Annotated in this window: 54 protein-coding genes and 1 pseudogene; 30 read left to right on the top strand and 25 right to left on the bottom strand. The window is 66.8% G+C overall.

The annotated features are described in order from the left end of the window. Nucleotides 1-307 precede the first annotated feature (307 nt). On the bottom strand, nt 308-1528 hold the full coding sequence (locus AB0C29_RS00275) for a PD-(D/E)XK nuclease family protein (protein WP_360813479.1): 1221 nt from the start codon (nt 1526-1528) through the stop codon (nt 308-310). A gap of 981 nt (nt 1529-2509) precedes the next feature. On the opposite strand from AB0C29_RS00275, the gene AB0C29_RS00270 reads away from it, so the two are divergent. The 4 genes from AB0C29_RS00270 to AB0C29_RS00255 all read left to right on the top strand — a co-directional run bounded on the left by AB0C29_RS00270 (nt 2510) and on the right by AB0C29_RS00255 (nt 9465). Continuing rightward, complete coding sequence (locus tag AB0C29_RS00270; RefSeq protein ID WP_360813477.1) at nt 2510-3643, top strand: site-specific integrase; 1134 nt, start codon at nt 2510-2512, stop codon at nt 3641-3643. Nucleotides 3644-3947: 304 nt separating this feature from the next. Further along, complete coding sequence (locus AB0C29_RS00265) at nt 3948-5477, top strand: ATP-binding protein (RefSeq protein ID WP_360813475.1); 1530 nt, start codon at nt 3948-3950, stop codon at nt 5475-5477. After that, the gene (locus tag AB0C29_RS00260; protein WP_360813473.1) at nt 5474-6451 is read left to right on the top strand and encodes a PD-(D/E)XK motif protein; all 978 of its coding nucleotides are present in this window, start codon (nt 5474-5476) and stop codon (nt 6449-6451) included. Before AB0C29_RS00265 ends, AB0C29_RS00260 begins: the two co-directional genes overlap by 4 nt. Further along, entirely contained in the window at nt 6451-9465 is a 3015-nt protein-coding gene (locus AB0C29_RS00255; RefSeq protein ID WP_360813471.1) for a Z1 domain-containing protein, read from the top strand. Before AB0C29_RS00260 ends, AB0C29_RS00255 begins: the two co-directional genes overlap by 1 nt. 370 nt (nt 9466-9835) lie before the next feature. On the opposite strand, the gene AB0C29_RS00250 is transcribed toward AB0C29_RS00255, so the two are convergent. From AB0C29_RS00250 to AB0C29_RS00230, 5 genes are all read right to left on the bottom strand, one after another. Then, a complete protein-coding gene (locus tag AB0C29_RS00250; RefSeq protein ID WP_360813469.1) occupies nt 9836-10546 on the bottom strand; it encodes an HNH endonuclease in 711 nt (236 codons plus the stop codon). A gap of 683 nt (nt 10547-11229) precedes the next feature. Continuing rightward, a complete protein-coding gene (locus AB0C29_RS00245; protein ID WP_360813467.1) occupies nt 11230-11841 on the bottom strand; it encodes a GNAT family N-acetyltransferase in 612 nt (203 codons plus the stop codon). Nucleotides 11842-11861: 20 nt separating this feature from the next. Next, entirely contained in the window at nt 11862-13352 is a 1491-nt protein-coding gene (locus AB0C29_RS00240; RefSeq protein WP_360813465.1) for an APC family permease, read from the bottom strand. A gap of 57 nt (nt 13353-13409) precedes the next feature. Next, complete coding sequence (locus tag AB0C29_RS00235; protein WP_360813463.1) at nt 13410-14333, bottom strand: GPP34 family phosphoprotein; 924 nt, start codon at nt 14331-14333, stop codon at nt 13410-13412. 159 nt (nt 14334-14492) lie between these two features. Then, entirely contained in the window at nt 14493-15311 is an 819-nt protein-coding gene (locus AB0C29_RS00230; RefSeq protein WP_360813461.1) for an SAM-dependent methyltransferase, read from the bottom strand. Between the two features lie 603 nt (nt 15312-15914). Here AB0C29_RS00230 and AB0C29_RS00225 point away from each other — a divergent pair. From AB0C29_RS00225 to AB0C29_RS00205, 5 genes are all read left to right on the top strand, one after another. Beyond that, nucleotides 15915-16826: a helix-turn-helix transcriptional regulator gene (locus AB0C29_RS00225; protein ID WP_360813459.1), complete on the top strand. Its 912-nt coding sequence runs from the start codon at nt 15915-15917 to the stop codon at nt 16824-16826. Beyond that, nucleotides 16798-16992 carry a DUF397 domain-containing protein gene (locus AB0C29_RS00220; protein WP_360813457.1) on the top strand — a complete coding sequence of 65 codons (195 nt, stop codon included), beginning with the start codon at nt 16798-16800 and terminating at the stop codon, nt 16990-16992. Before AB0C29_RS00225 ends, AB0C29_RS00220 begins: the two co-directional genes overlap by 29 nt. Nucleotides 16993-17154: 162 nt before the next feature. Further along, nucleotides 17155-18432, top strand: a complete 1278-nt coding sequence (locus tag AB0C29_RS00215; RefSeq protein WP_360813455.1) for a hypothetical protein — start codon at nt 17155-17157, stop codon at nt 18430-18432. Beyond that, entirely contained in the window at nt 18432-19307 is an 876-nt protein-coding gene (gene ribD / locus AB0C29_RS00210) for a bifunctional diaminohydroxyphosphoribosylaminopyrimidine deaminase/5-amino-6-(5-phosphoribosylamino)uracil reductase RibD (RefSeq protein ID WP_360813453.1), read from the top strand. The genes AB0C29_RS00215 and ribD overlap by 1 nt, the downstream gene beginning before the upstream one ends. A gap of 245 nt (nt 19308-19552) precedes the next feature. Continuing rightward, nucleotides 19553-19816 (top strand): hypothetical protein, encoded by a 264-nt coding sequence (locus AB0C29_RS00205; protein ID WP_360813450.1) that lies wholly within the window; start codon nt 19553-19555, stop codon nt 19814-19816. Here the strand turns inward: AB0C29_RS00205 and AB0C29_RS00200 are convergent. The 7 genes from AB0C29_RS00200 to AB0C29_RS00170 all read right to left on the bottom strand — a co-directional run bounded on the left by AB0C29_RS00200 (nt 19813) and on the right by AB0C29_RS00170 (nt 24306). Then, nucleotides 19813-20547 (bottom strand): haloacid dehalogenase-like hydrolase, encoded by a 735-nt coding sequence (locus AB0C29_RS00200; RefSeq protein WP_360813448.1) that lies wholly within the window; start codon nt 20545-20547, stop codon nt 19813-19815. The genes AB0C29_RS00205 and AB0C29_RS00200 overlap by 4 nt on opposite strands. A 34-nt stretch (nt 20548-20581) precedes the next feature. Beyond that, nucleotides 20582-20998, bottom strand: coding sequence for a hypothetical protein (locus AB0C29_RS00195; RefSeq protein ID WP_360813446.1), 417 nt, complete (start codon nt 20996-20998; stop codon nt 20582-20584). An 80-nt stretch (nt 20999-21078) separates the two neighbouring features. Then, entirely contained in the window at nt 21079-21879 is an 801-nt protein-coding gene (locus AB0C29_RS00190) for a hypothetical protein (RefSeq protein ID WP_360813444.1), read from the bottom strand. A 14-nt stretch (nt 21880-21893) separates the two neighbouring features. Beyond that, nucleotides 21894-22214, bottom strand: coding sequence for a hypothetical protein (locus AB0C29_RS00185; protein ID WP_360813442.1), 321 nt, complete (start codon nt 22212-22214; stop codon nt 21894-21896). A gap of 2 nt (nt 22215-22216) precedes the next feature. Then, complete coding sequence (locus AB0C29_RS00180; protein WP_360813440.1) at nt 22217-23014, bottom strand: YbaB/EbfC family nucleoid-associated protein; 798 nt, start codon at nt 23012-23014, stop codon at nt 22217-22219. Between the two features lie 187 nt (nt 23015-23201). After that, complete coding sequence (locus tag AB0C29_RS00175; protein ID WP_360813438.1) at nt 23202-23534, bottom strand: hypothetical protein; 333 nt, start codon at nt 23532-23534, stop codon at nt 23202-23204. A gap of 25 nt (nt 23535-23559) precedes the next feature. Beyond that, on the bottom strand, nt 23560-24306 hold the full coding sequence (locus tag AB0C29_RS00170) for an HD domain-containing protein (RefSeq protein ID WP_360813436.1): 747 nt from the start codon (nt 24304-24306) through the stop codon (nt 23560-23562). 99 nt (nt 24307-24405) lie between these two features. Here AB0C29_RS00170 and AB0C29_RS00165 point away from each other — a divergent pair, with 99 nt between their 5' ends. Beyond that, nucleotides 24406-25290: a LysR family transcriptional regulator gene (locus AB0C29_RS00165; RefSeq protein WP_360813435.1), complete on the top strand. Its 885-nt coding sequence runs from the start codon at nt 24406-24408 to the stop codon at nt 25288-25290. Nucleotides 25291-25361: 71 nt separating this feature from the next. On the opposite strand, the gene AB0C29_RS00160 is transcribed toward AB0C29_RS00165, so the two are convergent. Continuing rightward, a complete protein-coding gene (locus tag AB0C29_RS00160) occupies nt 25362-25595 on the bottom strand; it encodes a hypothetical protein (protein ID WP_360813433.1) in 234 nt (77 codons plus the stop codon). 636 nt (nt 25596-26231) lie between these two features. Between AB0C29_RS00160 and AB0C29_RS00155 the strand changes: the two genes are divergently transcribed. Next, nucleotides 26232-29756: a hypothetical protein gene (locus tag AB0C29_RS00155; RefSeq protein ID WP_360813431.1), complete on the top strand. Its 3525-nt coding sequence runs from the start codon at nt 26232-26234 to the stop codon at nt 29754-29756. A 311-nt stretch (nt 29757-30067) separates the two neighbouring features. On the opposite strand, the gene AB0C29_RS00150 is transcribed toward AB0C29_RS00155, so the two are convergent. Continuing rightward, nucleotides 30068-30703, bottom strand: coding sequence for an HNH endonuclease family protein (locus AB0C29_RS00150; protein WP_360813429.1), 636 nt, complete (start codon nt 30701-30703; stop codon nt 30068-30070). 187 nt (nt 30704-30890) lie between these two features. On the opposite strand from AB0C29_RS00150, the gene AB0C29_RS00145 reads away from it, so the two are divergent. Continuing rightward, entirely contained in the window at nt 30891-31703 is an 813-nt protein-coding gene (locus AB0C29_RS00145; RefSeq protein WP_360813427.1) for a hypothetical protein, read from the top strand. Here the strand turns inward: AB0C29_RS00145 and AB0C29_RS00140 are convergent. Continuing rightward, on the bottom strand, nt 31690-32196 hold the full coding sequence (locus AB0C29_RS00140) for a tetratricopeptide repeat protein (protein WP_360813425.1): 507 nt from the start codon (nt 32194-32196) through the stop codon (nt 31690-31692). The two genes, AB0C29_RS00145 and AB0C29_RS00140, sit on opposite strands and share 14 nt — an antisense overlap. Nucleotides 32197-32678: 482 nt before the next feature. Here AB0C29_RS00140 and AB0C29_RS00135 point away from each other — a divergent pair, with 482 nt between their 5' ends. Beyond that, the gene (locus AB0C29_RS00135; protein WP_360813423.1) at nt 32679-33368 is read left to right on the top strand and encodes a DUF6082 family protein; all 690 of its coding nucleotides are present in this window, start codon (nt 32679-32681) and stop codon (nt 33366-33368) included. Here AB0C29_RS00135 and AB0C29_RS00130 read toward each other — a convergent pair whose 3' ends face one another. After that, nucleotides 33369-33575: a DUF397 domain-containing protein gene (locus tag AB0C29_RS00130; RefSeq protein ID WP_360813515.1), complete on the bottom strand. Its 207-nt coding sequence runs from the start codon at nt 33573-33575 to the stop codon at nt 33369-33371. Nucleotides 33576-34289: 714 nt separating this feature from the next. Here AB0C29_RS00130 and AB0C29_RS00125 point away from each other — a divergent pair. From AB0C29_RS00125 to AB0C29_RS00100, 6 genes and pseudogenes are all read left to right on the top strand, one after another. Beyond that, nucleotides 34290-34622: a hypothetical protein gene (locus AB0C29_RS00125; protein ID WP_360813421.1), complete on the top strand. Its 333-nt coding sequence runs from the start codon at nt 34290-34292 to the stop codon at nt 34620-34622. A 384-nt stretch (nt 34623-35006) separates the two neighbouring features. Then, nucleotides 35007-35450 carry a hypothetical protein gene (locus AB0C29_RS00120; RefSeq protein ID WP_360813419.1) on the top strand — a complete coding sequence of 148 codons (444 nt, stop codon included), beginning with the start codon at nt 35007-35009 and terminating at the stop codon, nt 35448-35450. A 66-nt stretch (nt 35451-35516) separates the two neighbouring features. Beyond that, nucleotides 35517-35669 carry a hypothetical protein gene (locus AB0C29_RS00115; RefSeq protein WP_360813417.1) on the top strand — a complete coding sequence of 51 codons (153 nt, stop codon included), beginning with the start codon at nt 35517-35519 and terminating at the stop codon, nt 35667-35669. A gap of 12 nt (nt 35670-35681) precedes the next feature. Continuing rightward, the gene (locus AB0C29_RS00110; RefSeq protein WP_360813415.1) at nt 35682-36185 is read left to right on the top strand and encodes a hypothetical protein; all 504 of its coding nucleotides are present in this window, start codon (nt 35682-35684) and stop codon (nt 36183-36185) included. A 417-nt stretch (nt 36186-36602) separates the two neighbouring features. After that, on the top strand, nt 36603-36944 hold the full coding sequence (locus AB0C29_RS00105; protein ID WP_360813413.1) for an Lsr2 family protein: 342 nt from the start codon (nt 36603-36605) through the stop codon (nt 36942-36944). A gap of 434 nt (nt 36945-37378) precedes the next feature. After that, a pseudogene (locus tag AB0C29_RS00100) lies at nt 37379-37520 on the top strand (IS5/IS1182 family transposase); the annotation flags it as partial. A gap of 76 nt (nt 37521-37596) precedes the next feature. Here AB0C29_RS00100 and AB0C29_RS00095 read toward each other — a convergent pair. Next, nucleotides 37597-39051, bottom strand: a complete 1455-nt coding sequence (locus AB0C29_RS00095) for a heparin lyase I family protein (RefSeq protein WP_360813411.1) — start codon at nt 39049-39051, stop codon at nt 37597-37599. Between the two features lie 395 nt (nt 39052-39446). On the opposite strand from AB0C29_RS00095, the gene AB0C29_RS00090 reads away from it, so the two are divergent. Beyond that, on the top strand, nt 39447-40292 hold the full coding sequence (locus AB0C29_RS00090) for a hypothetical protein (RefSeq protein WP_360813409.1): 846 nt from the start codon (nt 39447-39449) through the stop codon (nt 40290-40292). Nucleotides 40293-41194: 902 nt separating this feature from the next. On the opposite strand, the gene AB0C29_RS00085 is transcribed toward AB0C29_RS00090, so the two are convergent. Then, on the bottom strand, nt 41195-41878 hold the full coding sequence (locus AB0C29_RS00085; RefSeq protein ID WP_360813407.1) for a glycoside hydrolase family 16 protein: 684 nt from the start codon (nt 41876-41878) through the stop codon (nt 41195-41197). Between the two features lie 475 nt (nt 41879-42353). On the opposite strand from AB0C29_RS00085, the gene AB0C29_RS00080 reads away from it, so the two are divergent. The 4 genes from AB0C29_RS00080 (at nt 42354) to AB0C29_RS00065 (ending at nt 46527) form a co-directional block, all read left to right on the top strand. Further along, entirely contained in the window at nt 42354-43487 is a 1134-nt protein-coding gene (locus AB0C29_RS00080) for a polysaccharide biosynthesis protein (RefSeq protein ID WP_360813405.1), read from the top strand. Continuing rightward, complete coding sequence (locus AB0C29_RS00075) at nt 43484-44674, top strand: glycosyltransferase family 2 protein (RefSeq protein WP_360813403.1); 1191 nt, start codon at nt 43484-43486, stop codon at nt 44672-44674. Before AB0C29_RS00080 ends, AB0C29_RS00075 begins: the two co-directional genes overlap by 4 nt. A gap of 84 nt (nt 44675-44758) precedes the next feature. Beyond that, nucleotides 44759-46006, top strand: coding sequence for an NAD(P)/FAD-dependent oxidoreductase (locus AB0C29_RS00070; protein WP_360813401.1), 1248 nt, complete (start codon nt 44759-44761; stop codon nt 46004-46006). Between the two features lie 8 nt (nt 46007-46014). After that, nucleotides 46015-46527: a MarR family transcriptional regulator gene (locus AB0C29_RS00065; protein ID WP_360813399.1), complete on the top strand. Its 513-nt coding sequence runs from the start codon at nt 46015-46017 to the stop codon at nt 46525-46527. Here AB0C29_RS00065 and AB0C29_RS00060 read toward each other — a convergent pair. Then, a complete protein-coding gene (locus AB0C29_RS00060; RefSeq protein WP_360813397.1) occupies nt 46487-48346 on the bottom strand; it encodes a WD40 repeat domain-containing protein in 1860 nt (619 codons plus the stop codon). The genes AB0C29_RS00065 and AB0C29_RS00060 overlap by 41 nt on opposite strands. 7 nt (nt 48347-48353) lie before the next feature. Continuing rightward, nucleotides 48354-48761, bottom strand: a complete 408-nt coding sequence (locus tag AB0C29_RS00055) for a hypothetical protein (RefSeq protein WP_360813395.1) — start codon at nt 48759-48761, stop codon at nt 48354-48356. Nucleotides 48762-48896: 135 nt separating this feature from the next. Between AB0C29_RS00055 and AB0C29_RS00050 the strand changes: the two genes are divergently transcribed. Both AB0C29_RS00050 and AB0C29_RS00045 read left to right on the top strand, forming a co-directional pair. Continuing rightward, nucleotides 48897-50054, top strand: coding sequence for a sensor histidine kinase (locus AB0C29_RS00050; RefSeq protein WP_360813393.1), 1158 nt, complete (start codon nt 48897-48899; stop codon nt 50052-50054). Next, entirely contained in the window at nt 50051-50692 is a 642-nt protein-coding gene (locus tag AB0C29_RS00045; protein WP_360813391.1) for a response regulator transcription factor, read from the top strand. The genes AB0C29_RS00050 and AB0C29_RS00045 overlap by 4 nt, the downstream gene beginning before the upstream one ends. A gap of 13 nt (nt 50693-50705) precedes the next feature. Here the strand turns inward: AB0C29_RS00045 and AB0C29_RS00040 are convergent, their stop codons facing one another. Then, on the bottom strand, nt 50706-52223 hold the full coding sequence (locus tag AB0C29_RS00040; protein ID WP_360813389.1) for an MFS transporter: 1518 nt from the start codon (nt 52221-52223) through the stop codon (nt 50706-50708). A 102-nt stretch (nt 52224-52325) separates the two neighbouring features. On the opposite strand from AB0C29_RS00040, the gene AB0C29_RS00035 reads away from it, so the two are divergent. Both AB0C29_RS00035 and AB0C29_RS00030 read left to right on the top strand, forming a co-directional pair. Next, nucleotides 52326-53078: a TetR/AcrR family transcriptional regulator C-terminal domain-containing protein gene (locus AB0C29_RS00035; RefSeq protein ID WP_360813387.1), complete on the top strand. Its 753-nt coding sequence runs from the start codon at nt 52326-52328 to the stop codon at nt 53076-53078. Nucleotides 53079-53176: 98 nt separating this feature from the next. Then, entirely contained in the window at nt 53177-53767 is a 591-nt protein-coding gene (locus tag AB0C29_RS00030) for a hypothetical protein (RefSeq protein WP_360813385.1), read from the top strand. 7 nt (nt 53768-53774) lie between these two features. Here the strand turns inward: AB0C29_RS00030 and AB0C29_RS00025 are convergent, their stop codons facing one another. The 3 genes from AB0C29_RS00025 to AB0C29_RS00015 form a co-directional block, all read right to left on the bottom strand. Continuing rightward, a complete protein-coding gene (locus AB0C29_RS00025; protein ID WP_360813383.1) occupies nt 53775-54563 on the bottom strand; it encodes an SAM-dependent methyltransferase in 789 nt (262 codons plus the stop codon). Further along, a complete protein-coding gene (locus AB0C29_RS00020; RefSeq protein WP_360813381.1) occupies nt 54560-55405 on the bottom strand; it encodes a helix-turn-helix transcriptional regulator in 846 nt (281 codons plus the stop codon). The genes AB0C29_RS00025 and AB0C29_RS00020 overlap by 4 nt, the downstream gene beginning before the upstream one ends. Nucleotides 55406-55602: 197 nt before the next feature. Further along, a complete protein-coding gene (locus AB0C29_RS00015; RefSeq protein ID WP_360813379.1) occupies nt 55603-55767 on the bottom strand; it encodes a hypothetical protein in 165 nt (54 codons plus the stop codon). A 212-nt stretch (nt 55768-55979) separates the two neighbouring features. On the opposite strand from AB0C29_RS00015, the gene AB0C29_RS00010 reads away from it, so the two are divergent. Then, nucleotides 55980-56492 (top strand): sigma factor, encoded by a 513-nt coding sequence (locus AB0C29_RS00010; protein ID WP_360813377.1) that lies wholly within the window; start codon nt 55980-55982, stop codon nt 56490-56492. Continuing rightward, nucleotides 56476-57159: a hypothetical protein gene (locus AB0C29_RS00005; RefSeq protein WP_360813375.1), complete on the top strand. Its 684-nt coding sequence runs from the start codon at nt 56476-56478 to the stop codon at nt 57157-57159. The genes AB0C29_RS00010 and AB0C29_RS00005 overlap by 17 nt, the downstream gene beginning before the upstream one ends. Nucleotides 57160-57248: the final 89 nt, after the last annotated feature.

The raw sequence follows: 57248 nt of genomic DNA, 5'->3' as shown, positions 1-57248 counted from the left end.
GAGCAACCAACTCGAAGCCTGTGTCAGGCCACCCATCGCGATCAGCGACCGCGAGATGGCAGTCGCGGCCAGCCATGGCCCTCATCGTGAAGCTGGCGCCACATGTCGGTGAGTCCCGGCACCAGCAAAACTCACCAATCTCGATGTTGCGAGTTGGGCGCCGCCCCCTCCGCGGACTCGGACCTCTGTCATCAGTAAGCGCCACTCACCTAGGGGGATAGGGGCAGGAGGCGGCACGCCTTCCCTGCGGCATGTGAGTACGCAGCGGCAGGAGAGTGCGTCGCATGCCTCGAAACATGTGAGCCGCTCATGCCGTATCGGGATCGCCGAGCTTTTCGGCGGTCTCGAAAACGCTGTCGATCGGGCCGGAGAGCGCTCGCCAGCCGTCTTCAAGCGCACTTCGGCAGTTCTCGGTAAGGCTGGCCAAGTCCTCGTCGGAGCCGGTTGGTTTGACGAAGCGCCACCACAGCCACCCACGCGCGATCTGCGAGTGCGTCCAGCCGACGTCCGCTGCGTGCTTCTCGAGCTTTTCGGTCAGATTCCGTGCCAACGGGTCCCTCGAGAGACTTTTCGCCGAGCTGACTCGCACGCCAACGTAGGGCCACGTTGTATCGCCGTCCGTCAGCAAGCCAGGCCCGTGCCATTGCAGCGCGATTGCGGCCTGCAACGCGCCGAGCTGCCAGGATGGGCGGGTGAGCTCGTACGTCGAGAAGGCCCCCTCAGTAAACCAGCCCTGGTCGGCTTCAGCGAGGATGGCGGGGTTCAAGCCTTCCAAGCCGAGTTCGACCGCGGCCTCGACCTCCTTAACTGCCTCATGGCGCAGCGCCGACCATTCGTCGATCTGCCGCCAGTGGCGCAGATAGAACCTGGTCCTGTCGTCAGGCATCGCAAATCCTCCACCGCCGAGAGTTTCCCAGAAGTCTCGCGCGCCGGCTGACGCGCTGGCCGGCAGGGGAGCCATTAGCTCGGCTATATCGCGCCAGGTGAGCCTGGCCCACCCTCCGGGGGCATCATGACCGCGATCGTCCTCAGTGAGGTACACGAGCGTGGCAGCCTCGTCCGCCCACAACTTGGCTAGTCGCGCGCACTGGTCACCGTGCTGCCCGGCGTTCACCTTCGCCTCGATGAGGACGCAAAATCCGCCGACGCGTATGACCATGTCGGCTCGGGTGCGGACGCCGCTTGCCGTATATCGCGTCTCCTCCACGGTCACGTCGACTCGGGCTGCCGGATCGAACGGCACGCCGAGCGTCTCGAACATCCCACGTACGACCTGATCGCCCAATCCATGGTGACCCTCGGGCCGCATCACCCAGGCGAGGCACGCTACGAGCCTGAGTTCGAGATGGTGAACCCCGAGAACCTCCAGCAACGTCCGCCTTCCGGTACGCCACCGGCCCGTCGCCTTGATGTCGGTGGTCTCGCGAGTAAGGGCCCGCAACGAGCTCTCCCACTGCACGATTTGCGACTGCCTAACAGATTTCCATTCTCCGGCCAGTTCCTGAAGCCGCTGCTCGTCGCCGATCACGACGCCGATGGTCTCAGATCTGATCCCTATGGTGGTAATGCCGACGCGGAGGCCGCTGATGGCCGATAACGATCCCGAGCGGACTGGGTAGGCGAGTGGTTGTCCCAAGCCTCTGCGCAGACAACCTGCTCGCACGACTGCGTTCGAGCGCCTGCCTCTCGCCTGATCCGATGTACTCACATCGGCTACTTGTTGGCTCGTGGCATGACCGCTGCCGGCCAGGCATGGTCGAGCGACCGGCAGAGTCGCTCTCGTTTCGGCGGTCCGCCCGTTGGTGTGACTCTCATCTGGCGTGCGGTCTGCCGGTCACCGCGGTCCGATCTGGATGCTAGACGGGCGTGGGCAGCGACGGCCGTGCTGGCGGCTGGTGGGTGAACCGGCACACACGGCCAGCGGCAGGGATGTTGCGCGGCGCTCTGGCGGGTGGTCTTGCGCTGGGTTTCGCCACCACTTCCTACTACGGTGCGGATGAGCTGTTAGGCGGTTGCGCCTGGTAGGGCGTGGCGTCTCGGTTGTGGTTGATCGCCAGCATGACGCTCGGTTCGCCGCTCGATGTCGCGGCGCTGCGATCAGGCTGCCCGGTTCGGTCGGGCTGGTCGTCACGCTGTGGCCCCTGCCGACGCGGCTCTGCAGATGCCGTTCTACCGCCACCGGCGGCTAGCCTGATGGCGGACGGTGCGCTTGAGCATCTGGATCGCAGCCGCCGTCGCCACCGTATTGCCTATATGCGCGGTTCCGCAGTGCAGTACCGAGGCGTCCTCGGCCGTCGCTGGTCCGGGTTTCTGGCCATGATGCCGAAGGAAGAGCAGCGCCTGGGTCGACGTAGCGCTCATCGAAGATTCCAGCGAGCGGGTGGAGAACCGTCCGAGACTCGCCTACGGGTGACACCTGAACGGTGGTCATCTGTCCGGGTAGCCAATTGGGCTGCTCACGGACGGTTAGCTTGGCCGAGTGACACTCGTAAATCTGAGTCCTGCTCACATGCACCTACTCAAAGCCAGTATCACCCTCGCCGGGCGTGCTCACGGTTTCACTGATGAACAGCGTCGCCTCCTCAAAGGCGCTCACAGAGTGTTGTGCAACGCGCTACGCGGTGAGCACGAACATTTTGACCTCTTGCGAGCAGCACCCCGCGACGCCAGCGGCGACGTCACCCCAGACATGACCGTTGAACAACTCGCCGACGCCTGGATCGACGAGATCCTCATCGAGAACCGGGTCAAGCGACAGAGCGTTGGCCACTACGCCGGCGACCTGCACTACTTGATCCTGCCCGCCATAGGGGAAATGACCCTGCGGGAAGCCACCGTCGGTGCGCTCGACCGCTACCTCAAGACCCTCGCCAGAACCCGTCCTTCTGGGGCGCAGCGCTGTAAGGGCATCCTGTTGCAGATGTTCAGCCTGGCGGTCCGCCACGGTGCACTCCCCGCCAACCCGGTCCGCGACGTCGGCCGGCTGCCCAAACCACGCAAGATCATCCAGGCCATGACCTTTGACGAGATCGAAAGGGTCCGCAACGCCCTGCACCTGTGGCGCACCACCAAAGCCATTGGACCCAGGAAAAACCGCACCTGCACCGACCTGTTCGACCTGCTCCTAGCCACCGGCTGCCGTATCGGCGAAGCTTGCGCCCTGCGCTGGCAGGACATCGATTTGCCTGGCGGAACCCTCACCGTCGCCGGCACGATGGTCTTCCTCAAAGGCACCGGCTGGGAACGTCAGGAGTTCCCGAAAACTGTCGCGGGGCAACGCACAATCCACCTGCCACCGTTCGCCCTGGCCATGCTCTGCCGCCGTCACACCGAGGTACCCCATCGCCGGGACGATCCCCTCTTCGCCAGCCGCAGCGGCACGTTCGTCCAGCCGGACAATATGCGCCGTTCGCTGCGCTGCGCCCTGCAACGGCAGGCCGATCTGAAATGGGTTAGCCCCCACGTATTCCGCAAGACTGTCGCTACCGTACTGAGCGGACAAGGCCTGGTCACCGAAGCCGCCGCCCAGCTCGGGCATGCCGATGAGAGCATCACCAAGAAGTTCTACGTCCAAAAGCCCTCGACCGCCCCCGATGTTAGCCATGCCCTAGAAATCTTGATCGCCGGAGGCGAGCGTCAATGAGGTGGGCCGCCATGAGCGCATAGCCTGCACCGCGGCGCGGCGGCGTCTGTGCTGACGCGTGAGGTGAAGGTGACACGCTGCCAAGGCGCCGCTTTTGTGAACGCGGGCATTACTGCGGCTCTGGAGGCAGCGCGATGTCGAAGGGGCGAAGCGGATGCCGGACACGCACCAGGCAACCGGCTGACTGCGGGCTGTCTGCCAGCGGCGCTTCAATCTGACAACCAGACATCTCTACCCGAACGGTTATCGATGTTGGTTTCTTCATCGGGGCCACATCAGCCTGTTTCCCTTCTAGGGTGTTTGCGTGAGTCTGATCCGTGCTGATGCTGACGTCCTCGAGCGCAAGATCCTGGAGCCAGACCCTGGGCTGATCAAGAGCCTGGGCACGCACCACACCCTCCAGTCAGCCGTTGCTGACCTGGTCGACAACAGCGTCGACGCCGGGGCCGATCGAGTCCTAATCAGGTTCGACACAGATGGGCACCATCCGGTGGCGCTGACGGTGATCGACAACGGGCGCGGCATGACCGGCGACCAGGTCGATGAGGCGATGCGGCTAGGCCACCAGCGGGCCTACGGCAGCAGCGATCAGGGCCACTTCGGCATCGGCCTGAAGGCGGCATCCTTCAGCCACGCCGCCACGCTGACGGTGATGACGACGCCGCAGACCGGTGAGTATCACGGCAGGCGGCTGCGCAAAGACGACGTTCAGCGCGACTACGGCTGTGACGTGCTCGACCCCGCCACGCTTAGCGCCGAACTAGATACGTATCTCAGACAGATCGATGCGCACACCGGCACCGCTGTGAGGTGGACCAACACCCGGTTCCCGCGCTCGGCCGGTGGAGGGCTGAGCAACTGGCTCGAAGACTCCCGGACTCTGCTGCGGATGCACCTCGGCCTCACCTACCACCGGCTGCTCTCCGCCGGTCGACTGCGGATCGACATCGAGGCATTTGATCTGACCCTTCATCAAGCAGGGCCGCCCGAGCCGATCGCCGCGATTGATCCGCTCGGGTTCCCGGCCACGGCAGTCAGCGGCTACCCCGCAACATTCGTCGCCTCAGCTGGCGGGCACCAGATCCAGCTGCACTGCTACATCGTCCCGCCGAAATTCAGCGGCCCCGCATACCGTCTCTACGGCCGCGACGGCGCGGACTCACAAGGCTTCTTCATCTACCGCAACGACCGCCTGCTGCAAGCTGGCGGCTGGAATCATGTGATCACCGCGGACAAAAACCGGGCATTGGCCAGGGTCGTCATCGACGACTTCGGACAGCTTGGTGACCTCGTGCGCATGAACCCCGAGAAGAGCGGGATTGGCTTCTCACATGAGCTCCATACCGCGGTACTGCACGCGCACAGCACCGGCGAAGGCACGAGACGGCTGTCGTTTGCCGACTACATCGCCCGTGCCGAGTCCGTGCTCACCGAGTCCCGGCGCCGTCGTCACCGCCGCCAGCCCGTCGCGGAACCGTCAAAAGGCCTGCACGAAGACATCCGCCGCGTGATCCGCGCTGAGATACCGCTACGTACCGACGAGGACCCGGTGGAGATCCGGTGGAAGCCCCTCGCCCGCGACCGGTTCCTGGAACTGGACCGCGAAGCACGGGTGATCTACCTGAACAAGCACTACCGGCAGATGCTGACCGGTGGAGTCACCGGCCTCAGCGACGCCCCGCTGCTGAAGACACTGGTATTCCTGCTTACTGAGGAACACTTTAAGGGCCAGCAGTGGGGGTCGCGGGATAAGGACCTCATCGACATTTGGAACGAAGTGCTCGGAACGGCGGTGCAGACGGAGCTCGACTACCGCGGGGAGGCCTACCGGTGAGCCTGGCACAGGCCGGCCGGCACCTGCCCCGTGAGGCTGTGGCGAGCTACCTTGCGGCCTCACCCTCTGCCATTGTCATCCCCGGCACTCCGCACTGCCGGATCGATTTCGATCCGCCACGGCGGGAGATGGCCCTGCGGACCCCTCACGCAGGCTCCGGCGAGCCGGACCTGTCCTCGTTCGAGTACGTCAGCGCCCGGGTTATCAGCGAGCAGGGCACCCGATGGGACCAGGTGGTGGTCCAGTACGGCGCGAACGGGCACGAGGCCTACCTGCTGCTCAGCGACATCGCCGACATGATTCAGCAGTACCAGCTCCCGTTCGCCTCAGCGATCCCGTCGGCCCTGGCAACGTTCGGTGACCTGCTGGCCCGGTCCGGGAGCCTGTCCCCGGAACGCCAGACCGGGCTCTACGGTGAGCTGCTCCTCCTCGAATCCTGCTTGCAAGCCATGGATAACACCGCAGCAGTCGAAGCGTGGAAAGGCTTCGCGCCTAACGAACACGACTTCGTCTTCCCGGGCTCGGCTCTTGAGGTCAAGACAACCAAGACCGAACGGCGGCGCCACATCATTGGCGGCCTTGAGCAGCTCGACCCGGCACCCGGGACCCCGCTGTGGCTAGTGTCCATTCAGATAACCTCCGCCACCAGCACCACCGGCCGGACGCTCGCCCAACTGGTCGACGACACCGTCGCCGCGGCCGGCCCGGCCCGTCCAGCGCTCGAAGCATCACTAGAACAGGCAGGATGGCGCGAACGCGACCGAGCCTCCTACCTCAGCCACTACAAGCTCCGCAGCACTCCGGCTGCATACCTTGTCGATAGCAACTTTCCTGTGCTCAACCGCCACGCCGTGGACCAGGGCTGTGCCCGTCCCGAGCTCATTGTCGGCGCGACGTACACCATCGACGTCACCACCCTGCAGCGCGGCAATCCGCCGGAGCCCGCCGCCCACTTCGCACCGGGAAGGCAATGATGCCTGCAATCACCGACTGGGAATCAGATTTCACTGCTGCCGTGGCAGGGCTGCAGAGCAAGGGACCCGCCCCTCTACTGCGGCGCATCAACATCGACCGTCCCGACCACGACCTCGTCGCCGCCGACGACCTGCAAAAGCTCCTGGAAGCGCACAACCAGCAGGACAACCACGCCGTGCGCCAGCTCGCACTTGCCCTCGCCGACTGGGACTTCGAAGACAAGCCCGCCTGGGATGCCCCGGCCAGCCCGACGGACCCTCGCACCCAGCAGCGCCGGCAGCGGGCCTACGAGCTGCTGCAGCTCCCGGCCGAAGCCACCGCGCGCCTCGACGAGATCGCACCCGTCGCCACCATGCGCACGACCGTGATCAGCACCATGTGGGAGCCCTGGTACACCGAGAAGCGACGCGACCAGTGGGCGCTTTACTGGCCGGACTACCGCGACTATCTCCTGGACAAGCAAGGCTGGCCGGCGGAATCCGTCGCCGCCCTCGATCAAGCCACCACCAACGTTGTCCAGAGAATCTCTGACCCAACATCAGATCACCAGTATCAGAGCAAAGGGCTCGTGGTCGGCTACGTCCAGAGTGGCAAGACAGCCAACTTCACCGGCGTCATCGCCAAGGCCATCGACGCCGGCTACCGGCTTGTCATCGTCATGACGGGCACCATCGAGCTGCTGCGGTCGCAAACACAGCGCCGCCTCGACCGTGAACTCGTCGGCCGTGAGAACCTGACCCGGTCCCTGGTCGACGGCGAGGCGGCCGCTGAATTCGACTACGCCACCGATGAGGACTGGCTCGCCGACGCGTTCATCCGGCACGGCGAGCACTTCATCGCCAAAGGATTCCCGGGTATCGAGCGGCTCACGTTGCTCAACGACGACTACAAGCGGCTGAAACAGGGCTTGACCAGTCTCAAAGTCCATCTCAGCGATCCGTCGAAGCCGTTCTACGACCCGGCGAATCTCAAGTCCGCCGACGTGCGGCTGGTCGTCGTCAAGAAAAACGCAGCCGTCCTCCGGAAGCTGGCACAGGACCTCAAACCGCTTAAGAACGTCCTGGGCGATATTCCGGCCCTGATCATCGATGATGAGTCGGACCTGGCGTCTATCAACACCAAAAACCCGGAGAAGAGCAAGGACCGGACCGCCATCAACGCGGCAATCACTGATTTGCTGGGGCAGCTGCCCCGCGCGCAGCTCATCATGTATACGGCGACGCCGTTCGCGAACTTCTTTGTCGACCCCGACGACGCGGGCGACATCTTCCCGAAGAACTTCATCATCGCGCTCGACCGGCCGCCCAACTACATGGGTGTACAGGACTTTCACGACACCAGCTGGGACAGCGACGTCGCCAAGACGGATCCCGCAGCCTCCAACGAGGCCGCATATATACGCCGCGTCGGCCCGCCTCCCGAGGCCGATAAGCCGGAACAGCACGCACAACGGGAGACTGAAGTAAGGCTAGCGCTCGACTCATTCGTCCTGGCCGGTGCCATCAAGGTGTTCCGCGAGAAGGCCGGTGCGGGTAGCTACCGGCATCACACCATGATGGTGCATGAGGCAGTCCGCAACGATAAGCAGAGCGAAATGGCGGATCTTGTCCGGAAGGTTTGGACGGACAACACATACGGCGAAGCTTCATCCCTGGGCCGCCTCCGGACACTCTGGGAGACCGACTACCGCCCCGTTTGTGCCGCACGGGCTGACGGCTACCCCGTGCCGGAGACGTTCGAGCAGCTCATCGAGCTGATCGGCGAAGCGACGACGCGCATCAAGCAAGACGGTGATCCAGTCCTGATCGTCAACAGTGACGCAGCGGTCCAGCAGCATCAGCAAGCCCTCGACTTCGACCGCAACCGCGTCTGGCGCATCCTGATCGGCGGAGCCAAACTCAGCCGCGGCTTCACCGTCGAAGGACTCACTGTGTCCTTCTACACCCGTAAGGCTCTGCAAGGTGACACCCTGATGCAGGCCGGCCGATGGTTCGGATTCCGCCAGGGCTACCGCGACCTAGTCCGCCTCTTCATCCGCCGCGACCCCGACCTCGACCCCCGCCGCGTCGACCTCTACGAAGCATTCGAAGGCCTCATGCGCGACGAAGTCGCCTTCCGCGATCGGCTGCGCGACTATGAAGGCTTCCAAGACGACGGCACACCCACCCTCGAACCCTGGCAAGTACCGCCCATCGTCAGCCAGCATCTGCCGTACCTGCGCCCCGCCGGCCGGTCCAAAATGTTTAACGCCGTCGTCAACACCATGGGTGACTCCGGCAAGCTCAAGGACTATCTCGGCTTGCCTCCGCGCAAGGACAGCAAGGCCAAGACAGCTAACTACTACAGCATGCTCCCCGTGCTGGCGGCAGCGAAAGAAGAGAAGGTTTTCACCTCGACACGGGCCAAGCCGGAAGAACCGATCCGCCAATTCAAGGCCAAGGTCGGAATCATTGCCGCAGCAGACTTCGTCCATATCCTCGGCAATCTGAGATGGCACGAGGACTTCAAGAAGGTGATCGAGCCCGTTGAGCGGTTCTACCGCCAGCTGGTCGAGGAAGGCCGCCTCAACGACATCGCCGTCATTTGGCCACTACCCACGACCGCGACTCTGCTGACGCTTCCAGGCTTGGACGAATCGCCCATTATCGGCCGAGGGCGTCGCCCCGACCCGCGTATCGACTTCTCCGGCAGTGACCCCAAGCACCGCGATGCCCTCGAGCGGATCGCCGGGAAGGCAACCCCATCGCCCGATGCTGTGGCCGACAAGCTACGTGACCCGCAGGGCCGGCGTGCCACCCTTCTCGTCTCTGTCGCCGCCGATGTCGCTTCCGCCGGCGAGAGCAAGTGCACGCCCGGTGACCTTGGCGCTTCGCCCGACCCAGGCGATCTCGCCGTCTTCCTCTCGCTGGCGGCCCCCGCGACAGCGACACCGCACGGGCGTTCTGTCATCGAGTGGACAGTGAAACGTTCCGGCTCCGCCGGAGAGGCTACCGTGCCAACGGCGCATAAATAGGCGCGCCAAATCCTCGATCGGAAGCTTAACGCGGATCCGCTCGGAGTGCTTGATGCGGGTTCGGCGTATGTGCCGCAGAACACGGTTTCTAGCAGCATTGTTCGCTACGGGAGGAGCTTAGGCGGCCAGCCAAACGAGGGCGTTGCTGCGGCCTGGCTCACTCCTTTATGTGCCCACTTCTCCCTCTGACGGGGCTGACGGATGACTCGAAGTCTGGACCGATAAGTGAGAACGCTTTGTGGGCCGGACAGCTTGCCGACGACTAGGCCTATGTAAGTCACGTCTTCAGCCGTGACTACCGCGTAAAACGGACGGGTTACGCCTCTCCGAGACGCTATCGAAGCAAGGATGCTCAACAGGCCGGCTATCCCTAACCTTCATAGCGGCGGTTCGACGGATCTCTTCGGGCGATCTCGGCCCGGATTGAGCCCATCGGCCATGGCTTCCAACTTGCAACGCGATACGAAGTATGGATTCGGCCGGTTGTGGCGTCCTTCTCTCGTCGCGGTTGCGGTATATCCCAGCCTAGGAAGCGAAGCTCTCTTAGCCGCTTCTGCCAGTCGTCCTGATATTGTTGGAGCGACGCAACAACCGCAATTACATCCGACGGAACCCACTCCCCGTGAAACGCTTTCAGTAGCTCGCCAATTCGGCCGTGCGGTTCCGGATGCAACGAAGCTGCAGCAATCTCGTCAGCATATTGATCATATGTGGCATAGTAGGCTTTCTTGCCCGAGTTGCACTCCTCGCAAAGAGGCTGAAGGTTACTAACATCGTCGGTGCCTCCCCAGTGGTGCGGAATCTTGTGGTCGACGACCAGCACGACCCCGTGGTCGAGTGGCCGGCGGCCGCATTGTGCGCATCGTTGAGGCGATAAGACCTCGGCACGAAGCCGTTTGCTTAGCGGCGCCCGTGATCCCTTCTTGTTTTTTACAGACCAACCTACAAGCCGATATCGATGTTCACCTTCTTTACTTTCGGTCAGCACCTCGAAGTGGTCTCTGAGCTCGCGGACGCGCCTATCCGTCTGAGACGGGGCCTCGCCTAGCTCATGTGCGACAAAGGCACGAATCTCCCGCATCGTTGGGGGATTTTCTCGTCTGTCAAATAGATACGCATACAGAAGCGCATGAGCCTCTGAGGGAAGCACATCTAACTCTGGCGAACCAGGCGGAGGGAGCGTCCTGCGATCCATGTCGCCATTCTGACCCGCAGCGACGTACTTTGGGCGGGACCCCATGCTGAGACACGCTGGGCAGCGTCACGCACGACACTCGGCTGCGATCCACTCAACCGCGGCCCTCACGGCGCACCCTGGCGTCCCCGACGCTGCGAGGGCCGGGGCCGGGGCCGGATCCGTATCTATGGGCCCACGCGCCTGACCTCGGCGGCCGCCCGGGTACGCCGTGAAGGCCGCGGTCAGCAGCGCTGCCGTGTTGGGCGAGCCGTCAATGTCGTCGTAGATCAGGGAGCAGATCGCAGCTGGCATGGTAATCGGAGCGGCCGGATCCTTCTTCGACATTGGGCGCGCCACGGTGCGCTGGCGGGTTGCGGAGGGGTGACGACGCAGGCACGTCTCGGCTGACAGAACAAAGAACCGCCATGTCAGGGATGCGCTTGCCGAGCAGCGACGCCAGGTTGGATAGCGCTATGCGTGTCGGTTTGACGCCGTCACCCGTGCCGGAACCGAGCCGCCCGCGATGACGGCGGCCCGGTACGTTCCTGACCTACGCGGGTCTTGACCCAACTAGACGGGGTCCGGTGCTATCCGTTCTGCGCGGGCCGCCACATGCGGTAGAGGACCGCATCGGCGGAGACAGAGATGACCGGCGGGTGCATGTCCATGTAGCCGTGGCGCCGGTACAGCCGCCGGTTCTGCTCACTGGTGGCTTCCAGATAGGCGGGGATTCCGTCGGCGTCGAGCCGGCGGTGGGTGTGGCCCATCAGGACGCCGCCCAGTCCTTGGTGCCATCGGTCGGGGCGTACGGCGAGGAACAGCAGGTGCCAGTGCGGGTCGGTGGGGTGGTGGGCTTCCATCTGCAGATCGAGGTCTTGGAAGCGGTGCAGGTCGTCGCCGGCGAGCTCGGCCAGGCGCCGGGCGTAGTCGTCGGGCTCGCTGATCTTGCCGCTGCGGTCGAACCAGACCGCGGCGGCGCTCGCGTCGGCGGTCATGACGACCTGCCCGGCGCCGGCGATCGCGTGGGCGATGTACAGCCGGTACCAGTCCCGGGCGACCGTCCGGCGGCGGGACCCGTCCGGTACGAGGAAGTGGATGACCTCGAGGTGGTTGAACGCGTCGGCGACGATGTCGGCCACGGTGTCGATGTCGCCGGGCCCGGCGAGACGCACGGCAGGGGTGCCGTTGCTGGGGTTCATCGGTAGTTGGCTTCCTTGGTTTAGAGGATGGCGGACAAGCCAGAAGCTGAGGCGGTGGCGCTGCGAGCACCGCGACCGATGCCCTCATAGATCTCCGGTCGGGTGCGCCGCAGGATCAGCCCCCACGTGGTGCCAGCCGCGAAGATGGCCAGCAGGGCGATCGGCACGATCCGAGCCGGGCCGGTACCCGGCGTCACGCCGTACAGCGCGGCGAGGTTGTCGACCGCGAGATACGCGACGACGAGCAGGACAGCGGTGGCGAGCAGTGGGGCGAAGCGTCGCCGCCACAGGTTCTCGCCGTACGAACGACGGGCGAAGAACCCGATGACGGCGATGCTGGTCAACGCGTAGAGCAGCAGAATGCCCAGCCCACCTGTGGTCGAGCCCCAGTAGAACAACTGCACCAGCGGATCCCAGCCGGCGATGGCGTAAACGATCAGCACCGCCAGGGCGAGGGCGGTCTGGGCGAGAGAGGCGTTGCGCGGTGCGCCCTTGATCGTGCACCGGCCGAACACTCGAGGCAGAACCCCTTCACGGCCGAGCGCGAACGTGTAGCGGGTGATGGCGTTGTGGAAGGCCAGCAGCGCGGCGACAAGCCCGGTACCGAGCAGGACCTTCCCGACCGTCACCGCGCCGTGGCCGAGCATGACCGCGGCCTCGTTGAAAAACAGATCCGCACCCTCCGCGGTGGCCCGGTCGATCGGCTTCGGTCCGGCGGCGGAGATCTGCACCCAGGACGCCAGCGCGTACGCCGCGCCGATGACCGCGACGGTGACGTAAGTGGCCACCGGGATGGTCCGCTTAGGGTCCTTGCTCTCCTCGATGTACACCACCGCCTGCTCCACGCCGGCGAACGAGGTCGCGCCGAGCACGATCAACACCCCGAGGCTCGGCCCCGACAGATCCCCCACCGACATTGCCGCGCCGGAGAAGGTGAAGCCGGAGGTGAGCATGATGGCCAGGCTGTAGAGCACGACCAGGACGGTTTCAGCGACGACCAAAAACACGAGGACGTAGCCGGAGAGTTTGACCTCGTTGGCGCCGAGCAGGGCGACCAAGGCCCAAGCGAGGACGGCGGGGATGAACCAGTGCACGTCGAAGCCGAGCCAGTCGCTGAGCAGCGGGGCGCCGATCGCGGCGCCGAACGCGCCGTAGCAGCACAGCTGGAAGCTGGTGTAGGTGGCCAGCGCGAACCAAGAGGTGCCGACGCCGAACGGGCGGCCGATGCCGTGGGCGACGTAGGCGTAGAACGCGCCGGCGTTGGGGATGTGCCGGGCCATCGCCAGGTAGCCGACGGCGTAGATCATCAGGATGGCGGCGACGGCGATGATCGCGATCGGGAAACCGAGCAGGCCGGTCGCCGCCAAGGCGAGGGGCACGACCAGGGTGATGACGGTCAGTGGCGCCACGGACGAGGCGATGGCTGAGCCGATCGCGAACGGGCCGAGCCGGTTACGCGCGAGCGCGTACGACACGCTGGCCTGCGCTGTATGGGTGGGGGATGCGGACATCGGGGGTTCCTCCAGCGAACAGTGAGGGGGCGGAAGGGGGTGGCGTGATCGCGGTGCTCAGCGCATGGCGGCCTCCCCGACGGCGGCGTCCGCCGCGCGGAGCAACTCCCGAGACTGCTCATCCAGACCGCGCAGGGCGTGGGCCAGCACAGCTCGTTCGTGCGGGCTGAGGGTGGCCAGGGCGTGGTGGTGCAGCCCGGTGGCCAGGAACAGGCCAGTGAGCAGCAGCTGTGTTTGGTTGAGTGGCCGGCCGTGCTGCACGGCGGTGCTGATCGTGTTCGCCGGTGATCCGGAGATGACGGAGTCGTAGGGCAGGTAGCGCACTGTGGTGCCGCCGAACAGCCGACGGCGCTCGTCGCGCAGGATCAGGCCGGTGCGGGACAGCCGGTCGAGAACTCGGGCCTCCGCGCGGCTGTCGTAGGCCAGGTAAGACATCCACAAGCGCAGCTGGTGGCCGCGCTGGTGGTGCCGGTGCTGCTCCCGTACCGCTGGCGGACGCCAGCTGCGGCCGTCGGACGTCTGGGCGTGTGCAGGACGCCGGTGGTCGGCATGCGTCAGAGCTGGCAAGTCGCGGCGGTCGTGCGTCTGTGTGGGCCAGCCGTAGTCGTCGAGCGCCGGTGTGGGCCCATCCGGTTCCCCGGATACCGGACCCGACCGACCCCGGTCGTCGCGCGCCGCTCGCGACGTCTGTGTCGGAATCCTCAGCGGCGACGGCTGCGGCGTCTGCGGCCAGCTCTGCTCTTCGGCCGCCATCTTGGCGAGCAGGGGCCGTAGCGCCGGATCGACCGGGAGCTCGGCGGTCGTGCGGAACAGCTCGCCCTGGCGCAGCTCGAGCAGCTTGTCGTGGATCAGCTCGGCGATCAGCCCTGCGGCCAGTCCAACTCCGAGTGGCCAGTCACCGATCTGGGCTGTGCCGTTGACGCTGTCGTGCGCCGCGAGCCACAGGTCATCGGTGAGCCTCGTCGGCCCAGCTGACGGCATGACAATTCCTTCCACACAGCAGATACGTTGGGCGGGAAATAGGAAATGACGGAGCAGCGCAGGGCGCACGTCCGCGCCAGCAGGGGCTACGGCACGCCATGTCTGTTGCGATAACCGGCCTGCAGCCCGGGGTTTGGCCACAGCCCCTGCTCTCCGGGGCTAGTGCTTCACGGCGACACCGCCGTACACCGCCGCAGGCTGATCAGCCTCCGCGACCTGATACGTGCCGAACTCGGGCTGCCATCGGTTGACCGGCACCGGCTTAGAAGAGCCGACGAAAGCCAGTCCTGCGAAGAAATGTCTGATCTCCCATTTCGACCGGTTGGTGAACTGTCCGGTGCCGGGAACGTCGGTCGTTGCCGCGACCTTCTGCTGGGCCTCCTTGGATGCCAGCTCCATGCTGACGTGCGACAACACGAGGAAGCTGCCCGCTGGCAGGGCATCCAGCAGGGCGTGCACGATCCGATACGGGTTGTCGGCATCGGGAAGGAAGTGCAGGACCGCCGTCAGTAGCAACCCGACTGGTGTGGACAGGTCCAGCGCGTCCGCAGCGCCCTCGAGAATCCGCTCGGGCGTGCGTAGATCTGCATCGACGTAGTCGACACTGTCGCGGGCGTGGTGGGACGACATCAGTGCACGGGCGTGGACCATCACCAGCGGGTCGTTGTCGACATACACCACCCGCGCCTGCGGATTGATGGCCTGCGCGATGTCATGCGTGTTGTCCTCCGGCATCGGCAGGCCGCAGCCGATGTCGAGGAACTGGCTGACGTGCCGGACCGACGCCAGCCACTCGACCGCGCGGCAGTGGAACCGCCGGTTCATCCGGGCGTCGTTGACCACTGCTGGATAGAGCTCGGCGATCGCGTCGCCGGACTCTCGGTCGGCGGCGAAGTGGTCCTTGCCGCCCAGCCAGTAGTTGTAACGACGAGCGGGATGCGCCGTGCTGCTATCAAAGCTTGGACGCTCGACCGTCATGACCGCGCCCTCGATGTGCTGCCGCGACCCCACTCAGCCCGACCTGCGGCACGAAGCCGACCGAACGCCTGCGCCCGCTCCACGGCGTCCGCCTGCTCAGCCGCAGCCAACACCCGTGACCGCCTACGACGCCACCACCGCTGCACCACCGGAATGCGATCGGCATAGCCCGAGCCGAACTTCAGCGGTGCGCAGACAGCCGCAACAACCAGGACCAGCAGTGCCGCCATCGGCTGGCTCGTCGCATGCTCACGTGAGCCCGTGGAGGGCGATACGGGCTCGGCCATACCTAAGGGCCTTTCTTGATCGAGAAACCGCGCGGGAATGAGGGCAGCAAAAGGGGGTTCGGCTCACACCGCATCCACGTCGGATCGACGAGTAACGTGTCGTGTTTCCACACTCACGCAACTGGCCGAGCGCACGTAAGCCCGGAATAGGTGCGGACTTAGGTGGCGACTTAGCGGCGCATCATGCTCTGAGCTGCGAGATGTCTCCGCAGGTGGCAATTTGGCGGTCTTCCGCGGAACGAACGCAGGCTTACCCTCTATCGCAACCGGACGGTCAGGACACACACGGCGGGAACGTTGTGGATAGGGGTGGCAAATGTCGAGCCCATATGTGCGCCGGCGGCGGCTGGCCGACGAACTCATCAAGCTGCGCGAAGAACACGGTTACACCGCCGACGGACTTGCCGCTGCGACCGGCCTCAGCAAGCAACGCATCAGCCGGCTGATGCGTTGCCGGGTGCGGCCGAACCTCGACGAGATCATGCGCGTCCTGGACCACTTCGAGGTGGGACACGAGCGCGGACAGGCGATCATGGATGTGGCGTGTGACGCACAGGAGCGCGGGTGGTGGGAACGGAAGGCCACGGAGATGGGTCTGCGCCAGGCGTTGTACGCCGACCTGGAGTGGGGGGCGGCGAAGATCTGCGAGTACCAGCTCACGTTTCTGCCTGGGCTGCTTCAGATCCCCTCGTTCACCGAGGCCCGCATCCGAGCTGACCAAACGATCTACCAGACCACCTTCGACGCCGATTCCGCGCTCGAGGCCCGCCGTACGCGCCAGGCCTTCCTGCAACAACCTGACGGCCCCGACTACGAGGTCGTGATCGACGAGCTGGCCCTACGGCGGATGGCGGCGCCCGTGCGGGTCGTCGCCGCGCAGCTGGACCATCTCGTGGACCTGGGCCATCACCACGACCGCCTGTGTATCCGCGTGCTGCGCACCGATGCCCACATCGACGGTCACGCCGTCCCGCGCTCGGCGTTCTCGATCTACCGCTATCCCGATCGCGATGATCCGGTGGTCGTCGCGGTCGACACTGCAACGTCAGACCTGGTGTTGACAGACCACAAGGACGTCGGCCCGTATCTAGCTCTGTACTCACGTCTTAAGGACGCCGCGCTGACGCAGTCAGATAGCCTTGACTTCCTTGCTGCGCTGGCGGAAAAGCTGCCGCACGAGACGGAGGGATTGGTGGATCATGGAGCGGACGTTCTCGGTCTGGCGTAAGTCCTCACGTAGCAGTGGCGGAGACAACTGCGTCGAGATTTCGCATTCAAGCCACGGCGACGTCGGAATGCGGGACTCCAAGGACAAGGCGGGGCCAGTCCTTACATTCGGAGCTAAGGCGTGGCACGCTTTCATCGACGACGTACGCAACGGTGAATTCGGCTGATCGCCGATCTCGCCTCGCCGGAAGGCGCAGCTCTGCCGTCGGTGGCAACCGCTCCTCTGTATGCGGGTTCCCTGCATTGCCATGCCAGCAGCGTGCCGCCCGCACGGCCAGCGTGTTAATTCAGCCTGCATAGGGCATACGGCGGCGGTCAGAAGGAGTGAGATGGCAGCAGGACCGCATGAGAGCTGGGCAGGGAAGCGCGACCGCAACGAAAGCCTCATCGCGGCCAGGACCCGGATCACGTCCCCATCGGGCAGCGGCCAACCGATGTCGACTCAAGAGGTCGCCGACGCCATCAACGCCTACCTCCATCACCGGCATGCGATGACAACGAGCGTCGACCACCGATTCGTGTCGAGATATGAAGCGGGCGCCCACCGCTGGCCTACACGGTTCTACCGGGAGGCGTTCCGGGCAGTCCTGCAGGTTGCCAAAGACGCCGACCTCGGCTTTTACCCAAACCGCAGGGGCCGCCCCGGAACCGAACCGGCCACCGAGAAAGCACATGTTCTGCCGAAGGTCCGGTCCGTAAATCGACTGATCGCCTCGGTGAACGAAAGAGCAGAAATGCTCTCTCACCTGCGCGAGCAGTGGCATGTCTTGGTTCGCGCCGACAACCTCTTCGGCCCACGGCATGCCCTTGCCGGCGTAAAGACCCAGCTCAGCGTTCTACAAGACATGATGTCCATCGACCCGGATAGGCAACGCCTGGAAACGGTGCGACTCGCAGCTCAGTACGCCGAATCTGCGGCGTGGTTGCACGAAGATGCAGGCGATCTTGATCGCGCTCATTACTGGACGAGCCAAGCGATGGAATGGGCATACGAGACGGATGACCGAACCATGGTGGCTTGGACGGTATACCGCCGTAGTCAACAGCTATCTGCGGCTGGGCACTCTGCAGGCGCCATTGGGCTTGCCCAAGCTGCGCGGCGAGAGGAACACCTTCTGCCCAGTCCTATGCGCGCCGCAATCCGTGTCCAGGAGGCTCTCAGCTTTGCGATGCGCGGCAAGGAGGACACCGCCCAAGAGCTGCTTGACCAGGCTCACCGCTGGGTCACCGACGATCGCCGAGGCGATGCACGGGCCGGACACGGCTCCTTCTGCACGGCCGGCTATGTCGAGCTCCATCGAGCGGCATGCTTAGCAATGCGTTCACCGCGAAAAGCAATCGAGCTCTACGAGTTCGCGCTTCCGACGGTGCCGGCGGTCTACCGTCGGGACCGGGCCGCCGCACTGGCCAGCAAAGCCGCCGCGCACGCTGACGCCGGTCAACCCGAGGAAGCGGCATGTTCGGCCCGAGAGGCTCTGGCTATCGCTCAACGGGTTGGCTCCCGGCGGATCCTGCAGCGTCTCGCTGACGTAGGCGTCACTCTGCGCCGCCATCGTGGCCTGGAACCCGTGGCTATTCTTCTTAATGAACTAGACGAGGACACCTGATGGCTACTTCTCGCGAGATCGACGCGATGCACCGAGCTATTGCGGTGTCCGCGCTGGGGCTCGGGACGACCAGTCCCAACCCTCCTGTCGGATGCGTCATCCTCGACGCTGAGGGTCGCGAGGTTGGAGTCGGGTACCACCGCCGCAAAGGTGAACCGCACGCGGAAGCACACGCGCTGACGGCCGCCGGAACCCGCGCCCACGGTGGCACGGCGGTCGTCACCTTGGAGCCCTGCAACCATGTCGGCGTAACGCCCGCGTGCCGTAAGCTGCTGCTCGATTCCGGCGTAGTGCGCGTCGTGATCGCGAACATGGATCCAACCTCGCGCGGAGAAGGCGGCGCTGCGGTCCTAAAGGCGGCTGGTGTCGACGTCGAGGTGGACGTACTCACCGACGAGGCCAACGTGGTCTTGGGGCCATGGTTGACCGCGACGATACGACAACGCCCGTGGGTCACACTGGCCGACTTCGACTCGGCGGGTCTCACTGACCTGCGAAAGAAGATGGCCAGCAATGAGCTACGCGCTCAGGCTGACATCGTGATCGGCCGAGATGGACACATCGAGGAAGGCATCCCCAACGGACACGGCAAGGATGTGCTGCGCTTCCCCGCCGCCTTTGAGACAACACACCCGACGGATTCATTGAAACAGCTTTACCACGGCGGTGTGCGTACGGTGCTCGTCTCTGGCAAGGAATTAGGGGAATCGATTATCGTCGCCGATGCGGTAGACCAAGCCGTGATGTGGATAGCACGCGATAGTATCGATGATCTGGAGGCGCCTTCCTATCTGATACCAGGTCTTCATATCGAGTCGGTCGTGGTGGCCGACAGCTCTGTTTGCATCATGTCTCGCCGAATGCGTATCTCCTGACCGGGACGGCGGGACTGAGGTCGCGAACAACCGTCAGAGGTGCGCCCGAATCGCCGCCGAACAGGCACAGAGGTACGCCGCGCTAGGGCTACCTGTGGAGGCCGACGCTGCCTTCGAGCGCGCCGAGCAAGCGATCAGCGCCTGGCGACTGCGTCGGTCTCTACAGTGACTGGAGTCAGGCCCGGCTCAGGGTCTACGCAGGGACATGCCACTTGTTGCTGGGGCGGGCACGGAAGGCCATCGACGTGCTCGAGACGGCAGTGACGACGCTGGAGCTCGACCACGCCAACATCAACGTCTCGCTTGCCGCGACGGTAGACCTCGCCAGCGCCCACGCCGAAGCAGGGGACCTTCAACGCTCCTGCACCCTGCTGGCTAGCACCTACGAACGTCTGAAGATCAGCGGCAACCACCGCGGCATAGCACGGGCACAGCGCGCCCGACAGCGCTTGGACCGTTGGCGAGCTGAGCCGGTGGTACTTGAGCTTGAAGAGCGGATGACCGCTTAGCTCGCAGCTGGGCGCGTCCCTGACGACACCAGCGACTTGATGGCTTCTATGACACCGCCAGCATCGAGACTGTTCAGGATCGCGTCAGGACGATGAACAGCTAGCTCCTCGGTTCCGGCCCGGTGAGCGACCACGACGACATGAAAGCCGGCGTGCCGAGCACATGCGATGTCGTTGGGGGCATCCCCCACGATGACCGTCCGGCCACGATTAACGGGGCGGCCATAGACCTCGGCGTATCGTCGGGCTACCACAGCGGGAAGTTCGAAGCGATCACGTTCGTCCGACCCAAACCCGCCGACCCGCAGATCCAAATACTTGTCCAGACCGGCCACCTGCAGCTTCACTTCGGCAGCCGACCGCAGATTGCCGGTCAAGACTGTCTGTACGAAGCCCTGGTGATGCAGCGCGGCGATACTGGCCGCTGCTCCCGGATACGGCGGCTGAACCTCGGCCAGCTCCTGCCGCCCTTGCTCCATGACAGCGGCAAGGGCTTCACGGAACACCGGAATTCCCGACTCGGCACGGGACGGGTCAACGCCGGACGCGGTCGCCGTGTCGATCGCGATCGACTCGTCGGTGTATCCGTGCACCTTCTTGTCGGGAAAGACGACCGCCGACTCCGTGATGCCGAACGCGCGGGAGATCGCCCGGCGCAGCCAGCGCAGGTCGGCAGGGATGAGCGTCCCGTCAACGTCCCAGATCACCAGACCCGCGTCACCAGCCACCATGCCGCCATGCTCGCACACAAGTTACGCCGTGGACCTATGTGCCTTGGCCATTGAGTGCCTCGCTCTGGGCAAGGCCGATGTTCTTGCTGGCATTTCCGACCAGGAATAGTCCGACGCCGATGATTCCGGCCGTAAGGAGGCTCCACGGATCACCCAAGGTGAGCCGGATCAAGCCGTACACGATGAGAACGACGATCGTCGCTAGGGCGATGCGACGTACCCAGCCGCTCGTCTGGCGTGCCGTCATGAGCGATGATCGCGCGATGGTCTGGCCGGTCAGGGTTCGGCGGACGTGCCGGGTCGCGATCAAGAGCACGATGGCGCCGATCTGGATCACGGCGCCGCCTACGGCGAGGGGCAGCCCTGGTAGTTCGCCGGCCGTGATGAGGCTGATTCCTCCGGCGGTGAAGAAGGTCGTCAGCACAACGATGATGACGACGGCGATGGTCATGCGTTGGGCGGCTCGTCGCAGGAGTGCCGGGTCAGGTACGTGGACACGATCGTTGCTCATGGCATCTCCCGCGGGCCGGTCTATGAGGTGCGTAGGTGCCAGTTGGTGGTGTTGTCGCCGCTGAGGCTGCCGTCGGCGATGACGTCGTTGGTGGAGCGGGGCCAGTGCCCGGCGGGGAAGCCGTCGTTGTTCTCGACGCGCTGGAGCAGGTCTTTGTATTGGCTGGAGATGGCGGTCAGGTAGGTGATGGCCGCGGTGACGACGGCGGTGATGATCCCGAGGACTTTCAGGGTGGAGGCGCCGGCTCCGGCTGCCGCGGGTGGGGCGCCGACACCGGTGGAGGCGGCGGCGCCCCAGCCGGTCAGTTCGATGATGTACGGCACGATGGCGGCTAGTACGCCGAGCCAGAACGCGATGATGCCGCCGGCGACCTTGGTGAGGGCGTCGTCGATGTCGGCGGTGGCGGCCACGATCGCCGCGAGTGCTTTGCCCTGGTCGGGAAGGGTGCCGAGGTAGGCGGTCGCGGCGGGGCCCTGCCATCGTTCGTCGATGTCGGTCTGGCCGGTGGTGGCTTGCGAGATCAGGTCGCTGACGGGTTTGCCGACTTCTTTGACCCAGTCGGTGCCGTGGTTCCACAAGGTCCAGGGCACGCCGGGCCGGGTGAAGAACTTCCCGATCTCCGAGAGCAGCTTCTGGACCAGGTCGACGAACCGGGTGAGCAGATCGGCCACGTCGTCCCAGAGCGGGCCGAGCCACTGACCGACACGGTTGCAGGCGTCGACGATGGCGTCGGTCAGCTCGACGACTTTCTGCAGGCTGTCGTCGACGCGGCGTAGCGCGTCGTTGAACTCGCCTTCCGACAGCGGCAGCGCGACTGCCATGTCTGTTCCCCCGGTCAGTAGATGCTTTTCATGCGGTGCACGGCGTTGATCTCGTCCTGTTCGTAGCCGTCGGCTGCGTCGTTGAGGGCGGTGGAAAGGGCGAGGAAGTTAGCGGCGCCTTCGTTGAGCAGCGTGTAGAGCCGGTGCTGCAGCTGTTGGTAGACCTCGGCGAGGCCGAGCTGGTCGGCGAGGTAGGAGAAGTGCAGGGCGTTCAGTTCGAGTCGGGCTGCCACTGCGGCCGCGTCGACCAGCTTGTCCTTGCCGGCAGCCCAGGTGTCGGCGTCCTTGCGTAGTGCCTGGATCGCGGCCTGGATCTGCTGCTCGGTGGGTGGCATGACTACCCCTTCGGTTGGGTGTCGGGGATCGCTGGCAGGCCCAGCGTGGCCAGCAGTGCGGTGGGGTTGCCGCTGATCCGGTCGAGGTCGGGGAACGGCCACTGGCCGGTGGTCTCGTGAGCGCTGCGGTCGATCGCGGCGTACCCGTCGGTGATCGCTGCGGTCAGCGACGTGCCGAGCTCGCGGGCGTCGGCGTCAGCCGCCCAGGTCTCGTCGATGCTCAGGTCGGTCAGCTCGCCGCCGCCGGTGAAGGACGCGCTGACGTGCCTACCCGGGTCACGACCGGTCATGACGGTCTCGCTGCGGGCGGTGGCCGCTCGGATGACGTCGTCGAGCCGGTCGGTCGCGTCTTGCAGCAGCGACCACAACCGGCGGATCGACTCGTGCGACGACTCGTCGGCCGGTCCGACCCCCGCCCCTGCATCGGCCGGTGCTTCCGGCGCGCCATCGCTCAGCACGGAGCCTTGCTGGTGCGAATCGGGGCTGACGGTCGTTCGGCCGATCTCGGCCGCCCAGGTCTCCAGGCGCCGGCTGCTCGCTTCCCGATAAGCCGCCAGCACCGCGGCGCTGAGGTCGTCAGGGCTGATCCGTGACTGCCACTGCGGGTCGACGTCCACGGAGGCGATCCTGCCGAGCGACGCCAGCACCACGCGTACCTTCTCGGACGGGTCGCGACCCGACGCCTCGGCCGCTGCGGCCTCGGCGGCCGCGAACCTGCCGGCTAGGACTGCCGCATCGCGTTGCAGGCCCTGGAGCTCGGGAAAGAAACCCGGGCGTGCCTCACCAGTCGGCTCTGCCACAGATCAACTCCGAACATGCGCGGACACGAGGAAAGCCCACCGTAACGGACCGGCCGCGCCGGCCGCTGTCCCGCACGAACGGGTGCGACGCGCGAGCGCCAGCAGGGTCGCGCCGGCTGCCCCGCACGGTGAACACGTCGCCGACGGGTGCAGTGACACCTGCGCCGTCCGCGCAGGCTGGACCGTGTCAGGACGCCGGATGGTCCGGCGCGCCGGGCACCGGGCGTACGCCGTCATGGTCGTCCATCCAGCTGGGCCGCTCACGGAGGTAGCCGAGGTCCAGTCCGGCGCGGCCGGTGTGCGCGAGGGCCGTGCCTTCCTCAGGGCTGAGACGGGTGTACCAGGACGTCAGGTCGTCGTGCCCGCCGGCCCAGTTCACGTACTCGCTGAAGCGGTAGAACCAGTACCCGCCGCAGACGCAGACTTTCAGTGCCTCGAGGTCGTGGTGGGACTCGTACAGCACCCGCACAGTGCGCAGGCTGACGGTGTCACAGCAGTCCAGGAATGTCGGCTCCCGCATCAGGATCTCCTCCCGGGATTCGGGTTCAGGCGGCGAGGATGGCAGTGAAGCGCCGCTGCGCGAGGTCGAGTTGCCGGCGGATGTGGTCCTTGACCTGCGGATCGAGGGGTGTGTCCGGGCGGTGGAGGAGTGCGCGCAGGATCGGCACGGCGCCGGTGTATTTGCGGGCGGAGCGCTGCACCTTGGGTCCGACGGTGTGGATGATGCCGACGCCGTTGTCGGTGAAGTCGGACAGCTTGATGACCCTCGCCCACGGGTCGTCGGCCAGGGCCGTAGCGAGGTGGTCGAGGTACTGCCGGACCCGGTCCACGCCGGCCTCGGGTTCAGGGTTGGTGACCGCGTCGACGAGCCGGGCGACGCGCGGGCCGTAGCGGGTGGTGAGAACAGCGAATGCCTGCTCGCGTGGTGGGGGTCCGTGCCCGGTCGGCAGGCCGGTCATGGTCCAGGGCTGGTCCTCGACGGCGTCGTGCATCAGCGCCGTGATCAGGATGTCCGGGTCGGTGACGCGGTAGTAGCACAGGATCCGCAGCGTGACCCGCAGCAGATGATTGACGTACGGCTCGCGGGTACGTCGCTGCCCGGCGTGTAGCTGCGCGGCCCAGGTAGCGGCGTCCTCGACGACGCACCGGTCGAGGGCGGGTAGCTGGTCTAGTTCGAGGGTGAGGCGCTGGCGCAGGCCGGTTTCGCCGTGGATCTCGGTGATGGCGTGCAGCGGCATGACGAGTAGCTGCGCCGCCGGTACGGCGGTGGGCTGGTGCGGTGGTGTGATCATGCTCTGATTGTCGGCCGGTGAGGAATCGGGCGGAACTATGAATCGGCCGTGCTGCTATAGGGTTACTCTATGGCTGAGCCGCGTATCTCGTTCGATGCGTTGGCCGCCTTCGCGGCCTTCGCCGACACCCTGAACCTGACTCGGGCGGCTGCGGTGCTGCACCTGTCGCAGCCGGCCCTGCATGCCAAGATCCAGACGTTGTCGAGGGAGCTGGGGCGGCCGCTGTACGAGAAGGTCGGCCGCCGGCTGGTGCTGACGCCGGACGGTGAGCAGGTCGCCCGGTTCGCCCGTGAGCAGAGCGACCGCGTCGGCCGGCTGCTGGACGACTTGCGGGTGACGCCGTCGACGCGGCCGATCGTGCTGGCGGCCGGTCACGCCGCCTACCTGCACGTGCTGGGCGAGGTCATCCGCACCACCCTCGCCGAACGGCCTGGGAGTCTGCGGCTGCTGCACACGAATCGCGGTGAGATGCTCGACGCGGTCCGCGCCGGCCGCGCTCACCTGGGCGTGTCCGTGCTCGACGCGATCCCCAACGATGTCGTGTCGCTGCCGGTCGCGACGTATCCGCAGGTGGTGCTCGTCCCGCAAAGCCATCGCCTGGCGCGCCGCCGCACCGTGAAACTGAAGGATCTGGCCGGGGAGGAGTTGGTGGTGCCGCCGGAGAACCGGCCGCACCGCGTCAGCCTGGAGCGCGCGATGCGCGCGGCCGACGTGTCGTGGACGGTCGCGGCGGAGATCGAGGGCTGGCCCCTGACCGTGCACTACGCCGCGCTGGGGGTGGGCCTGGCCGTGGTCACCGGCTGCGTGACACCCGCGCCCGGGCTCGTCGCGCGACGGGTCACCGACCTGCCGCAGGTGACCTACCATGCCGTTCACCGCCGCAATGCCGGTGACGATCCGCGCGTGGCGGCCCTACTCACCGCTATCCGCGCCGCCCACACCACAGTGAAACCTCGAAACCAGCGCAGTCCATCCATCCGCTGAGACAAGACGGGCGGGCGCTCTCGACCACTCGACGTCGCGAACCGGAGGCCGCGTGACCGGGGCGCGGGGCGTCAATCGGGTCGCGCGACGCGTGCTGCAGTGAACATCGTCAACGCCGCTACGACGCAGACTGCGACAAGGGCGTAGAGAACGACACGGTCGCCGTAGCCCCAGGCGCCGGCGACCCCGAGGATGGTGCCGATGGCCGTTGCAAAGCCCCCACCGGCGACGAGCGTGGCGCGGGCCACCCCGTGGGAGCCGGATTGTTGCTGGTCAGGGCTTTCTCGTCGGACAGGATTGGTCATGTCGAACTCCTCAGTGTGCGAGCGGCATTGGAACTCGGCACGGCGGCCCGGTTACGGCCGGGCTGCCATCAGGTCATAGGCGGAACAGCGGCAAGACTAGTCGTTGCGCTAGTCGTCACTCAGCAAGGGTCAAAGTGGCGGGCGGCGATCGGCATCACCGTATTGGCGCCAGCGACGTGCCATCCTGGTTGGCTGTGGACAGCGGTTGTCCACAGACGGCTTGTGCCTGCCGGTTTGCCCGTCGTTCATGCGCTAACAGATACGGACGTCATGGCCGCTCGTCGACGATGTCGTGCGACACCTTCACCACATACCCGGCGACCAGCAAACCGGGCAGCCAGCCCGCCTCCGGGCAGCACGGACCGGCGCAGTGTCCGCCACACCGCCCGTCGCATCGCGATGCCGTCGATGACCAGGGAACGCAGGGTGAGCGGCTTACGGGACATGATTTCTCCATTCGGTCGGTGACGGATCAATCTCACCGCCGAACGACCGTTCGCCCGACCCCCTAGCGAACAGTTCTTCCAGCGAACCCCCAGCACCTGCACCAACGGGGGAATCCGGCGCCAGCCGCAGCGAACACGGCCGCTACACCGGTAGCGTGCGCTCGTGCCACCGGTTGGATACGCCCGGGAGTTGCTCGACCTGCTGCGGGAACTGAAGGTCACCGCCGGGAAGCCGTCGCTGCTCGCGATCCAGCAGCGAATGGCCCTCCACGGACGGCCAGCGTCGAAGGGCTACCTCAGCGACATCTTCAACGGCCGCAAGGTGCCCAGAGACGAGATCGCCGTCGCCATAGCCACAGCGCTGCGTGCCGACCCCACAACATTGAAACAGGTACGCCGGCTGGCGCAGGGCGCGGCCGCCGACGCGCGAGCCACCCGATCCCAGCCCACCCCGCCAGCGGCCGCCTGGCAGGACACCTGCGGCTACCTCCACCAGGTACGCGACATCGCTCCCGCCGACGGACTGCGCGACCGTGACGCCGAACTCGCTGAACTGGCGGCCTTCTGCCACAGCGACGACAGCTATCTGTGGTGGCAGGCCGGACCCTGGGCCGGCAAGTCTGCCCTGCTGGCCACCTTCGCACTGAATCCGGCACCGCGCACCGACGTCATCTCCTTTTTCATCACCGCCCGGCTTGCCGACCAATGCGACGCCACCGCCTTCACGAGCGCACTGCACGACCAGCTCACCGCACTGCTCGGCCAGGCGGACCGCACCCAGGACTGGCGCCAGCTGCTAAGCACCGCCACGGAGCGCGCCGCCGCCAGTAGACGACGCCTCGTCCTGGTCGTCGACGGCCTCGACGAGGACCGCGGCAGCCGGGCCGGATCCGGCCTGCCCAGCATCGCGGCCCTGCTGCCAAGGACCCCCGCACCCGCACTGCGCGTCATCGTGGCAAGCCGGCCGCACCCACCACTGCCCGCCGACGTACCCGACGACCATCCCCTGCACCGATGCCAGATCCGCCCGCTGGCCCCCTCGCCCTACGCCGGCGACCTGGCCCGCCGCGCCACCCACGAACTCAACGAAACCCTCAACAGCGACAACGGCGGACGCGACATCCTCGGCCTGATGACCGCCGCCCAGGGCGGCCTTACTCCCGCCGACCTCAGCGACCTGACCGGACAACCGCCCTACACCCTGGACCCGCTACTCGCCGGCGTGCTCGGCCGCACCCTCACCGCACGCACCGACACCGGCCTGATCTTCGCGCATGAAACACTCGCCATCCGGGCCGCCGACCGCTTCGGCACCACTCTCGACCGACACCGCGAACGCATCCACCAGTGGGCCCAGGCGTACGTGGACCGCGGCTGGCCCCAGCAAACCCCGGACTACCTACGCCGCGGCTACCCCTACATGTTGCAAGCCACCGCCGACACGACCCGGCTCACCGAACTCGTCACCGACCCCCGCCGCCACGACTTGCTGCATCGGACGACCGGTGGCGACGCCGCCGCACTCACTGAGATCACAACCGGCTACGAAACTCTCGCCCGCCACGACCCCGGTAACCTACTCGGCCTGCTCCGTATCGCCCACCGACGCGACGAGGTGGCCGCCCGCAACGACGACCTACCGGTAGAACTCGTGACCATCTGGGTCGCTCTAGACCAACCCGCCCGCGCGGCATCGCTGGCCCGCGGCATCGTCAACGTCCACGGCCGTGCCCATGCCCTCGCCACCCTCGTCACCGCACTCATCGAACACGGCGACCTCGACAGCGCCGAACGTGTCACCGCGGACATCGGCACCCCGATCTGGCGTAGCCACGCCCTGCTCGAGCTCGCCGAAGCCGCCGCCACCGCGGGAGACACGAGCCGGGCGGCGGCCCTGGCTACCGCCGCCGAAACGCTCCTCGACGATCTCCACCACGACGCGGCGGCCATCGACCTGGCCCGGCACGCCGCGCTGCGAGCAGCGATCGGTGACGACGCCGTAGCGGCCGAGCTGCTCGACGCCGCCACCAGCACCGCCGACATCCTCTCTGGGAGCGACCTGCACGGCGGCGCCATCACCGCGATCGCGGCAACCATCGCACGCATGGGCGACCAGCAACGCGCCGAAGCCATGATCCGAGGCCTGCCAGACCCGGCCGACCGCGCCACCGGCTACGGCCGACTCGCCGAAACCACGACCACCGGTGCATCACGCCTGCTGGACCTGGCCGAAACCGCACTGCACGCGGTCCCCGCCCCTTGCGACCGCGGCTTCGGCTTCGCCAGCCTGGCCCGCGACAGCGCCACGACTGGCGACCCGCAGCGGGCACGGCGACTGTTCGACGCCGCTCTTGCCATCAGCAGCGCTGTCGACGACGACATGCGCGCGTACGTCCTTCTGCACATCACCGAACAAGCCGCAGCCACAGGCGAGATGGAAGTCGCCGCCGACGCCGCCGAGCTGATGTACGGCATCGACTACGACTGTGCGATCGGCAACCTCGCCGAGGGATGGGCACGCGCCGGTCGGCTCGACGCCGCCGAGGAAGCCCTGACCCTCATCGAAAGCACCTCCGCGCGGATCCACGCCCTGGCAGCCATGGCCGCAGCATCCCTCGCCTCAGCACCGGCCGAAGCCGAACTCCTGGCGATCCGAGCACAGGACGCCGCACGCGCCGACCACGCCCCCCAACGGCGAAGCCTCGCCCTAACCGCCTCCCTGCTCGCCGCAGCCGGACACCACGAACTCGCCATCGACCTCGCCCGCAGCATCAACGGCCCCAGGGAACGGGCGACCGCACTCATCGGCGTGACCACAGCCCTCGCCGACGGCGGGAACCCGGAGCGCGCCCTCGATCTGGCCACCGCAGCCGCCACCGCCATCGCCGAGATCAGAGACGACTATCAGACGGGACGAGCAACCGCAGACATCGCGGCCGCGATCACCACCGCCGGCGACCACCACCGCCCTACTACCCTCACCGCGGCGCTCAACGACCCCGTTCACCGGGTCGACGCCTACACCGCCGCAGCTATCGCCTTGGCCGCCACCGACCCGGCCCAAGCACTCACCGCGGCCCGGCGCGCCCACGACGTCGCCGACCGTATCCCCGACCAGGACGGGCGTGGCTGGACCCTCCTCGGCGTCATACGCGCCTACGCGGCTTCCGGCGCCGACACCCAGGCCCGCGCCGCAGCCGCCACCATCACCGACCCGATGCGCCGCGACCAGGCGGCCCTGATCCTGGCCAAAGCAGCAGCGGCCACCGGTGACTTCCCGGCCGCAGAACACTGGATCGACACGATCACCGACGAATTTATCCACGACGACGCCGTCGCCGAATTGGTCACCGCTCACGCCGCCGCCGGCCATCTGCCCGCCGCCGAGCAACGCCTCGCCGACCTCACGACCGTTACCGCCCGCGCACCTGCCACCACAGCCCTGGCAGTGGCATACGCCCGCCAGAACGACTGGTCTCGAGCCGAAGCCCTGCTCGACCCCGAGAACCGCGACACCCTGCTGATAGCACTCGCCCGAACCGCAGCCGCCACCGGCCACACCGACCGAGCCCGGGGCTACCTCACCACCGCACTGCTCAATGCACCCTGGTACAGCGTCCTGCCCGCCGTCGCTGCTGTCGCCCCCTCGGAGCTCGCCGAGTTCACCCGGTCAGTTCTGCACCCTCCACAACGAGCGGACGCCACGGCACCGTAGGAAAGCGACGCCAGCTAGCTACGCGCACGGTGATGCCAGCAGACAGCAGCACCGGACGACGCAGCATCGGACAACGACCGATCTCAGGGGCGAGCCAGCAGCCGATCCGTACGCGTGGCCAGGGCCGTCCACCGACCGTGACTCGCCCTTCGGTAAGGGCGATGCCGGCGAAACGTCGCGGTGCACAGCACAAATCAGCCGGCAACATCGCCTCCGGATACCGCTGATGTACGGACGGCTCTGGAGGTGACACCTGACTATTTCGGTGCGCGGCGCTGCCCGGTGCCCGCCCACGTCGCGCTGCTACAAGCTCAGGACGCGCATGTGTTGAGCATTGTCTGCAAGGCCGTTTTCTCCGATGCCTGCAGGGTGAGCGCCCAGTACGCCTTCACGGCGATCCACATTTTGGCGTAGGTGCACCGGTAGGAGCTGATTGACGGTTGCCAGGTCGAGGGGTCCTGGTCGCCCTTGGACTGGTTCACGTTGTCGGTGACGGCGATCAGCTGCGGTCGGGTGAGGTCGTTGGCGAAGCTCTGCCGCCGGCTTGTGGTCCAGGAGTTGGCTCCGGAGCGCCATGCCTCGGCGAGCGGCACGACGTGGTCGATGTCGACGTCGGAGGCGGCGGTCCAGGTGGCGCCGTCATACGGCGAGTACCAGCGGCCTGAGGTCGCGGCGCAGGCGCTGTCGGTGACCACGGATGAGCCGTCGCGCTTGAGGACGGTCTCGCGGGTGTTGCAGCTGCCGCTGATGGTGATCCAGTGCGGGAACAGGTCCCGGGAGTAGCCGCTGGTGGAGCCCTGCGTGGCGACGCTGAGTCCGTTCAGCTGCGATTGGGCGGTGGCTTTGGACGGGATGCCGGTCGGGGTGGCCAGCGCCGGGCCGCCGAGCAGGCTGCTGGTCACGGTGATGACGGCCAAGGTGACGGTCCAGTGCAACGCTCGCTTCATGCCGCTCCGATCGCGAGGAGGTGCCGCCGGCGAGTAACCGACGTGTCCCCCGAATATCGATGGAGTTCAGTGTGTGGCGCGACCGGTGTGGTGTGAACATCCCGTAGCCGTCCTACTACTTCGAGGATGCGTACGCTGCACGTCGATCTTCGAGCGGATGCCCCGAGGGTGCGGACCTGGATCGTTGGTGGCATCGATGTGCGCCACGTGCGGGCGGCTCGGCCCGACGAGCGGCTTGCACCGCGATGGTCACGCAACCGGCGCGGCGCTGACCGTGGCGGTCATCGGCGCCGTAGCCAAGGCGGGTCGTCGTGAGGCGCCGCTGTGCGGTCACCCGCTGATCGCTTGGCGCTCTCAGGTGAACTGGCAGGCGGTGGTGTGGACGTGTCGTGCTCGGGTCGTGGGCATAGAACTCAGGAGCATCGCGGTGCCGCTGCACGCCGAGCCGATACGGGCGATCCGAGCCGATGCCGCGCTGTGGGAGCAAGCCAGCACGTGGCCCCCGTTCAGTCCGCGGCGCGGCGAAGAAGCGCTGCCGGAGATCAGCCGGGATCTTCTGGCGGTGGTGCCGGCCGGGGCGGGCTGGGTCGATCACTTCGATGGCCGGTGTTTCCAGCAGGCCGAATATTTGATGGATCCGGTGGCGTACCGCACGCAGGCACGCACGTGGCGCGAACGGGAACGCACGGTGGCCTATCGCATCGTGACCGGCGACGACGTCTTCGCCGACCACGCCCGAACAGGCCAAGGATTTGCGTGGCGGTGCTCAACAAAGGCGTTTCTCGTCGCCGCGGTCCAGCACCTCGACAGCCTGGACGTCGACGCAGTCCGTCAAGGATTCTCCGTCGCGGAGATGGACGCCCTGGGTTTGTACAAGGTGCATGCCGGCGAGGACGACGATAAAGCATTCACCCGCGTACTGACACAGCTGCGCGAGTTCGCCGAGCACCGTCGTACGGTTGCCGCCAAGAATCTGGATTTGATCATTACGCTGTATTGACCGCACGAGTGACGAGTGACGAGTGGTCGCGGTCATGAGCGGTCTGTCTCACGACCGACATGGTTACCGGGGTGTTGCTGTCCAGGCGTGTCACCGACCGCGGCTCGCACAGTTTCACGGCTATCGCGGACCTGAGGGCCGCCAGGGCTCGACGTCGTCGGGGGCCAGGTCTGGGCGAAGGTGGCCGGGCGGCACGGCCCAGCGCTGTCACGGTCGCGATACCGCGCAACTGTGCGGATTCCGGGGATTGATCACCCTCGGCTTGGGGGGCTCGCAGCAGTTTCCCGAGGCTGTATATCGAGCCCAGCGTGTCCGGGTGCTCGTCGCCCAGCACCCGCCGCTGTACCGCCAAGACCTGCTCGTGCGGCTCCCGCGCCGCTTGTAACTTCCCTACCTCCCGCAGCACGAGCGCGAGGTTGTTCATCGAGATCAGCGTGGACGGATGGTCATCGCCGGATAGACGCTGGGACACCGCCAATTCCTGCTCGAGCAACCCCCGCCGCTCGCAGCTAACCGATCTCCGCCATCGCGAGCGAAAGCATGCCCATCGAGATCAGCGTGTCCAGATGCTCCTCGCCAGTAGGCGAGCGTCAACCTCGACGGCGTCAGTCAGCCGCCGACGGGCGGCGCGGTACTCGCCTCGGTACAGCAGATACATCCCGGACTGGGATTGCAGAACGCGCGTCATTCGCCGACCTGCTCGTCACCTGTGCGTGCCGGCGCCCGACGCTGCCAGCATCCGGTCATGCTATGCAACGCACCCGGTCACGCTCTCGAATAGCAGGTCATTTTATGCGAAGTTGACAGAGCCGAAAATCGATCTTAATCCACCAGGTGCCTCCAGGCGTATAGCTACGTGGCGGACTGCATGGTGGCCTCCAGCCTCCTATCCGGTTATTGCTGTGCGTGAATGAGTTGTAGCTCATAGTCGCGCGTCCAGTCATAATGCAGTCAGGAGCGAACTAGGGAGTCCGAATGATGGCCGGGGAGGTTCGGGCGGCAACGCCTGTTCGACGATCGTTCCAGATGCTGACGCCCGCACTGGCATTGATCATTTTCGCGGCCAGTATGATCGGCGTGATCGCCTCTCCAGCTGTGATGCGCCGACTCTATGGCGGGGGCGACTACTCGGTCAGCGCCGACGTGGGTCAAGCCTACGGCGGGGCATCCGCAGTGGTTGCCTGTATCGCCCTCTTCGTCGTGACCGCGTCGATGCTCCTGCAATACCGCCAGCTCAAGGAGGTCCGGCGGGACGCCGCCGCCGACTTCGCCGAGGAATTGGTCCTTCTGGCCATGGAAAACCCGAAGTACCGGCAATGCTGGGGGTCTCGCGTCGCACCGACCGGCGTCGATGAAGATCTTTTCTTCTACTGCAGCAAGGTGATCAAGAATTGGGCGCGATTGTGGGACCTCGGTGTTCTTGACGAGACCCAGGCGCGCGAATACCTACGTGCGTTCTTTGACGCCGAGGTTCCTCGCATGTTCTGGGAGAAGCACAGCGAGTGGCATCGGCGTGGGCATGGCCGCGGCCATCGGGAGCACTTCCGCGACTTGGTGAACGACGAGTACCTTCGGGCCTTGCGGGCCGGCCGTCCATCACGGAGCCGTGAATTTTGCGGGCCGGTACCGGGTGATCCAGACTCGTCGCCGCGTCCAGCGCATTAGTTACAGCTCGTCGGCCTTGACGGCGTCGAGGAAGAAACGCCATTCGTTTGCGTCGAAGACGAGTACCGTCTCGGGCGTAGTCGAGTTCCGCATTCTCACCTGAGTGCCACGGTCAATGACAGACAATTCGACACAGTGCCCCTCGCCAACGCAGGAACGGCTGCGCCGCCATTCTCCTTCAACCGCGCCGAACTGTTCCGCGGGCATCATCCTTGTCGACTCCTGACAGACGGGGCTCAGTGAGCCGTCAAAGCGGTTACGAGAAGTAGACGCTAGCAGCCGGCAATGCGTCGATCCCCCAGAACAGGAATACTGCAGCACCGTAGGTCAACCACCCCAACAGCCACCACGTAAGCTACCGGACTACCTTTCAATCGGGCTTCCGGGGGTAGCACACAAGGGTCGGCTCGACCTGTGGCGATGCATCGGGTGATGACGGCCTATGTCTCACGTTTCCCGACGGTACCTCCGCGGCGACACCGATCGGGGGACCCCTCCGCCCCAGGACCCGCCCAGCGCCGCGCACATCATTGCTGGTCTCGTCGGATCCCCCTTCGCGAGGGCTCGTCAATGCGTCAGCGACGGCGCCCCTCCAGGGGTACCGCGGTCTCTGGACAACGGCATGCTCACTTGCCGCAGACAATGCGCGTCCGTCTCTACGGGTCGTCACTATGGCCCCAGGGAACCCGTTCCGCAGCGGCTGAAGCTGCTTCAGTGAGAGATGTTGCGTGAATCCGCGAACAAGGAGGCCGCCCCGCGTCAGCAGCCAGATGGGAATCATTACCGGTCCGTGGGCCCGGGCTCCGTTCTCCAACACGGGTCAGGGATCTCAGCTGCCGGCAACTCGGTCAGTGAAGCATCGGTATCAGGCAGCCTGCTCCGCCTGCGAGGATCGTTCGCATACAGGACTACCCCGATGATGTGACGGAGCTCCGCCAGCAGGTGCAACGCCGTCTGCAGGAGATGGAGCAGTTGTCGGCACGCCGGGAGCAGACCGTGGAGGCACGGCTCACCGACCTCGCTGGCCGGCTACCTGAACTCGACCGGTACCGTGATGACACCGTCCCGGTTGATGCCCCTGCACAGTTTCGTGAGGTCAGGGACAAGCTCGACACCGGTCAGCTGGACTGGTTGACGGTGTGGCGCGGCGGCACCGAGGACGAGGCGGCCCGGGCGGTGTCGGTGTGGATGAACCGCCGGCTGACCGCCGCGCAGGCCGAATTCCGTGCGGCCGAGCAGGACGTCCAGCGGTGAGTATTCAGGTCGACCCAGCCTACCCTCGCGGGTTCGCTGATCGCATCGACGCCAATCGGGACGGCGCGCTGGCCGACATGCAGGACTACGCGCGGACGCACTGTCTCAACTTCGCAGGCTTGGACGGCACGTTGAACGTGGCCGAGCCCGGTTTGCGTGGCATCGGCGAGGCGGCGCTGGAGCTGTGCGCCGCCGCCCGCAGCGGTCTCGGGCAGACCGCCGCCGACCTGCGGACCGCGGCCAACGACTACGACCGCGCGGACTGGACGGCGGCGGAGACGATCTGGTCGGTGCAGCCGCCGTGGAAGGTTTCTGTACGGCTACCGCGAGGCCGACGTGACCGGTGCCTCGTCGGGGCCGGGTCACGGTGCGGTAGTCGCGTTGATGGCGCCGGCCTACCAGCCGGAGAACCAGGAAGCCCGACAGGTTCTCAGCAGCACCGTCGGCGCGGTCAACGACCTGATCAAAGCGCTGACCGGCTACGACATCCTCGCCGAGACCCTGCCGCTGGTCGTCGGTGACTGGGGCGCCCTCAAGCGCATCGGCCGCGCCTACGGCGAGATGGCCGACGCCTACCGCGCCGTCGGCCGTGACCTGGGCGAGGGCATGGACATCCTGTCGTCGCACTGGGACAGCAAGGCCGACGGCAGCGCCGGGGCGCCGCAGGCGTTCGGTTACCACATCCGCGGCCGCTGGCTGCCGGCGTTCGAGGCGCTCGCGCAGGCGTGCGACACCATCGAGCGGATGTGTGAGCCGATGGCCGCGATGTACGCCCAGACCGTCAAGGGCCTGCTGTTCGCCACGACCATGTACGTCAGCAAGATCTAAAAGGGTCTGAAGGCGATCCTGACCGTCACCGACTGGAAGAAATTCGTCAAGGGCGTCTGGGACGTCGTGTCATCGCTGTACAACCTGGTCATCGACACCGTCACCCTCGCCACCGAACAGCTGCTGATGTTTAAAGAAGGCATCGAGCTGATGACCGCTACCGTCGTCATGCTGCGCCACGAACTCAACGGCGACTTCGACGCGCTGCGGACCAGGTAGGGCGAGAAAGCGATGTATCTGAGCGCTCCCGATGGACGCCGGTGGAAAGTCTTCCGCTGGCGTCTGGCCTGGCGGCCTCGCCTGCCGCAGTGGATCCACACCTGGTGGCCCTCGAGCATCGACGACGACTCCGTCTTCGGACTCATCACCGCAGCCGTCGCCGTCATCATCACCCTGGTGATCATGTCGCCGTGGCTGATCTGGCACGCACTGAGCTGGACCGACGCCGTCCTGGCCACCCCGTTGGCCTGGCTCGCCCGGTCCACTCTCGGCCGGCCCACACCCGTGATCGCCCACCCGGTGCAGCATTCCTACGCCGAGTACCAGGGCACCGCCGACGGCACCCGAGCCGCCGACGACCTGATCGCAGTCATCGCTCGTGAGATCGGCCAGCATGGCACCCCGAGATCACTTATGGCACCGTCCCCACAGCTGCTCGAGCTCACCACGCAGGCGCCGCGGCCGGTCATCGACCGTCTCAAGGACCGCTTCCGCGGCAAGGCCGGCAACCGCTGAAGCGCCAACGCCCACCACAGTTGCCCGCCAAGTCAGCCTGCGGGCTTGACTAAGAAGGCGATCCAGCGCTTTGGGCGGACGTGGCCTGAGCCGGCGCACGTTGCCTCGACGTCAACGTGCGGTGTGGTACTTCGACAGAGTGAACTCCACGAACGTCCGCCGATCAGCTTCTCGAAAGAGCCCGCTTGCATCGGCGAAACGGTAGGACCAGAGCACAGAAGTCGAAGCGTCAACCACTGCGAGCTGCCTCCCAGTCGACACTCAGCGTTACGCCAGTGAATGGATCAGACCATACGGCTCATACCAAGGGCCCGTTTCGATCACCCCTAACAATTCCATTCCCGCTAGGAGCTATCGTCTTGAAGCACGGGGCATTGATCGGATGCGCCTATGCCGATTTCCAGGAGCAGACCTCACATGGCAAAACAGATCGTCACCCTGCTGACCGACGACATCGACGGCACCGAAGCCGACAGCAGCATCGAGTTCGGCCTCGACGGCGTCACTTACACCATCGACCTGTCAGAGAAGAACGCCGGCAAACTCCGCAAGGCACTCGAGCCGTACTTGAACGTGGCCTCCCGCGTTGGACGCAGCAACACGAGCCGTATCCCCGCCCGCGGCGCCGCCCCCACGAGCCGTTCGAACCGCGACCAGAACCAGGCCATCCGCGAATGGGCCAACAAGAACGGCTACGAAGTGTCCGAGCGCGGCCGGATCCCCAGCTCGATCGTCGAGGCCTTCCACAAGAACCGCTGAACTAGACGGCTCGGCTCGCCCGATCGTCATGCAAGGCGCATAGGAGTCATAGAGCCCTTCTCGGGTGACTTGACGCGACAGCATGACGATCGGTTGGCCTCCCTGCCGGCGTGATCGCCAGGCCGCCGGCGCTACGACGGCATCGAACCTCTGCCGACACGTCGCCGAGGACGCGCCGGCATGTGGCGTCCGGGCCGGCCAGGACCCTGCTCGAGTAGTTGTTGGGCAGCGGGTCGGCCAGCAGATCGTGCTTGGCTTTAGCGCCGTGCAGGGCGCTTTGGCCTGGGGTGTCGGGCACGGCGGTGAGCACGGCGGTTGCCGGTTGGATAAATGGCGGCCTGGTGCGGGCACGGATGAGGGCGCGCACGCTGGAGGTATAGGACGACACGACAAGAGCGTGTACGGGTAGGACGGTGAGGGCGCCGATGGGACACCACTTAGGTAACGGCGACACCCTGGCTCGTCCAGCCTGCGGTTTCGAGATCGGCTTAAACCACCGCTTGGCGTTACGTTCGCGAGGCCATTGCTCTGCTCGCCGCCATCCCTGACGATCTCGAAACGACGATGGTGCAGATCCTTCTACCTCCGCCCGGGCGGCCGAAGGGCGACGGGAGGGACCACGGGCATCCGCGGGCCCTCCCTTAGCTATCGCTCAGGGGAGTGCCGGTACGGCTTCCGGCGCAGCTCCGCGCGCGATCAGCATCGGCGTGAAGTGGACAACCCCGGTGCCAGGGCCCTCCGACTGCCCGTTCGCCGGATCATTGGACCGGTAGTACCCGTACTGGAAGTGGAAGTTGATGTCCCCGGCCGGCACGGTGGGTTGGCCCGTCACGATCGGCTTGCGCTCGCCATTCACGAACAGCTCAGCCATCCCGCTGGTGCCGCTGGACAGCTTCTCGTGCACGGTGAACTGCACCCAACGGCCCGTGACCTGCGCGAGGTCGGCGACCGGGATGAACCTATCGGGCGTGTTGCCAGGCACCGAGACGTCCAGGGTCGCCCGGTGCACGTTGAGCGTGAACCAGGAGGGCACGCTCGCCGTGTCCTGGAACTTCCGCTGGAACAGCGTCGCCCAGCGGTGGTTCACCGGGAAATCGGCTGGAATGTACAGCGCGAAGGTGGCCCAGTACTCGTCGCCGTCACGCAGTACCGCTTCGGCCGGAGCCGTGCGCTGGCGACGCTTCTCAGCGGGGTCCACCGAGAAGAACTCCGCTCGCGGGCTGTTGCCTGCCGTACCCGGGGACGCATCGTCGTCCTGCGTCAGTTCCACCCGGTACGCGGGCTTGCCTCCGGGTCCTGTGACCGACTGGATCGAGTTCGACCGCATGGTGTCCGCCCACCGCCACACCATCGACCGCCAACCGCTGGTTGGGTACGCGTAGATGCCACGAACGTCTGGCCCTCCGCCCGCCGCCCACGCCGTCTGGTGCACGTAGCCCGCCGGCACGGTCCACGTGCTCGCGCCGCCACCCACCGTCTGGGCCGGCGGCACCCATCCGTAGGTCACCGTCGGCGCCGTGACCGAAGTGGTCAGCGTGGCGTCCTTGACCGTCCCGTGCATGTCGATGATCGACGCGTGCACGCGCAGCGGGTACGCAGGCGCCCTCGTGCTCGTGTAGACCAAACTTCCGTTCCGGTAGTAACGGACGACATTCGCGTCCACCGCAATCCGCAACAGGTCCCCGCCGACGATGGGACCGGTGTGGCGCCACCGGTTGTTCTCGTAGACCTCGCCTGAGCCGGACTGAAGGCGCCACGAGTAGTCCATCCCCGTCGCGCCGGTCCAGGTAGACGACGAACTCAACCCCAGAAACCGGAACTTGGAAATCTCGGCCACGCGGAACTGCACCGCCACGGGACCGGACGTCACCTCCTGGGCGGAGACCGCCCCGGCGTCCTCCGCGTTGTCCGTGCCGGACGTCTTCTCCAGGCTCGAGCCTGTGACCGTGCAGTTGCGCACACTGGTCCACGAGACGGCCTGCGTGGTGGAACTCGTGTGCGATGCGGCGCTGGCGCCAGCACTGCGTGCGGGGTCTGCCTGCAGTCCACTGATCAGGAGCCCGGCTGCGGCAACGGGCAGGGTCAGGGATAAGCGGGTGAATCTCATGGCGGTCTCCTCCCTCTAGCTGATTTGGCTCGTGCGGATGGGCCGAGCCCAACGGATCAACTTCAGGCCTTGGGATCTGGGGTCAGCCGAACTCCCCGGCCGCCGCCCATGGGTCCCATATGCCTCGTTCCCATGACGCACCCGTCTGCGGGTGTCCCGCCACCTGTGGGACGGAACGGGACAGCCGATCTCAGGAAGGGTGACCGCGCCGACAGGACGCGCGAACCGTCGGTTCTCGGCGTCTATATCGATCAATGCTCGTCGTTATACTGAGCGTCGTGCCCGGAGGTGCCTACAGCGACGATCTTGACCCCAGCACCGTCTCCTCACGGCAGGAACTCGCCGAGATGCTAGGCCGGCTGCACATCCGAGCAGGGCAACCGAGCCTCCGAAACATGCAGAGCTGGGCACAGTCGCAGCAACGCGCCGGGCGGCCCCACATTCAGCTCACCAAAACGACGATCTCCGAGGTGCTCGCGGGGCGGCGTCTGCCGAGCATCGAGTTCCTCGTCGCTTTCCTTGAGGTGTGCGGCATCGCCAATGGTGCACAAGGACCCTGGCTAGCCGCGCGGGCGAAAGTCGCCGAACAAGGCTTCGACCGAGCCCGTGCCGTCGAGCCGATCTCCCTGGTGTCGCGACAGGAAGAGGGCGAGCCAGCGAGCGAACATGTCGGTGAGCTCACCGCCCGAGCGACAGCAGGAAACGGCTCCGCCGACCACCCACCAGCGCGGGAGGCGAGTCCTCAGCGTAAACGGCGTCGGCCGACGCTCTGGATCGCCTTCAGCATCGCCCTCGCTTTCCTGGCCGTCATTGCGACCGTTTGGGTCCAGCTAGGCCGAGGAAGCGAGGTCGACACGACGTTGACCTGCTTGTCTCAAGGTTGCATGGCTGAAAACAAGGAGCTAGCCGTGCGCGGTCGCCTGACCGGACAGATGCCGTCCGGGCACGAGGTCCAACTTCTGATCCGGGTCGAGAGCACGAAACGGTGGTACCTGGCTCCGCCCGTTGTCCCCAGCCCCGACGACGACACATGGGCCGTCCACTTCGCCATCGGTAACCCTGATCCCCAACCCCGGGACCGACACTTCACCATCTGCGCCTACCTCATGCTGTCATCTTCGATCGAGGAGTTCTCGAAGCGCCAGGAGTACTACGCGGGCGACGGTGTGCCGGCCGCGGAACTCGCGCCGGAGCGGAAAGAACTCGAATGCATCCCCGCACTACGCCGCGCTAACACCTGATGACTGCCAGTCCGGGCCGTAGACGAAACCTTCCGGCACGAGTACTTTCCAAGGCCAGCTCTTATCGAGCACAACAATGCCGTCGCCTGCAGGATTCTGCGCCTCGGTGAGGCGGCCGTCGGCGTCGGCCGCCGAACCTCACTGCCTGAACCCGTAAACGGGAGGTTTCGGGGGACGATTCAAAATCGGAAGCGGTCCTGACGAGGATGTCAGCTGGTCAGGACCGCTTTTGAGCCGCCTGACGGAATCTAACCGTCGACTTACGCATGAGGAGTCGAATCCTCCGCAACATACTGGCTAGTCCGCGACCGTCGCGTCACATCTGCCCGTCAATAGAGCAGCCACGGAGCAACCGACGTCCATCATGGATAAAATATCTGCGCATATGCCCAGCTCATGGGCGCATCGGCCGCGTCGGTTTTGGCCGGAACGACGATTAAAAGTCCACAGCTCTGCCATTGAGCTAGCAGCCCGCGACGATCAGGGTACCTGCACGTGGCTGACCGCAAGACCCCCGTCCCAGGCGCGTCGGCGTTTATGCTGGTCAGACTGCTGCTGGCCGCGTGAGCGCGTGCCGCGTCCGAGATCGTAGCCGGGAGATCTCACCGCTGTTTGCCGTCGGGAGGACGGCAGTCGTCGAACTTGCGAGCAGTTTCGGAGCAGCCGAAGCGGAGGGCTTGCGCTGGTAGGCGGCTTGTCGTCGGCTTCATCGGGTCCGAAGTCCGGTGACCGCTGCGCTGCAGTGGGCATGGTTCCAGGCGCCCGGTGCTGACCTCGCGGCCTGGTTGACAACGCCCGACCATCGACGCTAGTTGACCGGTGAGTCGAAGCCGCGGTCAGACTGGTACAACTACCGACGCCCGCACGACGACTCGACTCTTCCGGTGAGTGGCGGCTGCTGGTCACTGCCGGTGGGCGACGTAGTCAACGGTTGTGTACCGGACCCCGGACGCGGGCTTCCCGGCGAGCCACTGCGGATACCACGTGTTGAGGTATACGTTCATCGGCTCACGGGGGACGCCGCCGTCCCATGCCTCTACCAGCTCATGGTCGACGTAGAACTCCACTCCGGTCGGGGTCGGGGCGATCCCGTACAGGTGGAAATCCGCGGTCGGGTCGAACGGCAGCGCCTGCTCACTGGTGTGCGTGAGCGCACCGCCCGAATACGAGGTGAACCGGATACGCCCGGCCGGCTGGTTGTACAGCTCGATGTCGATCTCTTGAGCGAGGTCGGGGGGCGCGTAAAAGAACAGCCCGGTCACCGACGTCGGCGCGTCGGCCAGTTTGAGCCGAGCCTCGAGCACCCCCGCCGGAGCCGCTGCCAATGTCTTCACCTCAGCGCCGTCGAGCACTCCGGGCGACATCTTCAGTCGCAACGTGCCGTCTTCGACATCGACGTTCCCGGGCTTCATCACGCTACGACCAAGCGTGTGCTCCTTTCCCGCAGTCCATCTATCGGTGTCCAATGTGGTGAACTCATCGCGGAATTGCATCGACGGCATTTCCTCGGGCCATAGATGGCGGACGGACGCTGCGGTCAAGAGCATCACCGCAAGCAATACCGAGAGCTTCTGAACGCGCCGCATGAGACGCAGAGTACAGGCGTGAAGTTCTCCAGCACCCACGTTGGCCACCCCTGACCATCTCATTCACATCGCGGTCGCGAGCGGCACAGGGAGGCATTGTCACCGTCACTGATTCAGGGTCCGCCGAAAGTACAACCGGTGACGACGCTGGTCCTCAGCCAGGGGAGCGGTCGGATGAGGCAAGATCACCTTCACCGTCTCAGAGATCGCCGAAAGTGCAGCGAGTGACGACACCAGGCCGCGGCCGAGAGAGCAGTCGGCGGAGAAGGCACCGTTACCGTCACTGATTCAGGGTCCGCCGAAAGTACGGCAGCGACAACGCCGCGCCGTAATCGAGAGCGAATTGAGAGAGCACGGTCACCGTCACTGTTTCAGGGTCCGCCGAAAGTACGGCAGTGACAGCGCCCGGTCACCTTCGTTTAACTGGCAACCGTGGAGACACCACGCTCACAAAGCTTATTCCAAGAGGTTTCCTGTGTTTGACAATATTTCCGGAATCGCTTCGCAGTCCGGCACCTCGGACATCGCTCCTCTTTTGTTGGAACGCGGCCGGCAAATCAGCTACGGGGCAGGGGCGCGTGCGCTCGTTCACGGAAAGATCGTGCTGGTCACCGGCGCCGGCGGTTCGATCGGCAGCGAGGTGGTCCGCCAGGTCCGCACCCTTCAGCCAGCGGCGGTGTATCTCCTGGACCACGACGAAGGTGCGCTGCACTCCCTGCAGTTGGAATTGCACGGGCATGGTCTGCTCACCGATCCCTTTGTGCTGCTGGCCGACATCCGCGACGCCGACACCATCAGCCGGCTGTTCGCCGACATCCGGCCCGACATCGTGTTCCACGCCGCCGCGCACAAGCACCTTCCCCTGCTCGAGCGGTTCCCCGCTGAGGGAGTGAAGGCCAACATCGGCGGTACCCGAAACGTCGTGGCAGCTGCCGCCGCGACGGGGGCGGAGCTGGTCGTCAACATTTCCACCGACAAGGCGGCGCACCCGACCAGCGTTCTCGGCGCGACCAAACGCGTGGCCGAGGACATCGCCGCCTGCTATGCCACCTCCCGCACGAGGGTCGCCTCGGTACGCTTCGGAAACGTTCTCGGCAGCCGGGGAAGCCTGCTGCACTCTCTGAAGTGGCAGGTCTCGAACGCTCGTGACATCACCGTCACCGACCCGGCCGCCACCCGCTTCTTCATGACGATTCCCGAGGCGGCCTCGTTGGTGATCGAGGCGGCGGTCCTCGCCGGCGGCGGCGAAACCTATGTTCTCGATATGGGACGGCCCATCCGGATCCTTGACCTAGTCCGCCGCTACCTCGATCTGGCCGAAGCGGAGAACCGGGTTGTGTTCACCGGCCTCCGCAACGGTGAGAAGCTCCATGAACAACTCGTCGACAGCAGCCAAGAGGCCGTCACCGCGACGACGCATCCGCGAATCACCCGGATCGACCGGCGAACTTCCGACAGAGTCACCTTCCTGGACGCCGTCGACGAGCTGTGCAAAGCGGTGAGCTCACTTTCCTCCGCAGAACTGCGCGGCATGTTGTGGATGCTCGCGGACCCGCAGCCGGTCTCGACCGACACCCAGCCGGGCCCGCTCTTGGAATCCGTGGCATGACGGCGACGACCAGCTGGGCGTTGTCACTCTTGCTCATCCCGTTGGCATGGCTGCTCATCGACGCGACCGGAGGACTCCGGGCCCGGCATGCGGCGGCGCGCGCCGTGGGCACCGACGAGTTCCACGACTTCGCCGTCCTCGTGCCCATCTACGGCAACATCAAGTACCTGGAGAACATCGACTATCTGAGTCGTTACGGCCGGCGCGTCATCTTGTGCACCACGACCGGCGAGACCCCCGAGTTCGACGTCGCCATCACCGAGATCGCCTGCCGGCAAGGCTTCCGGGTCTTCCGCACTCTCGCCGACAAGGCGTCCACCACGGCGAACAAACGCGCAACCGGCGGAACCATCCGGGACACCGTCATCCGGGCAGTGCTGCCCACGGTCGACGCGGCCTACGTCGTCTGCATCGACGCCGACACGACCACCAGCCAACCTCTCGAACTACTCGTCGGGGCATTGCACCGTCGCGGTCTCGACGTCGCCTCGATCCGGCTGGTCCCCTCGAACCGGAACGACTCGCTGTTGACTCGATTTCAGGCGCACGAATACCGGCTGTCCATGAAACTGCGCGTCGTCGCCCCCTGGCTGGTGTCCGGCGCCTGCCATGCAGCCCGGACCACGGCGCTTCGCGACGTCATGAACAATCACTCCCTGTTCTTCCAGGGCAACGATGTGGAAACGGGGATCCTGGCCGACGCCATGGGTTTCCGGATCGGCCACGTCCCGTTCGAGGTACCCACCAAAGTTCCGAACACGCTCAAGGACTGGTGGCGTCAACACGTCGCCTGGGCCGGCGGGGAGTTCCGGCTGTTCGTCGTCAACGCCGGCGTCGGACTTCGGCACCCGTTCTTCTGGTGCTACGGCTTGATCATCACCCTCGCCATGCTGCCGCTGCGTCTGCTGGCCCTGGGACAAGGCCACCTCGGCACGGTGGGGGCGCTCGTCGCCCTCTACATCGGCCTCGGCTTCTACCTGCACTGGTCGCACCGCGACTACGCCCTACTCCTGATGCCCCTCTACGCCGCCTTCATCAGCGTTGTCCTCGTCCCTCTCGGAGCCCTGTCCTACATCCAGATGGCCCGACGCGGCCGCAACGCCGGGATCATCCGCGTGCCCCGCAGGGCGCGAAACGGGACCAGCCTGCTCGATCGCGCCGACGTCCAGCTCGGCGTCCGCGCTTGAGGGTTTGGGAAAGCTCACAAGCGCGGGACGGGCGGCAGGTGGACCGGCCTTGCCCGAATCATCTTAGTCATTAAGATAATCGGCATGGGCACATCGACTGACTTCTCAGTAGCGATCGCCGGCGCCGGCCTCTCCGGCCTCTGTCTCGCCCAATATCTGATGCGCGCCGGCATCGATGTGCACGTCTACGAGCGCGACCCCGGCTCCTTCGTCCGACAGCAGGGCTACCGCATCATCCTCGACCGCTACGGTCTGGAAGCCCTGCGGGAAAGCCTCCCCCGCCCCCTGTACCGCCTCGCGCTGGCCACCGGCGACGAGCCCGGCGGCCATCTGCGCTTCACCGACAGCCGCCTGCGGGACGCGTTCACCATCCACTTCAAGGACGAGCCGCAGGCGACCCGCCAGGTCGACCGGCTGACCCTGCGGTCGATCCTCATGTCCGGCCTGGACGGACGCATCCACTACGGCAAGGCCGCCGCCGCGGTCGACAACGGCGGCCCAACCGGGCTGCGACTGCGGTTCACCGACGGCGGGGCCGTCGCGGCGAGCGTCGTAGTGGCCGCGGACGGCGTCGGCTCTGCTCTGCGTACGCAGCTCACGCCGGATGCCGACCCGATGAGCACCCCCATGGCCGGCGTCTACGGCCGGTCGCCCCTGCGGCAGAACGGCGAGAGCGTCATCCCGGACGCGCTGCGTACCAGTGGGGTTCTGGCCATCGCCGACCGGCCGGGCCGCGCCTTTTTCTTTACCTCCATGCGCTTCGGCGAAAGTCCGCGGGAAGCCTTCGCGCGGATGGCTCCGGGCAGCTATGCGCCCACCGGCTACGACTACGTCATGTGGGGGCTGTTGCTCCGGCAGGAGGAGGTGCCCGCCGGCCTCCGCGGGAATCTGCTGGCGCTGCGGGATCTGGCCGTCCGGATGACCACGGACTTCCATCCGCTCGTCCGGCGCCTGGTTGACACGGCCGAGCTGGATGCCACGGTTCTCAACCTTTTCGCCACCGGCCGGCGCCCGCAACGGTGGGCGGTGCCCCGGGCCACGATGATGGGCGACGCGGTGCACGTCATGCCGCCGTTCGGTGCTCACGGTGGCAACACCGCGCTGCGTGACGCCGCCCTGCTCGGGCAGCGGCTCGTTGAGGCCCGGGCGGACGGTACGCCGGTGGAGGAGGCGATCGCCGGCTACCAGGACGAGATGGTGCCCTACGCCTTCCGCGCCGTGGACACCGCCGCCGGGCTGATGCGGCGTCTCACCGGGGGTGCGGCCGCTCCGCACTGGGTGCTGACCCGCGTGCTACCTCGGCTGCACCGGGTCACCGTGCCGGAGGCATGATGGCGGGCATGTCCCCCGAGCCCGACCGGGCGTCCGCGATCGCCGGGCTCATGCGCGCCGGGCGGGAGACCTCGCGCTTGTCCATGGTGTTCCGGTACGCCGTCGCGGACCGCCTCGGCCTCACCGTGAGCGACCTGGAGTGCCTGGACTTCCTCGCCGACGCCGGATCCGCCACCGCGGGGCAGGTCGCCGAGCGGACCAACCTCACCACCGGGGCCGTGACCAGCATGCTCCGCCGGCTCCAGCAGGCCGGTTACGTCACGGCCGACCGCGACCCGGCGGACCGGCGGCGGGTGATCGTCACGCTGCGGCCCGAGCGGGTCGCCGAGCTGGAGAAACCGTACGAGCGGTTCGCCGAGCGGGCGGAGCGGCTCATCGAGGGCTACACCGTCGAGGAACTCCTGCTGCTGGTCCGGCACTTCGAACGGATGCAGGCGATGTACCTCGCCGAGCTGTCCGCGTTCCCGGAAGGTGGCAACGCTACGACGGCACCTCCTGCAGCCCGCCCGAGGAATGGGTGACCAGGACCGCCTTCTCGCCGGGCGTCCAGCGCAGGACTGAACCACGGTCGAGGGGCGTGCGCACCGGCAGCTGACCGGCGAGCGTGCCGGAACGGAGGTCCCACAAGCGGATCGCGTCGGTGTGCCCGGTCGTCAGCAGACCGCCGGACGACATGCAGGACTCGCCGATCACGGCCGGGATGGTGATCGAATCGTGCAGCGGGGCACCCGTGGCGACGTCCAGGACCCGCAGTGTCGAAGTGTCCCCGTGACCGTCCACGTAGACCACCAGCGCATGGTCCGGCGTGAGGTGGACCTGCGAGCGGTGGGCGGGGTAGTCGTACTCCGCGACGTCCTGGAATCTCTTGATCTCGTGGGTCCGGAACCCGGTCGCCCAGCGCAGGTCGAACGTCGCGGCGCCCGGCGTGTAGACGATCGACCCGAGGACGTGCGGCGCCTTGGCCTGCGCACGGACCTTCAGCGTCCGCGCGTCGAGCCGGTAGAGCACGCCGTTGCGGTAGCCCTTCGAGCACGCGGCCAGCACCTCGCCCCGGTCCGCCAGCGACGCCACGGCCACCACCTTGCCGTCCAGCTCCTCGCTGCGTGCCTCCGGCTCCGGGTCACCGACCGCGAACCGCAGCAGGCGCTCGCTGTCACCGACGAACAGCGTGCCGCCGTCGAGCGCGATGCCCTGACGGCGATGGACGTTCGGCATCTCGTCGAGCATCGCCATGAACACCGGCGACGGCCGGCCTCGCTCCCAGACGCAGACGCGGTGGTCCTCACCGGCCGTGGCGAACCGGTCGCCGTCGAAGGAGACGGCGATGACGGATCGGGAATGGCCGTCGCCCAGCTCGAGGATTCCGGTCGCTCCGGGCCGGAACAGCATCGGGCGTGAGTCCAGGCCGCTGCCGACGATCGTCTCGCCGACGGCAGTCAACCGGTTCACGTATCCCCGGTGCGTCCAGGTGTGCCGCACCGCCCCGGTCGCCGGGTCGAGCTCGTGGCAGTCGCCGAACCGGGTGGAGATGACCCGGTCATCGTGGAGCAGGGCCGGGCCGTACGAGCCGGTCTCCCAGTCGGCGGCACCCGTCGCCGGATCGATCGAGACGGTCGCCGCCTGCCGCGCGTACGCGATCAGCCGCCCGGCCGGGGTGATCCCGGCCAGTGACGCACCCTCCTTGGGCGACACCCACAGGGTCCTCGCCTTCGGCTTTTTCGCGCTCGGCGTCCAGCCGAGCACGCGCGGCCCGGCCGCCGCCACCACCAGGTCTTGCGCCGCGGAGACAGCCACCGCGCTGACCGGTGCCCGCGGCCCGGTCAGCGTGTGCCGGACCGTCCCGGTCGTCGCATCCACGACCAGCACATTTCCGGTACGGCCCTTGTCGGTACCCACAGCGACCAGCGTCCCGTCCGGCGACACGGAAAGGCAGGTCGCCTCGTCGGGCAGGTCGATCCGGTGCACGGTGCCATCCACGATCAGGGCCAACGCGTACGGGTCGGCGGTGAGCGCCGCGATCGTCGTGCCGCCCACCGCCAGCTGGTACACCCGGCCGCCGGCGTCGATCTCCTCCCGCGCCGTCAGCTCCGGCAGGGCCAGCAGCGTGACCGCGTCCGGTCGTTTCTCCGACGCCACGGCCACGACGTCTCCGCGGGTGGCAACCGCCGTGACCCGGGGCCCCGTCGTCACCACACCCGTTTCCAGGTCGATCGCGTCGACCCGCCCGGAGTCGATCGCGAGCAGCGTCCGCCCGTCGTCCGTACCGGTGAAGTGCGCCGACCAGTTCCCGGCCCGGAAAGCGGGCGATCCGTATTCGACGATGCCGTCCCGTTCGGTCATGGAAAGATCAAAACATTCCGGCCTTCGGCCGAGGATCAGCGGTACGCGAGCGGGCGGCGCGACGGTTGACGTGCACCACGACGCCGAGCATGAGCAGGCCACATACGGCCTGTTCGACGCGCAGCCATACCGGGAACGCGCCCGGCCAGGCGACCACCGCGATGATCGCGGCCAGCACCACCACCGAGATGATGCGGAGCCGCCGGAACGAGCCGCTGTGGCCGGCGGCCGCGCGGCGGGCGAAGAGCAGGAGCACCGCGGCGCTGGCCGCGACCAGGGGCGTACGGACCCAGACGGCCGAGGTGACGAGGGTGGGATGGTGGCGCAGCAGCACCACGGCGACGACGGTCGACAGGCTGATCACCAGGAAAGCGGTGAGCAGCCGCACAGCGGCGTTCAGATGGTCGTTTCTCATGCCGCCCAGCCTGCGAGCCGGAGCCGGGCCGGGGCATCGGCGCGCGGATCGAAGTTCCGTCCCCACCCCGGGGTGGAGACACCTCTACACCCGTGAACCGATGCTGCCGCGCCGATACCGTTCTACGTTCGAAGGGTGCACACCGAGGAACCCGCGCTGACCCGTCTCCGGGTGGTGCGGTGGATGCAGTTGCTGACGCCGCTGATGCTGGCGTGGTTCGTGTGGGCGGCCGCGGTCACCGGGCCCGGCTTCGGCCCGGCCGGCCGGGAGCTGGTCGTCGTGCTGGCCACCGCCACGTTCGTGGCCGGGGTGTTCGGCCGCAATGCGACCGTCCGCCGGCCGGTCCGGCCGGCGCACGTGGTGTTCGTCGCGGCGATGCTGGTCAGCTCGGTGACGCTGGTGGCGGTGCAGCCGGGCGGCCCCGGCTCGGTGGCGGTGCTGGTCGCGGTGCTGTGCGCGGCGACCGGGCTGATGCCCGTACGGGTGGCTGTCCCGGTTTTGATCGCAGCGTTCGTGGTGCTCGAGATGGCGGCCTCGATCACCGGGCAGGACTTCGGTTTCCTGGCCGTGCTCGCCGGGTTCGCCGTGCTGTTCGGCTTGATGTACCTGGCGTTCCGGCTGGCCGAGGCGCAGCGCGAGACCAAGCGGCTGCTCGCCGAGCGGGAAGCGGGCCAGGCGGCACTGGCCGAGGCGGCCGTGCTGGCCGAACGCCAGCGGCTGGCCCGCGAGATGCATGACGTGCTCGCCCATTCGCTGTCCGGGCTGTCGCTGCAGCTGGAGGGCGCTCGCATGCTGGTCGCCCGGGATCCGGCCGATCCACAACTGGTGGTCGCCATCGACCGCGCCCAGCACCTCGCCCGCAACGGTCTGGAGGAGGCCCGGCGGGCCATCGGTCTGCTGCGCGACGACGACCTGCCGGGTCCCGACCGGCTGGCCGGGCTGGCTGAGCAGTTCACCCGGGACCAGGCTGTGCCGTGCGAGTTCGCGGTGTCCGGGGAGCCGCACCCGCTGGAGTCGCAGGCGCGGCTGGCCATCTACCGGGTGGCGCAGGAGGCACTGACCAACGTGACCAGGCACGCGTCGCCGACCCGGGTCTCGCTGCGCCTGGCCTACGAAGCCACCGATACCCGCCTGATCGTCGAGGACTTCGCCGCCGGACCGCCCGTGATTCCCGACGAGACGGACGGATACGGGCTGAGCGGGATGCGGGAACGGGCCGAGCTGCTGGGCGGGACCCTCAGTGCGGGCGCGACCGGTCACGGATTCCGGGTCGAGCTGGCGGTGCCGGCATGATCCGGGTGCTCATCGCCGACGACCAGCGGGTGGTCCGCGAAGGGCTGAGCATGGTGCTCGGACTGATGGAGGGCGTCGAGGTGGTGGGCACGGCCACCGACGGCGCCGAGGCGGTCGCGCTGGCCCGGACCGTACGGCCGGACGTCGTGCTCATGGACCTGAGAATGCCCCGATGCGACGGGGTCGAGGCCACTCGCCGGCTGCGTACCGAGGCACCCGAGGTCAAGGTGGTGGTGCTGACCACGTATTCGGACGACCGGTCGGTGCTGGACGCGGTCCGGGCCGGCGCCCGCGGCTACCTGACCAAGGACGCCGGCGGTGAACAGATCCACGAGGCGCTACGGCAGGTGGTCGACGACCAGGCCGTCATCGATCCGGCCGTACAGCGGCACCTCGTGGACGCCATCGCCGGTGAGCCGGCGCCGCGGCCGGGTTTCCCGGACGGTCTCACGCCGCGCGAGGCCGAAGTGCTGTCCCTGATGGCCGGCGGCCTGTCCAACGCCGAGATCGCTGCCCGGCTGACGGTCAGTGAGGCGACGGTGAAGAGCCACGTCAACCACCTGTTCGCGAAGATCGGCGCCCGCGACCGGGCCCAGGCCGTCGCGTACGCCTTCCGGCACGACCTCAGCGTTCCGTGAGTTGCCCCCGGGCTCAGCCGGCCAGTTGCGACTCCGGCTCGGCGGGGGCGGCTTCTTCGGCGGCGGCCACCCGCGGCTTCGGGCGTAGGACGGCCACGGCGACGACTGCCGCCAGGATGCCGCCGGCGATCCCGATCAGGGAGGTCGAGGCGATGGCCGAGACGAAGGATTCCTGCGCGACCCGGGCCAGCGCGGCGTCACCGGTGGTGGCCGCGATGCGCAGGGCGTCACCGATCGAGTCCCGCGCCTGGCCGGCCACGTCGGCCGGCATCGCGGCGCGGTAGGTGGCGGTGAGCACGCTGCCGAGCACCGCCACGCTCAGCGCCGTGCCGACCTGCTGGACGGTGTCGTTCACGGCGGATCCGACGCCCACCCGATCCGGCGGGAGGGCGCTCATCAGCGTTCCGTAGGCGGCGGGTCCGGCGGTGCCGCTGCCCATGCCGAGGACGACCAGGGCGAGGGCCAGTTTCGGGTAACCGTCGCCCGGCGACAGCGACGCGAGGACCCCGAAGCCCGCCGACACCAGCAGCAGGCCGGCCGCCAGCGCCGTACGGGTGCCGAAGCGCTTGTCGATCACGACGCCGACGCCGTTGAAGGCCATCGCGGTGACCAGCATCGGGATGAACGCCGTGCCGGCCTTGAGGGGCTCGTAGCCGAGCACGAACTGCAGGTACTGGGTGAGGGCGAGCAGCACGCCGCCGGCGGAGAACGACAACAGCACGATCGAGAGGCTGGCGCCCGCGAAGTTCCGGTCGCGGAACAGCTTGAGCGGCAGCATCGGCTCGGCGACCCGGCGCTCCCACCAGGTGAACGCGCCCAGCCCGGCCACCGCGACCGCGAAACCGCCGAGAGTGGACGGTGAGTCCCAGCCGTGCTGCGCCGAGTTGATGACGCCCCAGACCAGGGCCGTCATGCCGATCATCGAGAGCAGCGCGCCGAGCAGGTCGGGACGGCTCGCCCGGCCCCGCGACTCGGGGATGACCGCCAGGGCGGCGACGATGCCGAGGACGGCGATCGGCACGTTGAGCAGGAAGATCGAGCCCCACCAGAAGTGCTCGAGCAACAGGCCGCCGAGGCTGGGCCCGCCGAGGGCGCCGAGCATCAGCACCGAACTCCAGATGGCGATCGCCTTCTTGCGCTCGTCCTCGGCGAAGACGGTGGTGAGGATCGACAGGGTGCCCGGCATCAGGAAAGCGGCGCCGACACCCATCAGACCGCGGACGGCGATGAGCTGCTCGGGGGTCTGGCACACCGTGGCCAGCACCGAGGCGCTACCGAAGACGATCAGCCCGGTCACGAGCCCCCGGCGGCGGCCGTGGCGGTCCGACAGACTGCCCGCGGTGAGGAGCAGGCCGGCGAAGACCAGGATGTAGGCGTCGATGATCCACTGAATCTGGGCGGTGCTCGCACCGAGGTCGCGGATGAGCGACGGGATCGCGATGTTGAGCACCATGTTGTCGACGACGACCACCAGCAGGCTCAGGCAGAGCACGCCGAGGATCAACCAGCGACGAGGGTTGCGGTCCGTCATGACGACCTCTCTCGTACAGTGTGCGATTGGCTCGCACACCGTACCAGTGGACTCGAACACTGTGCGAGGCCCTTTAGAATGGGCAGGTCGAAGGGAACCTGCATGCCGTCGCAGTCCGACTCGTTCACCGGTTCCGTCTGGCTGCGGCCACCCCGGGCGCAGACCGGCCAGCCGAGCCTGAGCCGCGAGCAGATCGTCCGCGCGGCGATCGAACTGCTCGACGCGGAGGGACCGGCCGGGCTCAGCATGCGCCGGCTCGGCACCAAGCTCGGCTCGGGCGCCACCTCGCTGTACTGGCACGTGGCCAACAAGGACGAGCTGCTCGAACTCGCGGTCGACGAGGTCCTGGGCGAGGTCTACGTGCCGGTGCCCGGCGACACGAGCTGGCGGATGGGCGCGTCGATCTGCGCGAACGGCATGCGGTCGGCGCTGCTGCGGCACCCGTGGGTGATCGGCCTGCTCGGACTGCACCCGACCCTCGGCCCGAACGCGATGCGGCTGGGTGAACAGCTCGTGGCCCTGTTCACCAGAGCTGGCTTCAGCGGCATGGCGTTGTCACATGCGACCGCCGTACTGCACGCACACGCCATCGGGTCGGCGACCTCGGAGGCGGCGGCCAGGTCGGCTCTCGGGCGCACGGGGAAGACGTGGCAGGAGGTGGCGGAGGACGTGGAGCCTTACCTCGAGCGGCTCGGTCCGGACAACCCGAACTACGAGAAGTGGCGCAAGGAGACCGGGCCGATGCGCCAGGACCCGGATCAGGTGCTCGAGGAGATGTACGCCTTCGGCCTCGATCGGGTGCTCGACGGCCTGGAGCTGTGGCTGGCCAAGCACCCGGGCGCAGCCCCGGCCTGACTTACATCGATGCTCTTGACTTCTTTCGAGCCGCCAGACAACCTTTAACAAGGTTTACTGAAGCGGGGAGGCTGTCCATGCAACGACTGTCGGTGGCAATGAGGTCATCCCTGGCGGTATTCGCCGCCTGCCTGCTCCTGGCTCCCACAGCCGCGAACGCTCACCCACCAGCCCCGAGCACCCACGAGTGCGCGACCCCCTCGATCGATCGCCTCCAGCAATGGCTGGCCAGCGGCGAGGGCACCACGGTCCCGGCGACCGGCAGCCTGCTCGTGCCCACCCGCACCGGCTACAAAGCCCAGGTCACCTTCCTGAACGCGGAATGGCACGTGGTCGTCGTCTGGCTCGCCAACCAGTTCGAGGCCCAGGTCGACCTGTCGAGATCCAGGGGATTCTGGCTGACCTACAGCGCAACCGACGACCTGTACGTGCAACTACGGCCCGCGTCGCACTGGAGCGGCGGCGCTCAATGGGCCACCGCCATCCCCTCGACCCACGGCCGGACGGTGACCAGGTTCTTCAGCTTCCGGCCCGGGGCGTGGACGGCAGTGCCTGAGCTCGGCGCTCCCGCCCACTCGTTCGCCGATGCGATCAGTGAGGCTCGCGGCCTGGTCTTCGTCGGCAAGACCCCGAACGAGCTGACCTTCCGAGGGATGCGCTTCCACCGGTACACCCCGCCGTGCCTGTGATCGAAGCTCACGCAGGCTTGCGACCCACCCCGACCAGGTTGTGCAGCGGCAGAGTCTCCCCCGGCTCGATCCGCCACCGGGTCACGTCCACCAGACCCGGCTCCACCAGCTCCAGCCCCGCGAAGTAACTGGCGATCTCCTCCGGACTCCGCATCGCATAGGGCGGATTCGCCGTAGCGTTCCAGATCTTCATGACCTCGTTCAGCTCCGGGTTGGTGTTGGTTCCGTCGACCACCACCAGATAACTCCCCGGCGCCAGGGCGTCCATGACCCTTCGGACGATCGCCGCCGCTTCCTCGGCCGACGGCAGGTGGGCCAGGATCCCCGACAGCATCAGCGCGACCGGCTTCGTGAAGTCCAGCGTGCGCCCCGCCTCCCGCAGGATCGTCGCCGTGTCACGCAGGTCCGCGTCGATGTAGTCCGTTGCGCCTTCGGGGCCGCTGGTCAGCAGCGCCCGGGCGTGCACCAGCACCAGCGGGTCGTAGTCGACGTAGACGATCCGGGATTCCGGGGCCACCTCCTGGGCCACCTCGTGCGTGTTGTTCGTGGTGGGCAGGCCCGTGCCGATGTCGAGGAACTGCCGGACGCCGGCCTCACCCGCCAGGTAGCGGACGGCCCGGTTCAGCACCGCGCGGTCGGCCCGGGCGATGTCGACGATGATCGGGTATTCCTTGGCGATCTGGTCGCCGAGGTCACGGTCCACCGCGTAGTTGTCCTTACCGCCCAGCCAGTAGTTCCAGACCCGGGCCGTCTGCGGGACGGTGGTGTCGATCTGCGGCGCTTGTCCGTCGGTCATCGAGGATGCCCTTCGTTTCGTGGAGTACGGGTCCGTCGTGGAGGGCGCAGGTCGTCGATGATCCGCTCCAGGATCCCGGCGGTGTCCCGCAGCGGCGCGGCCTCGACGAACAGGCGGTTCGCCGCGTGGAAGTAGAAGTCGATGTCCGCGCGGCTGTGCAGGTACAGCGCGCTGGTGAGCTGTTCGAGGTAGACCATGTCCGGCAGGTCGGGCTCGGGGAACCGCAGGATCGTGAACGAGCCGCCGGCCGTCGCGTGCCCGCCCGCGGCGACGGGCAGCACCTGCAGCCGTACGTTCGGCGACTTGGTCACGACGGCGATCAGCGCCTCCAGCTGGTCGCGCATCACCGCCCGGCCACCGACCGGGCGCCGCAGCGCCGCCTCGTGCACCAGCGCCCACAGTTTCGGCGGGTCCGGACGGTTGAGCACCTGCTGCTGCGCCAGCCGCTGCCGGACCCGGCGTGGGACGACTGCCCGGGCGTACGCCTCGGTCTGCAGCAGGCCCGGCACGGACTGCACCTCGTAGGTCCGGATCAGCGAAGCCCGCGCTTGCAGGCTCAGGTATCGCTGGAACCAGTTCGGTGTCACATCGCTGTAGGAATGCGAGCGGCCGGGCGCGTTGGTCTCGCGGACGCGCGCCAGCAGGGCCGCCCGTTCCTGAGCGTCGTGTATGCCGTAGCGCGACAGCAGAGCGAGGACGTCACGCTCGTCGAGGACGACCCGGCCCAGCTCCATGCCGGTGATCGCCGGCTCCCCGAGGTGCAGCGGTGCGCCGGCTTCGGCCCCGGTCAGACCACTGTCCTCACGCAACTGCCGCAGGTAGGCCCCGACGAGAACGCGCACGGCTGAGGGGGTGTCGCCAGCCCCATCCCGCTGGGGTGATGTCTCCACCGTGCACCTCCGGCCGCGTTCCGAAGCCAGCATGCCACCGGAATTCACCCGAAACCAGTACACGGAAGACGCCCGGAAGTTTGTCGGTCGACACCAGCAAGCCGACATGTCGAGGTCGCACCCATCCGGACCAACCCGCCCGGGTCACCTCAACGGCCGGGAGACGCAACACGAGTGTCTGGCGTGAGCATCGTCAGAACGTGGGCGGGATGGGTGGAGATGACATCGATGGTGGCACCACATGTGGTGTCGTTGGCGGCGGTGGGCGCCGTGCTGGCGCCCTTGGTGTTGGTCGGCGCGATCCGCTTGGTCATGGAGTGGCAGCGCCGCACAACGCTGGTGGCGCTGGTGCGCCACGCGCCGGGAGGATCAGTCGTGATCCAGGGGCGAGGTCTGGGCGGCCCGCCCATGTGGGTCTGGGTCGGTAACGGTCCCGTCCGGCAACCCGTGACCACGGCGTCGACGCAGGTAGTGCTGCTACTGGCGCCCGGCCACGTGGCAGCGTTCCTGCCCACGAGCAGGCACGATGGTTGAGGATGTCGAAGCGAAGCTCGAGCGCCGGTATCGACGCTGGTCAAAGCCCTTGGTCGGGTACGTGATGGCGTACACCGGCGGAGACCTCGATGCTGCTGAGGGCATCGTCGACGAGGCCTTCCAACTGCTGTACCGACAGTGGGACAGGCGCTCCGCATACAACGACGCGGGTCTGTTCAGCTGGCTCCGCCTGGTCGTACGCAATCGCGCGGTCGACGAGTACCGCAGGCATGCCCGGATCCAGCTCGTGGTGGTCGATCCGCTGGAGGACAGCGACTGGTTCGACCAACCGTGGGCTGAACAAGAGTCCGCCGACCCGGTGTACAGGTTGCTGGCACAGGAGCGTGGCGAGCTCGCCCGCGATCTGGTCAACCGGTGCATGAAGGTGATCCACGGGCTTCGCGCGGAGTGGCGCATCGCGATCCTGCTCCGAGGCGAAGGGCTCAGCAGCGCAGCGACATCGACGAGCAGGATCAGGGGGAGACGGCATGACCAGCACGGATGACCACCGCGGCGAGAATCCGGTCGAGGTTCAGCTGCCGGACCTGCTTGAGCAGATTCACAGCCAGGCCGCGCAGACCGCCGGGCACGACGTTGACGCCGGCGCGGCGCGGCTGACCGCATGGATGAACAGCCAACGCGAGCGGGAAACCGCTGCAGTGGCACGTCCCGCTCGACGACTGCCCAAGTCCCGCACCGGACATGGACGGCCAAGCCATTCGGCCAGGCGGCAGGTGCGCGTGCCGGCCAAGGCGGGAATTGATATCCCCGCGGCTACTGCTTCGGTCCGGTCTCGTCCGCGAGCAATGACGGAGCGCTGGCACCCCACCCCGCGTGACTCCGTAGAGCTGCAAGTGTTCGGAGTTCACCTGCAAGGGCGGTTCGGGCCGATGGTGGTCCGGGTGCTGCGGACGCTCGCCCAGGCGGCGGTCGCTGTGGTCGGGTTGCTGCACGACACCCAGTGGGCCATCGCAGCGATCGCCGGACTTGCCGGCGCCTATCTGTTGGTCATCGCCCTGGTGGCGATGGCCGCGGTTCACTCTGCCGAGGACCGACGGCGCGACGCGCGACAAGTCCTGCGCATGCTGCTCGGACAGGAAGAGGACAACCGCCGGACAGAGGCCGGCGATACCTTCATCACGGTCAACGGCGGCAAGACGCGGATCGGGTGAGTCGCGCGACCCGCCGTCTTCAATTGATCAACCGGCGGCGCACTTGCCGCCTGATCGGGCCGTTCTGCGTCGTGCTTCGCCGGTTGATC

It is taken from the genome of Actinoplanes sp. NPDC048791, assembly GCF_040650095.1.
GTDB lineage: Bacteria > Actinomycetota > Actinomycetes > Mycobacteriales > Micromonosporaceae > Actinoplanes.
The sequence above is the reverse complement of the archived record's forward strand: the minus strand, read 5'-3'. Positions and strand labels throughout refer to the sequence as shown.

Bases quoted from the DNA above. Each gene is read 5' to 3' on its own strand.
- AB0C29_RS00270 (WP_360813477.1), top strand. From the start codon at position 2,510: ATGCACCTACTCAAAGCCAGTATCACCCTCGCCGGGCGTGCTCACGGT.
- AB0C29_RS00255 (WP_360813471.1), top strand. From the start codon at position 6,451: ATGCCTGCAATCACCGACTGGGAATCAGATTTCACTGCTGCCGTGGCA.
- AB0C29_RS00250 (WP_360813469.1), bottom strand. From the start codon at position 10,546: ATGCGGGAGATTCGTGCCTTTGTCGCACATGAGCTAGGCGAGGCCCCG.
- AB0C29_RS00245 (WP_360813467.1), bottom strand. From the start codon at position 11,841: ATGAACCCCAGCAACGGCACCCCTGCCGTGCGTCTCGCCGGGCCCGGC.
- AB0C29_RS00240 (WP_360813465.1), bottom strand. From the start codon at position 13,352: ATGTCCGCATCCCCCACCCATACAGCGCAGGCCAGCGTGTCGTACGCG.
- AB0C29_RS00235 (WP_360813463.1), bottom strand. From the start codon at position 14,333: ATGCCGTCAGCTGGGCCGACGAGGCTCACCGATGACCTGTGGCTCGCG.
- AB0C29_RS00230 (WP_360813461.1), bottom strand. From the start codon at position 15,311: ATGACGGTCGAGCGTCCAAGCTTTGATAGCAGCACGGCGCATCCCGCT.
- AB0C29_RS00225 (WP_360813459.1), top strand. From the start codon at position 15,915: ATGTCGAGCCCATATGTGCGCCGGCGGCGGCTGGCCGACGAACTCATC.
- AB0C29_RS00220 (WP_360813457.1), top strand. From the start codon at position 16,798: ATGGAGCGGACGTTCTCGGTCTGGCGTAAGTCCTCACGTAGCAGTGGC.
- AB0C29_RS00215 (WP_360813455.1), top strand. From the start codon at position 17,155: ATGGCAGCAGGACCGCATGAGAGCTGGGCAGGGAAGCGCGACCGCAAC.
- ribD (WP_360813453.1), top strand. From the start codon at position 18,432: ATGGCTACTTCTCGCGAGATCGACGCGATGCACCGAGCTATTGCGGTG.
- AB0C29_RS00200 (WP_360813448.1), bottom strand. From the start codon at position 20,547: ATGGTGGCTGGTGACGCGGGTCTGGTGATCTGGGACGTTGACGGGACG.
- AB0C29_RS00195 (WP_360813446.1), bottom strand. From the start codon at position 20,998: ATGACCATCGCCGTCGTCATCATCGTTGTGCTGACGACCTTCTTCACC.
- AB0C29_RS00190 (WP_360813444.1), bottom strand. From the start codon at position 21,879: ATGGCAGTCGCGCTGCCGCTGTCGGAAGGCGAGTTCAACGACGCGCTA.
- AB0C29_RS00185 (WP_360813442.1), bottom strand. From the start codon at position 22,214: ATGCCACCCACCGAGCAGCAGATCCAGGCCGCGATCCAGGCACTACGC.
- AB0C29_RS00175 (WP_360813438.1), bottom strand. From the start codon at position 23,534: ATGCGGGAGCCGACATTCCTGGACTGCTGTGACACCGTCAGCCTGCGC.
- AB0C29_RS00170 (WP_360813436.1), bottom strand. From the start codon at position 24,306: ATGATCACACCACCGCACCAGCCCACCGCCGTACCGGCGGCGCAGCTA.
- AB0C29_RS00160 (WP_360813433.1), bottom strand. From the start codon at position 25,595: ATGACCAATCCTGTCCGACGAGAAAGCCCTGACCAGCAACAATCCGGC.
- AB0C29_RS00150 (WP_360813429.1), bottom strand. From the start codon at position 30,703: ATGAAGCGAGCGTTGCACTGGACCGTCACCTTGGCCGTCATCACCGTG.
- AB0C29_RS00135 (WP_360813423.1), top strand. From the start codon at position 32,679: ATGATGGCCGGGGAGGTTCGGGCGGCAACGCCTGTTCGACGATCGTTC.
- AB0C29_RS00130 (WP_360813515.1), bottom strand. From the start codon at position 33,575: ATGCCCGCGGAACAGTTCGGCGCGGTTGAAGGAGAATGGCGGCGCAGC.
- AB0C29_RS00120 (WP_360813419.1), top strand. From the start codon at position 35,007: ATGGCGCCGGCCTACCAGCCGGAGAACCAGGAAGCCCGACAGGTTCTC.
- AB0C29_RS00110 (WP_360813415.1), top strand. From the start codon at position 35,682: ATGTATCTGAGCGCTCCCGATGGACGCCGGTGGAAAGTCTTCCGCTGG.
- AB0C29_RS00105 (WP_360813413.1), top strand. From the start codon at position 36,603: ATGGCAAAACAGATCGTCACCCTGCTGACCGACGACATCGACGGCACC.
- AB0C29_RS00095 (WP_360813411.1), bottom strand. From the start codon at position 39,051: ATGAGATTCACCCGCTTATCCCTGACCCTGCCCGTTGCCGCAGCCGGG.
- AB0C29_RS00090 (WP_360813409.1), top strand. From the start codon at position 39,447: ATGCAGAGCTGGGCACAGTCGCAGCAACGCGCCGGGCGGCCCCACATT.
- AB0C29_RS00085 (WP_360813407.1), bottom strand. From the start codon at position 41,878: ATGCGGCGCGTTCAGAAGCTCTCGGTATTGCTTGCGGTGATGCTCTTG.
- AB0C29_RS00075 (WP_360813403.1), top strand. From the start codon at position 43,484: ATGACGGCGACGACCAGCTGGGCGTTGTCACTCTTGCTCATCCCGTTG.
- AB0C29_RS00070 (WP_360813401.1), top strand. From the start codon at position 44,759: ATGGGCACATCGACTGACTTCTCAGTAGCGATCGCCGGCGCCGGCCTC.
- AB0C29_RS00065 (WP_360813399.1), top strand. From the start codon at position 46,015: ATGTCCCCCGAGCCCGACCGGGCGTCCGCGATCGCCGGGCTCATGCGC.
- AB0C29_RS00060 (WP_360813397.1), bottom strand. From the start codon at position 48,346: ATGACCGAACGGGACGGCATCGTCGAATACGGATCGCCCGCTTTCCGG.
- AB0C29_RS00055 (WP_360813395.1), bottom strand. From the start codon at position 48,761: ATGAGAAACGACCATCTGAACGCCGCTGTGCGGCTGCTCACCGCTTTC.
- AB0C29_RS00045 (WP_360813391.1), top strand. From the start codon at position 50,051: ATGATCCGGGTGCTCATCGCCGACGACCAGCGGGTGGTCCGCGAAGGG.
- AB0C29_RS00040 (WP_360813389.1), bottom strand. From the start codon at position 52,223: ATGACGGACCGCAACCCTCGTCGCTGGTTGATCCTCGGCGTGCTCTGC.
- AB0C29_RS00035 (WP_360813387.1), top strand. From the start codon at position 52,326: ATGCCGTCGCAGTCCGACTCGTTCACCGGTTCCGTCTGGCTGCGGCCA.
- AB0C29_RS00030 (WP_360813385.1), top strand. From the start codon at position 53,177: ATGAGGTCATCCCTGGCGGTATTCGCCGCCTGCCTGCTCCTGGCTCCC.
- AB0C29_RS00025 (WP_360813383.1), bottom strand. From the start codon at position 54,563: ATGACCGACGGACAAGCGCCGCAGATCGACACCACCGTCCCGCAGACG.
- AB0C29_RS00015 (WP_360813379.1), bottom strand. From the start codon at position 55,767: ATGACCAAGCGGATCGCGCCGACCAACACCAAGGGCGCCAGCACGGCG.
- AB0C29_RS00010 (WP_360813377.1), top strand. From the start codon at position 55,980: ATGGTTGAGGATGTCGAAGCGAAGCTCGAGCGCCGGTATCGACGCTGG.
- AB0C29_RS00005 (WP_360813375.1), top strand. From the start codon at position 56,476: ATGACCAGCACGGATGACCACCGCGGCGAGAATCCGGTCGAGGTTCAG.